50 protein-coding genes and 3 tRNA genes are annotated in these 56,065 nt (G+C 70.4%); 21 read left to right on the top strand and 32 right to left on the bottom strand.

Annotated features, from left to right (window positions below; genetic code table 11):
- Nucleotides 1-63 precede the first annotated feature (63 nt).
- A complete protein-coding gene (locus ACYVDG_RS17580) occupies nt 64-297 on the top strand; it encodes a hypothetical protein (RefSeq protein WP_460753547.1) in 234 nt (77 codons plus the stop codon).
- A 12-nt stretch (nt 298-309) separates the two neighbouring features.
- On the opposite strand, the gene ACYVDG_RS17585 is transcribed toward ACYVDG_RS17580, so the two are convergent.
- The 3 genes from ACYVDG_RS17585 to ACYVDG_RS17595 form a co-directional block, all read right to left on the bottom strand.
- Nucleotides 310-492 carry a hypothetical protein gene (locus ACYVDG_RS17585; RefSeq protein ID WP_460753552.1) on the bottom strand — a complete coding sequence of 61 codons (183 nt, stop codon included), beginning with the start codon at nt 490-492 and terminating at the stop codon, nt 310-312.
- Between the two features lie 131 nt (nt 493-623).
- Nucleotides 624-2,075, bottom strand: a complete 1,452-nt coding sequence (ltrA, locus tag ACYVDG_RS17590) for a group II intron reverse transcriptase/maturase (RefSeq protein WP_460753555.1) — start codon at nt 2,073-2,075, stop codon at nt 624-626.
- A 531-nt stretch (nt 2,076-2,606) separates the two neighbouring features.
- The gene (locus ACYVDG_RS17595; protein WP_460753559.1) at nt 2,607-3,599 is read right to left on the bottom strand and encodes an ISAs1 family transposase; all 993 of its coding nucleotides are present in this window, start codon (nt 3,597-3,599) and stop codon (nt 2,607-2,609) included.
- A 1,114-nt stretch (nt 3,600-4,713) separates the two neighbouring features.
- Between ACYVDG_RS17595 and ACYVDG_RS17600 the strand changes: the two genes are divergently transcribed.
- The 3 genes from ACYVDG_RS17600 to ACYVDG_RS17610 all read left to right on the top strand — a co-directional run bounded on the left by ACYVDG_RS17600 (nt 4,714) and on the right by ACYVDG_RS17610 (nt 8,091).
- Nucleotides 4,714-5,619, top strand: coding sequence for an NAD(P)H-binding protein (locus ACYVDG_RS17600; RefSeq protein WP_460753564.1), 906 nt, complete (start codon nt 4,714-4,716; stop codon nt 5,617-5,619).
- A 44-nt stretch (nt 5,620-5,663) separates the two neighbouring features.
- Entirely contained in the window at nt 5,664-6,515 is an 852-nt protein-coding gene (locus tag ACYVDG_RS17605) for an NAD(P)H-binding protein (protein WP_460753569.1), read from the top strand.
- A 142-nt stretch (nt 6,516-6,657) separates the two neighbouring features.
- Nucleotides 6,658-8,091 (top strand): gamma-aminobutyraldehyde dehydrogenase, encoded by a 1,434-nt coding sequence (locus ACYVDG_RS17610; protein WP_460753573.1) that lies wholly within the window; start codon nt 6,658-6,660, stop codon nt 8,089-8,091.
- 67 nt (nt 8,092-8,158) lie between these two features.
- Here the strand turns inward: ACYVDG_RS17610 and ACYVDG_RS17615 are convergent, their stop codons facing one another.
- Nucleotides 8,159-8,830, bottom strand: coding sequence for a TetR/AcrR family transcriptional regulator (locus ACYVDG_RS17615; RefSeq protein ID WP_460753578.1), 672 nt, complete (start codon nt 8,828-8,830; stop codon nt 8,159-8,161).
- 217 nt (nt 8,831-9,047) lie between these two features.
- Here ACYVDG_RS17615 and ACYVDG_RS17620 point away from each other — a divergent pair, with 217 nt between their 5' ends.
- The 5 genes from ACYVDG_RS17620 (at nt 9,048) to ACYVDG_RS17640 (ending at nt 15,361) form a co-directional block, all read left to right on the top strand.
- Nucleotides 9,048-10,463 carry a flavin monoamine oxidase family protein gene (locus tag ACYVDG_RS17620; RefSeq protein ID WP_460753581.1) on the top strand — a complete coding sequence of 472 codons (1,416 nt, stop codon included), beginning with the start codon at nt 9,048-9,050 and terminating at the stop codon, nt 10,461-10,463.
- 135 nt (nt 10,464-10,598) lie between these two features.
- On the top strand, nt 10,599-12,131 hold the full coding sequence (locus tag ACYVDG_RS17625; RefSeq protein ID WP_460753585.1) for an APC family permease: 1,533 nt from the start codon (nt 10,599-10,601) through the stop codon (nt 12,129-12,131).
- 44 nt (nt 12,132-12,175) lie between these two features.
- Nucleotides 12,176-13,246 carry an agmatine deiminase family protein gene (locus ACYVDG_RS17630; RefSeq protein WP_460753592.1) on the top strand — a complete coding sequence of 357 codons (1,071 nt, stop codon included), beginning with the start codon at nt 12,176-12,178 and terminating at the stop codon, nt 13,244-13,246.
- Nucleotides 13,243-15,030 (top strand): amidase, encoded by a 1,788-nt coding sequence (locus tag ACYVDG_RS17635; protein WP_460753597.1) that lies wholly within the window; start codon nt 13,243-13,245, stop codon nt 15,028-15,030. Before ACYVDG_RS17630 ends, ACYVDG_RS17635 begins: the two co-directional genes overlap by 4 nt.
- A complete protein-coding gene (locus ACYVDG_RS17640; RefSeq protein ID WP_460753600.1) occupies nt 14,990-15,361 on the top strand; it encodes a CGNR zinc finger domain-containing protein in 372 nt (123 codons plus the stop codon). Before ACYVDG_RS17635 ends, ACYVDG_RS17640 begins: the two co-directional genes overlap by 41 nt.
- Nucleotides 15,362-15,483: 122 nt before the next feature.
- Here ACYVDG_RS17640 and ligK read toward each other — a convergent pair whose 3' ends face one another.
- The 8 genes from ligK to ACYVDG_RS17680 form a co-directional block, all read right to left on the bottom strand.
- Nucleotides 15,484-16,167 carry a 4-carboxy-4-hydroxy-2-oxoadipate aldolase/oxaloacetate decarboxylase gene (gene ligK / locus ACYVDG_RS17645; RefSeq protein WP_460753603.1) on the bottom strand — a complete coding sequence of 228 codons (684 nt, stop codon included), beginning with the start codon at nt 16,165-16,167 and terminating at the stop codon, nt 15,484-15,486.
- Between the two features lie 40 nt (nt 16,168-16,207).
- Nucleotides 16,208-17,224: an amidohydrolase family protein gene (locus ACYVDG_RS17650; RefSeq protein ID WP_460753606.1), complete on the bottom strand. Its 1,017-nt coding sequence runs from the start codon at nt 17,222-17,224 to the stop codon at nt 16,208-16,210.
- Between the two features lie 16 nt (nt 17,225-17,240).
- Entirely contained in the window at nt 17,241-18,416 is a 1,176-nt protein-coding gene (locus tag ACYVDG_RS17655) for a 4-oxalomesaconate tautomerase (protein ID WP_460753611.1), read from the bottom strand.
- Nucleotides 18,417-18,444: 28 nt separating this feature from the next.
- Nucleotides 18,445-19,470 carry an ABC transporter substrate-binding protein gene (locus ACYVDG_RS17660; RefSeq protein ID WP_460753617.1) on the bottom strand — a complete coding sequence of 342 codons (1,026 nt, stop codon included), beginning with the start codon at nt 19,468-19,470 and terminating at the stop codon, nt 18,445-18,447.
- A 178-nt stretch (nt 19,471-19,648) separates the two neighbouring features.
- Nucleotides 19,649-20,506 (bottom strand): ABC transporter permease, encoded by an 858-nt coding sequence (locus ACYVDG_RS17665; protein WP_460753620.1) that lies wholly within the window; start codon nt 20,504-20,506, stop codon nt 19,649-19,651.
- A complete protein-coding gene (locus ACYVDG_RS17670; RefSeq protein WP_460753625.1) occupies nt 20,506-21,270 on the bottom strand; it encodes an ABC transporter ATP-binding protein in 765 nt (254 codons plus the stop codon). The genes ACYVDG_RS17665 and ACYVDG_RS17670 overlap by 1 nt, the downstream gene beginning before the upstream one ends.
- Nucleotides 21,267-22,238 carry a DUF6282 family protein gene (locus tag ACYVDG_RS17675; RefSeq protein WP_460753628.1) on the bottom strand — a complete coding sequence of 324 codons (972 nt, stop codon included), beginning with the start codon at nt 22,236-22,238 and terminating at the stop codon, nt 21,267-21,269. Before ACYVDG_RS17675 ends, ACYVDG_RS17670 begins: the two co-directional genes overlap by 4 nt.
- A gap of 133 nt (nt 22,239-22,371) precedes the next feature.
- Nucleotides 22,372-23,067 carry a GntR family transcriptional regulator gene (locus tag ACYVDG_RS17680; RefSeq protein ID WP_460753631.1) on the bottom strand — a complete coding sequence of 232 codons (696 nt, stop codon included), beginning with the start codon at nt 23,065-23,067 and terminating at the stop codon, nt 22,372-22,374.
- Between the two features lie 64 nt (nt 23,068-23,131).
- Between ACYVDG_RS17680 and ACYVDG_RS17685 the strand changes: the two genes are divergently transcribed.
- On the top strand, nt 23,132-23,896 hold the full coding sequence (locus ACYVDG_RS17685; protein WP_460753634.1) for a DUF1932 domain-containing protein: 765 nt from the start codon (nt 23,132-23,134) through the stop codon (nt 23,894-23,896).
- A 117-nt stretch (nt 23,897-24,013) separates the two neighbouring features.
- On the opposite strand, the gene ACYVDG_RS17690 is transcribed toward ACYVDG_RS17685, so the two are convergent.
- The 9 genes from ACYVDG_RS17690 to ACYVDG_RS17730 form a co-directional block, all read right to left on the bottom strand.
- Complete coding sequence (locus ACYVDG_RS17690) at nt 24,014-24,997, bottom strand: LLM class flavin-dependent oxidoreductase (protein ID WP_460753637.1); 984 nt, start codon at nt 24,995-24,997, stop codon at nt 24,014-24,016.
- Between the two features lie 99 nt (nt 24,998-25,096).
- A complete protein-coding gene (locus tag ACYVDG_RS17695) occupies nt 25,097-26,005 on the bottom strand; it encodes an SMP-30/gluconolactonase/LRE family protein (protein ID WP_460753642.1) in 909 nt (302 codons plus the stop codon).
- A gap of 180 nt (nt 26,006-26,185) precedes the next feature.
- Nucleotides 26,186-26,848, bottom strand: coding sequence for a TetR/AcrR family transcriptional regulator (locus ACYVDG_RS17700; RefSeq protein WP_460753648.1), 663 nt, complete (start codon nt 26,846-26,848; stop codon nt 26,186-26,188).
- Between the two features lie 97 nt (nt 26,849-26,945).
- Entirely contained in the window at nt 26,946-27,980 is a 1,035-nt protein-coding gene (locus tag ACYVDG_RS17705; protein ID WP_460753653.1) for a uroporphyrinogen decarboxylase family protein, read from the bottom strand.
- A gap of 171 nt (nt 27,981-28,151) precedes the next feature.
- Nucleotides 28,152-29,375, bottom strand: a complete 1,224-nt coding sequence (locus ACYVDG_RS17710; RefSeq protein WP_460753657.1) for an MFS transporter — start codon at nt 29,373-29,375, stop codon at nt 28,152-28,154.
- 191 nt (nt 29,376-29,566) lie between these two features.
- The gene (locus tag ACYVDG_RS17715) at nt 29,567-30,361 is read right to left on the bottom strand and encodes an SAM-dependent methyltransferase (RefSeq protein ID WP_460753661.1); all 795 of its coding nucleotides are present in this window, start codon (nt 30,359-30,361) and stop codon (nt 29,567-29,569) included.
- 200 nt (nt 30,362-30,561) lie between these two features.
- Nucleotides 30,562-30,635 (bottom strand) — tRNA-Val (locus tag ACYVDG_RS17720).
- 13 nt (nt 30,636-30,648) lie between these two features.
- Nucleotides 30,649-30,719: transfer RNA gene (locus ACYVDG_RS17725), tRNA-Cys, on the bottom strand.
- 42 nt (nt 30,720-30,761) lie between these two features.
- Nucleotides 30,762-30,834 (bottom strand) — tRNA-Gly (locus ACYVDG_RS17730).
- 205 nt (nt 30,835-31,039) lie between these two features.
- Between ACYVDG_RS17730 and ACYVDG_RS17735 the strand changes: the two genes are divergently transcribed.
- The gene (locus ACYVDG_RS17735) at nt 31,040-32,263 is read left to right on the top strand and encodes a molybdopterin molybdotransferase MoeA (RefSeq protein ID WP_460753664.1); all 1,224 of its coding nucleotides are present in this window, start codon (nt 31,040-31,042) and stop codon (nt 32,261-32,263) included.
- Between the two features lie 111 nt (nt 32,264-32,374).
- Here ACYVDG_RS17735 and ACYVDG_RS17740 read toward each other — a convergent pair whose 3' ends face one another.
- Nucleotides 32,375-34,063 carry an MFS transporter gene (locus ACYVDG_RS17740; RefSeq protein WP_460753669.1) on the bottom strand — a complete coding sequence of 563 codons (1,689 nt, stop codon included), beginning with the start codon at nt 34,061-34,063 and terminating at the stop codon, nt 32,375-32,377.
- A gap of 187 nt (nt 34,064-34,250) precedes the next feature.
- Here ACYVDG_RS17740 and ACYVDG_RS17745 point away from each other — a divergent pair, with 187 nt between their 5' ends.
- Nucleotides 34,251-34,802 (top strand): TetR/AcrR family transcriptional regulator, encoded by a 552-nt coding sequence (locus ACYVDG_RS17745; protein WP_460753673.1) that lies wholly within the window; start codon nt 34,251-34,253, stop codon nt 34,800-34,802.
- Between the two features lie 13 nt (nt 34,803-34,815).
- Here the strand turns inward: ACYVDG_RS17745 and ACYVDG_RS17750 are convergent, their stop codons facing one another.
- Nucleotides 34,816-35,313: a GNAT family N-acetyltransferase gene (locus ACYVDG_RS17750; protein WP_460753677.1), complete on the bottom strand. Its 498-nt coding sequence runs from the start codon at nt 35,311-35,313 to the stop codon at nt 34,816-34,818.
- Between the two features lie 398 nt (nt 35,314-35,711).
- Here ACYVDG_RS17750 and manA point away from each other — a divergent pair, with 398 nt between their 5' ends.
- Complete coding sequence (gene manA, locus ACYVDG_RS17755) at nt 35,712-36,896, top strand: mannose-6-phosphate isomerase, class I (RefSeq protein ID WP_460753926.1); 1,185 nt, start codon at nt 35,712-35,714, stop codon at nt 36,894-36,896.
- An 80-nt stretch (nt 36,897-36,976) separates the two neighbouring features.
- Complete coding sequence (locus ACYVDG_RS17760; protein ID WP_460753681.1) at nt 36,977-37,351, top strand: FKBP-type peptidyl-prolyl cis-trans isomerase; 375 nt, start codon at nt 36,977-36,979, stop codon at nt 37,349-37,351.
- Between the two features lie 89 nt (nt 37,352-37,440).
- Here the strand turns inward: ACYVDG_RS17760 and ACYVDG_RS17765 are convergent, their stop codons facing one another.
- Nucleotides 37,441-38,616, bottom strand: coding sequence for an acyl-CoA dehydrogenase family protein (locus ACYVDG_RS17765; RefSeq protein WP_460753684.1), 1,176 nt, complete (start codon nt 38,614-38,616; stop codon nt 37,441-37,443).
- Nucleotides 38,617-38,872: 256 nt separating this feature from the next.
- On the opposite strand from ACYVDG_RS17765, the gene ACYVDG_RS17770 reads away from it, so the two are divergent.
- Complete coding sequence (locus tag ACYVDG_RS17770) at nt 38,873-39,514, top strand: TetR/AcrR family transcriptional regulator (RefSeq protein ID WP_460753687.1); 642 nt, start codon at nt 38,873-38,875, stop codon at nt 39,512-39,514.
- A gap of 46 nt (nt 39,515-39,560) precedes the next feature.
- Here the strand turns inward: ACYVDG_RS17770 and ACYVDG_RS17775 are convergent, their stop codons facing one another.
- Complete coding sequence (locus ACYVDG_RS17775) at nt 39,561-40,142, bottom strand: TetR/AcrR family transcriptional regulator (RefSeq protein ID WP_460753690.1); 582 nt, start codon at nt 40,140-40,142, stop codon at nt 39,561-39,563.
- 79 nt (nt 40,143-40,221) lie between these two features.
- Between ACYVDG_RS17775 and ACYVDG_RS17780 the strand changes: the two genes are divergently transcribed.
- Nucleotides 40,222-41,472 (top strand): MFS transporter, encoded by a 1,251-nt coding sequence (locus ACYVDG_RS17780; protein WP_460753693.1) that lies wholly within the window; start codon nt 40,222-40,224, stop codon nt 41,470-41,472.
- On the opposite strand, the gene ACYVDG_RS17785 is transcribed toward ACYVDG_RS17780, so the two are convergent.
- A complete protein-coding gene (locus ACYVDG_RS17785; protein ID WP_460753696.1) occupies nt 41,396-44,707 on the bottom strand; it encodes an acetyl-CoA carboxylase family protein in 3,312 nt (1,103 codons plus the stop codon). The genes ACYVDG_RS17780 and ACYVDG_RS17785 overlap by 77 nt on opposite strands.
- A gap of 91 nt (nt 44,708-44,798) precedes the next feature.
- Between ACYVDG_RS17785 and ACYVDG_RS17790 the strand changes: the two genes are divergently transcribed.
- Nucleotides 44,799-45,431 carry a TetR/AcrR family transcriptional regulator gene (locus ACYVDG_RS17790; protein WP_460753699.1) on the top strand — a complete coding sequence of 211 codons (633 nt, stop codon included), beginning with the start codon at nt 44,799-44,801 and terminating at the stop codon, nt 45,429-45,431.
- A 5-nt stretch (nt 45,432-45,436) separates the two neighbouring features.
- Here the strand turns inward: ACYVDG_RS17790 and ACYVDG_RS17795 are convergent, their stop codons facing one another.
- The 3 genes from ACYVDG_RS17795 to ACYVDG_RS17805 form a co-directional block, all read right to left on the bottom strand.
- Complete coding sequence (locus tag ACYVDG_RS17795; RefSeq protein WP_460753702.1) at nt 45,437-46,399, bottom strand: SDR family NAD(P)-dependent oxidoreductase; 963 nt, start codon at nt 46,397-46,399, stop codon at nt 45,437-45,439.
- 126 nt (nt 46,400-46,525) lie between these two features.
- Nucleotides 46,526-48,184 (bottom strand): hypothetical protein, encoded by a 1,659-nt coding sequence (locus tag ACYVDG_RS17800; protein WP_460753706.1) that lies wholly within the window; start codon nt 48,182-48,184, stop codon nt 46,526-46,528.
- Nucleotides 48,169-48,975 carry an ABC transporter ATP-binding protein gene (locus ACYVDG_RS17805; RefSeq protein WP_460753710.1) on the bottom strand — a complete coding sequence of 269 codons (807 nt, stop codon included), beginning with the start codon at nt 48,973-48,975 and terminating at the stop codon, nt 48,169-48,171. The genes ACYVDG_RS17800 and ACYVDG_RS17805 overlap by 16 nt, the downstream gene beginning before the upstream one ends.
- A gap of 168 nt (nt 48,976-49,143) precedes the next feature.
- Between ACYVDG_RS17805 and ACYVDG_RS17810 the strand changes: the two genes are divergently transcribed.
- From ACYVDG_RS17810 to ACYVDG_RS17825, 4 genes are all read left to right on the top strand, one after another.
- Nucleotides 49,144-50,388: a sensor histidine kinase gene (locus tag ACYVDG_RS17810; protein ID WP_460753714.1), complete on the top strand. Its 1,245-nt coding sequence runs from the start codon at nt 49,144-49,146 to the stop codon at nt 50,386-50,388.
- Nucleotides 50,388-51,080 carry a response regulator gene (locus ACYVDG_RS17815; protein ID WP_460753717.1) on the top strand — a complete coding sequence of 231 codons (693 nt, stop codon included), beginning with the start codon at nt 50,388-50,390 and terminating at the stop codon, nt 51,078-51,080. The genes ACYVDG_RS17810 and ACYVDG_RS17815 overlap by 1 nt, the downstream gene beginning before the upstream one ends.
- Before the next feature lie 125 nt (nt 51,081-51,205).
- Complete coding sequence (locus ACYVDG_RS17820) at nt 51,206-52,054, top strand: alpha/beta fold hydrolase (RefSeq protein ID WP_460753721.1); 849 nt, start codon at nt 51,206-51,208, stop codon at nt 52,052-52,054.
- A 499-nt stretch (nt 52,055-52,553) separates the two neighbouring features.
- A complete protein-coding gene (locus ACYVDG_RS17825) occupies nt 52,554-53,000 on the top strand; it encodes a carboxymuconolactone decarboxylase family protein (RefSeq protein ID WP_460753725.1) in 447 nt (148 codons plus the stop codon).
- Here the strand turns inward: ACYVDG_RS17825 and ACYVDG_RS17830 are convergent.
- The 3 genes from ACYVDG_RS17830 to ACYVDG_RS17840 form a co-directional block, all read right to left on the bottom strand.
- Nucleotides 52,997-54,121, bottom strand: a complete 1,125-nt coding sequence (locus ACYVDG_RS17830) for a hypothetical protein (protein WP_460753729.1) — start codon at nt 54,119-54,121, stop codon at nt 52,997-52,999. The two genes, ACYVDG_RS17825 and ACYVDG_RS17830, sit on opposite strands and share 4 nt — an antisense overlap.
- A complete protein-coding gene (locus ACYVDG_RS17835; RefSeq protein ID WP_460753733.1) occupies nt 54,118-55,233 on the bottom strand; it encodes a hypothetical protein in 1,116 nt (371 codons plus the stop codon). Before ACYVDG_RS17835 ends, ACYVDG_RS17830 begins: the two co-directional genes overlap by 4 nt.
- A 145-nt stretch (nt 55,234-55,378) precedes the next feature.
- Complete coding sequence (locus tag ACYVDG_RS17840; protein WP_460753737.1) at nt 55,379-55,891, bottom strand: DUF7144 family membrane protein; 513 nt, start codon at nt 55,889-55,891, stop codon at nt 55,379-55,381.
- Between the last annotated feature and the right edge of the window lie 174 nt (nt 55,892-56,065).

Here is a 56,065-nt window from a genome sequence, read left to right on the forward strand (position 1 = left end):
AAGGGGCCGGATCGCTCGTGACGAGTGCATGCGATCAACCAGGAATTTTCGGGGAGGAATCGTATGGGCGAGTTGACATCATCAGGAAAACCGTTCGATATTTCCAAGCATGCGGTCTGGGAGGCCTGCCAGAAAGTCAAGGCTAACCACGGGACGCACGGGGTGGACGGGGTATCCATCGAGGAGTTCGAGAAGGATCTGAAGAATAATCTCTATAAGATCTGGAATCGGATGTCCTCGGGAACCTACTTTCCGCCTGCGGTGCGTCAGGGCTGTTTCATTCTCGGTGAGCGGTGATGTTCGCGCTGGTCAGCGAAGACCGATCACGTCCAGCGGGCGGGTGAAGGCCTCATACGACACCCACCGGATCGCGTCGGGCACGGTGTCCTGCCCCAGGCGGCTCAAGAACATCAGGGCGATAGCTCGCAGCGCGGCCAGATTGTCGGGTGCGAGCCCGGAGCGGACCTTGCAGGCGTCCTCGCCCAACGACACGTCCTTGACGTGGTGCCAGGCGTGCGAGTCGGCCAGGGGTGCGGCTCCAACATTTCGGCTGGTCGTTTCCCCTGACCGCTCGCCCGAACCCGGCGTGCCAGTTTCCCGGCACCGGGCTCTCCACGAGTCCCTCAGGCGGAAGGGACTACCCCTGGCCGGATGGTCCACGGGGTCGGGATCGCTTTACCCCGATACCGGTACCGGATGATGGATACCTTGGCGGGGTTGAACAACTCCACACCCTCGGCAGCAAAGCCCCACTGGTTGTGGGGCGTGCCGTAGGTGCGGGCGATCCACCTCCAGTTCTTGCGACGATGTCGACGTCGCAGCCACTTCCAGACACGGTGCCACACGTAGTGCTCCAGATCGCTGAAGGCGATCTTGGAGGCCCCGTGCCGGAAGTACGTGGTCCAGCCCCGCAAGAGCAGCCCCAGCCGGATGAAGATCTTGCGAGGCTCCATGTTCATGGTCTGCCGTCCTGTCAACGCCTTGACCTTGGACCTCACCGACTTGACGGCCTTGTCCGAGGGGTAGGAGTAGATCCGGCGACGGTCAGTTCCCCACTGGGTATGCCGTTGGATACGGAACCCGAGGAAGTCGAACCCGTCGTCGATATGGACGGTGTGGGTCTTGTCTTCCGCGAGGCGTAGCCCGATCTTCGCGGCCACGTCTGCCACTTCCACGCGCAGTGCTTGGGCATGCTCGCGAGTACCGAACACCACCACGACCAGGTCGTCGGCGTACCTCACCAGCCGGTAGGTCGCCCCTCCCTGTTTACGGTGACGGCGCCGGGCATACTCGTTCACATGCGTGTTCCACTTCGCGTCGAAGTGCTCGTCGATCACGCTCAGAGCGATATTGGCGAGCAGTGGTGACAAGATCCCGCCTTGTGGCGTGCCCGCCGGTGTCTCACGCACGAGCCCCTCACCGGTTAGGATCCCTGCGTGCAGGAACGCCTTGACCAGTGCAAGGACCCGCTTGTCGGAGATCCGCCTGCGCACCCTGTCCATCAGAGCGGTGTGCGAGATCTCGTCGAAGCAGTTCGCGATGTCGGTCTCCAGCACCCACTCGTATCCCATACGGGTGTGGTGCCTGATGTCCTCGATCGCGTCCTGCGCGCGTCGTTTGGGCCGAAACCCATAGCTCGATGAGCTGAACCCGGTTTCGAAGATCGGTTCCAGCACGAGCTTGAGCGCGGCCTGCACGACCCGGTCACGGGCCGTGGGGATGCCCAGGCGTCGTAGCTTTCCCCCGGACTTGGGGATCAGCCGTTCAGCCACGGGCAGCGGGGTGAACGTGCGGGCCTTCAGATCTTCGCGGATCCGGGACAAGAACCCGGCGACACCGCCGGCGGAGTTCTCGATTTCCGGACCGGTCCACCCGTCGATCCCAGCGGTACGTGCCCCCGCGTTGTCCCGTACCCGGCGCCATGCTTGGAGCAGGAACGCCGGATCGGCCACAAGGTTGAACAGATCATCGAACACACGGCCTGGGTCGGCCGCCGCCCGATCGTGCAGCTTGGACTGAATCCCCAGTACCCGCGAGGCCGCCGTAGCGGCATCGAACGGAACGCCGGTGTTCACCGGCGTGGCTCCTGACATTTCCTCTCCTTGCTGCGATGACTCGCTGCGGCCCTTCCCCATGTGGACGGCGTTACCGTCCTCGGAGTACTACGGCCGCTCCGCCCCGTGTGGGGCCCGACAACGGACAGCGCGTCTGCCCACCTGGCCGCTGGTTGCGGCGATAGGTGCGGGCAGGCCCCACACGGTTCCCATGTTCACTTCGCTCCGGTTGCCACGGGAGGGATCCGGCTATACCCCGGCGGTCGTCGCCCCACCCGCAGACTCGCGGGGCGACCAGTCCGGCACGGTTGGAGACCGCCACGGACGGGAGCCTGCTTATCGAAACAGCCCGGCCCGCACCGCTGTCCCGCCCCATATCCACCAGGTTTGAGAGCGGTTCTGGCTAACGAGGCGTCAAGCACCGGTTCCTTGTGTATCCCTTCGTGGCTCGCTGGCCGGGCCCGCACGGTCTGGTAGTTCCCGCACGTCCCGACGGTGTCAGGGCCGCTTGCCACCACCACGTCTACGCTTCCAGCGGCGCGGTGGCTGCCCTCAGCTTCTGCCCGGCCGCTGCGACGGCCGGGCGATGGGGTCTTTCACCTCCATCCGGTAACCAAGCGCCTCATGGCGCACCTCGATATTCCAGTGTCCGCGCACCAGAGCACCGACCCGGGCTGCACCGGCCTGCCCCACCTCCAGCGAGGTCACCGCATAAGCGCAGGTCCACGACACCTTCCCTGTGCGTAGATCCCTGACATAGCGGCGCACCCGCACGGCCTGGACCGCGTGTGGAAAGCCTGTTCGCCCGGCCAGGTCCATGGCCTTGACGGTGCGGGTCTCAGCTCGCCCGTGGCCGCGTTCGCGGGTGGTGCCCAACGTGGGGGCTTGAGCCCAGGGAAGCGCTTTGACCTGGGCGAACAACGTCTTCTGGTTGCGTTTGACGGTCAGCACGTAGTCGGCGTGCAGGTCCTCCACCACGTATGAGGCGGTGTCGGTCTGAGTGTGCAGGGCGTCGGCGGTGAGGACCACGCCGTCCAGGTCCACGCCCTCCAACAACACGGCCAGGGCGTCGATCTCGCTGGTGCCCGGCGGGACCCGCACCTGGGCGACCAGGTGCCGGTTCGGGGTCAGGGCCGCGAGCAGGTGCACCGCCGCGCTTGAACCGGTGGCCGATCCGCGCAGGGTTTTGCCGTCCACGGCCACGACCTGGAGGGCTTCGGGGCTGGTCAGCGCGGTCAGGGCATCGGGGGCCAGGGCGAGCAGGACCCGGCGGATGGTCGCCGGGGACGGGGCGGTGCGTGCTCCGAGGGCGGGGCAGGTGATCCGGCAGCCCAGCCGGACCAGGGTGTGCTGGGGTGCGGCGTCGGCCCACTGGCCGATCGCCCGCAGGCAGCGGGCGCCGGCCACCATCGCGCACAGGGCGCACAGCACAACACTGGCCAGGCTGTGGCGGCGGCCCCGCGGCGAGCGGGGATCGTCCAGATGGGCGAGCTTGCCGACAAGGCCGATGGAGGAAGCGGCGGGCATGGCAGACTGGGGGCGCAACGGAGTCCCTTGGAAGTCAGAGATGTGGAAGTCCCTGATCTTCTAGCGGGCTCCGTTGTTGTGTGTGAGGGGTTCCCTGGGATCGCTACGGGGCTGTGACCAGCGCTGGTATCACCCGCCCCCGACTTTGAAACAGCCGTGGTCGGAGGCACTTCCGCCATTTCCGAGGTGATCTTTCCCCGGGCAGCACGCATGGCGTCCACGGCGGGCGTATTGCCCGCCGTGTTCCCGCACTGCCCGAAAGAAGAAGTCATACCCTAAGGATATCAAGAAAGACCCAGAAAGGACCTACCCTGGGGGTGATAAAACACTTACCCGGCCACACTAGCCCGCCTTTTCTTCCCCCGGAAAGAACCCTTCCAGGAAAGGGGCCCCTGCCCCCCTTCCTGTATTCTTGGGCAAATCGGACAAATGTGGGCCCGAATGGGAATGATCTTGCCCCTGTCTCCACTCTCGACGGCCGAGGGTGGAGACAGGGGCAAGATCATCGGGGTTTTCGACGCGCGCATTGACCAGCCGCGACACCCGATCCGTCGACGCTCCGGCGCAGTGGCAGGTACCGGCCGTCAGGCCGACAGAATCAGTTTTTCGGGCGAAGCCCGGAATGGCTCGGACCTCGACCACCCGTCCCCCTTTCCCGATAGCCGCCAACCCGCCGTCGCAGCGAAGCGGGTCAAGGTGGAGCGCCAATGACGCGCGAAGCGCTCGATGGCGACGACCTTGACGCGCGCAGCGGAGACGGCCACAATCGAGCGGCGGGAAAGGGGATTCCTGGATCGGTGGGGGCCCCTAGGCCGGTAGGAATTCCTGGACCGGTAGGAATTCCCATGCCAGCAGGGAACCCCTCAGTGCAGATGCCGACTCGACTCATTCGGTGCGCGCTCTAACCAGCCTGATCCACCAGATCCACCAGATCCACCAGATCCACCTGATCCACTTAACCCACCTGACCCACCTGACCCACCTGACCCACCTGACCAGCCTGTATGTCATCCCATGTGCGCGCGGGCGGAATCCGGTCTATCTTCCTCGGGAAAGCGGAACCGCCGTGAACGCGGGCACGGGCACGGCGGTTCCTCAGCAACCCGCATCGGGTAACCGCGAGGGAGTCTACGTGACGATATTGGTCACCGGAGCGACCGGAAACATCGGAAAAGTGGTCGTCGAAGGGCTGGTGGGGGCGGGGCAGCGCGTGCGCGCCATGACCCGCGACCCGCGGGCGGCGGCCGCCCGGCTACCCGCGGGGGTCGAGGCGGTCCACGGCGACTTCGAGCGGCCTGAGACCTGGCCCGCCGTGCTCGACGGGGTCGAGCGGGTGTACCTGTTCCCGTTCGTGGACCCGGCACCCGTTGTCGGCCCCGGGTTCATCGACACGGCGGTCAGGGCGGGCGTGCGCAGGTTCGTGGTCCACTCGTCAGCGGCGGCCGGCTTCGACTACCAGGGGGACCCCGAGGACGCCTCCCTTTCACCCCTGCGGCGGCACCTCGCCGAGGAGCGTGAAGGCCACCGCGCGATCGAGTCGGCGGTGGAGGCCAGCGGCGCTGAGTGGACGCACATCCGACCGGGCCTGCTCGCTGCCGGGATCGACTGGGCGGAATCGGTGCGCACCACCGGTACGGTGCGCGGGCCCTACCCGCACGCCGGGAGCGCCCTGGTGCACGAGGCCGATGTGGCGGAGGTGGCCGTGGCTGCGCTGCTCACCGACGACCACCTCCACACCTCGCCCACGCTCACCGGGCCGCGCAAGGTGAACCAGATCGATCAGGTCCACGCGATCAGTGACGCGATCGGCAGGGAGGTCGCGTTCGTGGAGCTCACCCCCGAACAGGCCCGCGACGAGTGGTACGACCCGGAGCAGGGGGTGGACCACGCGTTCATCGACTGGCTGCTGGACCAACTCGCGGCCTCGGTGGCGGGGCCCGGGCCGGTCCCCGCCAGCGACACCTACGAACGCCTCACCGGGCGCGCGCCGCGCTCCTTCGCTCAGTGGGCCCGCGACCACGCTGAGGACTTCCGGTGACCCCGGCAGCGGACCACGGTAACGGACGTCAGTGGGAGGACGCGGTGACAGAAGACGACGTAACGGTACTGGTGACCGGTGCTACCGGGCGCGTGGGCCGGGGTGTGGTCTCCGGGCTGCTGCGGGCCGGGGCACGGGTGCGCGCGCTGACGCGGCGTCCCCGGGACGCCGACCTGCCGGAGGCGGTGCGGGTGTTCGAGGGGGACCTTGAAGACCCCGCTTCGCTGGCGCCCGCCTTGGAGGGTGCCGACCGCCTGTACCTTTTCCCGGTCCCCGAGACCGCGCGGGCGGTCGTAGCGCTGGCGGAACGGTGCGGGGTCGAGCGGGTCGCGGTCCTGTCCGGTGCGCTGGCGGACGAGGACGGTGAGGACGAGGGCTACCGCCCGGTGGAGCGCGCGGTCCGGGAATCCGCGCTCGAGTGGACGCTCCTGCGCCCCGGCGAGTTCGCGGCCAACTGGCTCGACCACGCACCCGAGGTGCGCGAGCGCCGGGAGGTGCGGCGGCCCTTCCCCGCGGCGGTGAGCCGTCCCACCCACGAGGCCGACATCGCCGATGCGGCGGTAGCCGCCCTGCTGGGTGGCGGGCACGCCGGGCAGACCTGCACCTTCGGCGGGCCCGACGAGCTGACGGTGGCCGAACAGGTGCGGATCATCGGCGAAGCGGTCGGGGAGGAGGTCCGCTTCGTGGAGCTCACCCCTGAGCAGGCCCATGAGGAGTGGTACGACCCGGAACTGGGCGTGGACCACGAGGTCATCGACTGGTTGCTCGACCTGCAGGGCGCGTCGGTGACCGGTGGCGGGGCGGTCCCGGACAGCGCCGACTTCGAGAGGCTCGTCGGCCGTTCGCGGCGTTCCTTCACCCAGTGGGCCCGCGACCACGCGGGGGATTTCCGCTAGACCGTTGAGATCGAGGGCCCCGCCGGCTGGGCGGTTCCGGCGGGGCGCGGGGCGGGGACACGGGGTGGTGTGTGTTGCCCATCACCTCGTGTCCCCATAAAATGAACGAAGATCATTTTATCTATGTGGCCGAGGAGACCTCATGGGCAGCCGCCTCCGGAACTTCGTCAACGGTGCGTTCGTCGACGCCCACGGGCAGGGGAGCATCGACGTCGTCAACCCCTCGGAGGGGAGCACCGTCGCGGTGTCGCCGATCTCCGACCAGGTTGACGTCGACGCCGCCTTCACCGCGGCGCGCGACGCCTTCGACACGTGGAAGGACGTCACCCCGTCCGAGCGGCAACGCCTGCTGCTCAAACTCGCGGACGCGGTGGAGACGCACGCCGACGACATCGTCGAGGCCCAGCACCGCAACACCGGTCAGCCGCGCTGGATGATCTCCCAGGAGGAGATCGGCATGGGCGTGGACCACCTGCGCTTCTTCGCCGGCGCCGCCCGCACGCTCGAGGGACGTGCGGCGGCCGAGTACATGGAGGGCCACACCTCCTACATCCGCCGCGAACCGGTCGGTGTCGTGGCGCAGGTGACCCCGTGGAACTACCCGCTGCTCATGGCAGTGTGGAAGATCGGCCCGGCCCTGGCCGCGGGCAACTGCATCGTGCTCAAGCCTTCGGACACGACGCCCGAGTCGACGCTGGTACTGGCGCGGCTCATCGGGGAGATCTTCCCCGCGGGCGTGTTCAACGTGGTCCTGGGCGACGCGACTACCGGGGCGCTCATGGTGGAGCACCCCGAGCCGGCCATGGTCTCGCTCACCGGTTCGGTTCGTGCGGGCCAGCAGGTGGCCGCCTCCGCGGCCAAGGGGCTCAAGCGCGGCCACCTGGAGCTCGGCGGCAAGGCGCCCGCCGTGGTGTTCGCCGACGCCGACCTTCCCGCGACCGCCAAGGCACTGGTCGAGTTCGGGACCTTCAACGCCGGGCAGGACTGCACCGCCGTCACCCGGGTGCTCGTCGAGGAGAGCGCACACGACCGGTTCGTGGAGCTGCTCGCCGAGGCGGCCCGGCAGACGCGTACCGGTAGCTCCAACGAGTCCGAGAACGACTTCGGTCCGTTGAACAACGCGCGCCACTTCGCGTCAGTCACCGACAAGCTCGACCGGCTGCCCGAGCATGCCACCGTGGTGGCCGGCGGCAAGCCGGTCGACGGCGCACGGGGCTTCTTCCTCGAGCCGACGGTGGTCAGCGGCGTCCGCCAGGACGACGAGCTGGTGCAGGAGGAGACCTTCGGGCCGGTCCTGACGGTGCAGACCTTCGCCTCGGAGAAGGAGGCCGTTGCCCTGGCCAACGACGTGGACTACGCGCTGGCCTCCAGCGTGTGGACCGCCGACCACGGCGCGGCCATGCGCCTGACGCGCGCCCTCGACTTCGGCTGCGTCTGGGTGAACACGCACGTGCTGCTCGCCGCGGAGATGCCGCACGGCGGCTTCAAGTCGTCCGGGTACGGCAAGGACCTGTCGCTGTACTCGGTGGAGGAGTACACCCGGGTCAAGCACGTCATGCACGCGCTGGAGGTGTGACCGGTCCGGGGCCGTCCACCGGGATCCCTGCGGACGGCCCCGGACCGGTCCGAGCCGACGGTCCAGGTCAGTCCCGGTCGTCGGTCTCGGAGTACTTGTGCCGCAGGCCGTCGATCAGGGCGTCGATCGCAAGCTCGAAGGCCCGGTCGGCGGCCGCGCGGGGGTCGGACGGCCGCTGCGCGGCGAACCGGGTGAAGGTCGGCGCCAACTCCTCGAGGCCGCCCGGGTCGAAGATGTCGGTGGGTGCGGAGGCGTCGTAGGCGGCGCCGAACACGAGCGCCTCGACGCCGACGATGATGTCCACGGCGTCGGCACCGGTGATCCCCGCGTCGCGCAGGGCGCAGGTGACGCGTTCGTACATGCGCAGCGTCTGGGGGGAGTCGGCGACGGGCAGCACCGCCATGACCGGGATGAGCGCGGTGTGCTGCATGAAGCACTGCCGGTAGGAGAGCGCCCAGTGCCGCAGCGCACGGTCCCAGGGCTCTGTGGCGAACGCGGAGCAGTCGATCTGCTCGTTGATCCGGTCCTGGAGCAGGACCAGCACGTCGCGCTTGGCGGAGACGTGGTTGTACAGGGCGGAGGCGGCGACCCCGAGTTCGCGGGCGAGCGAGGCCATGGTCAGGTGGCGGTAGCCCTGGTCGGTCACGATCCGGATCGCGGCCTGTGCGACGCGTTCACGGGACAGGACCGGCGAGGAGGGTCTGCCCCGGCCCCGTGCGCTGCGCGGTTGCTGGCTCACTGACGCCTACTTCCTGTTGTCCACCCGGCGGGGCGTCGACGCGACCCCGCCTTGATTGTAGGCGTGTTGCGAGGGTGCCGAATCGCCGCAGTGGCGGGCGTTCAGCCCGCTGACCAGCCTCGCTGTCGCCTCTGAGGCGGGGGTGAGCTACTTGACAGCGGGCCCGTTGTCCCTATTAATGAATGTAGTTCATTTTGATGTTCGAAGGAGCACACCCATGAGTGGCACACACGTCATCGGCAGCGCCGAGACGCTCGACCGCGATGTCGTGATCGTGGGCGCCGGCCCCGCCGGGCTGATGGCCGCCCGCACCCTCCAGGCCGCCGGGCGGTCCGTCGCCGTCCTGGAGGCCCGCGACCGCGTGGGTGGTCGCACCTGGTCCCGGGAGATCGACGGCGCCTTCCTGGAGATCGGCGGACAGTGGGTCTCGCCCGACCAGACCGAACTCCTCGGCCTGCTCGACGAGCTGGGCATGAGCACCTACCCGCGCCACCGCGAGGGATCCAGCGTCTACCTCGCCGCGGACGGCTCCCGCCACGAGTACACCGGGGACATGTTCCCCGCCGGAGAGGCGACCGAGGCGGAGATGGAGCGCGTCATCGCGACCCTGGACAAGCTGGTCGCCGACATCGGCGTCGAGCGCCCCTGGGACCACCCGCGCGCCCGCGAACTGGACACCCTCTCCTTCACCGAGTGGTTGCGCCGCCAGACCGACGACGAGGCCGCCCGGGAGAACATCAGCATCTTCATGGCCGGGGGCATGCTGACCAAGCCCTCCCACTCGTTCTCGGTGCTGCAGGCCGTTCTCATGGCCGCCTCGGCCGGCTCCTTCTCCAACCTCGTGGATGAGGACTTCATCCTCGACCGCCGCGTCGTCGGGGGCATGCAGTCGGTCTCGGAGACGATGGCCGACGCCCTCCAAGAGGGAACGGTCTTCCTCGAGAGCCCGGTCCGGACCATCCGCTGGAGCGACGACGAGGCCTCCTCGCAGGGTGCACGGACCACGGGCCCGGCCACCGTCTGGTCCGACCGCGTCACCGTACGGGCCCGCCACGTGATCGTGGCCGTACCGCCCAACCTGTACTCGCGCATCTCCTTCGAGCCCGCGCTCCCGTGGCTGCAGCAGCAGATGCACCAGCACACGTCGATGGGCCTGGTCATCAAGGTCCACGCGGTGTACGAGCGCCCGTTCTGGCGGGACAAGGGCCTCTCCGGCACCGGCTTCGGCGCCAAGGAGCTGTGCCAGGAGGTCTACGACAACACCAACCACGCGGACACGCGCGGAACCCTGGTCGCCTTCGTCTCCGACGAGTCCGCCGACCACCTCCTGCGCAAACCCGCCGGGGAGCGCCGCGCCGCCATCCTGCGCTCCATGGCCAACTACCTGGGTGACGAGGTGCTCGAGCCGCTCGTCTACTTCGAGTCGGACTTCGCCTCCGAGGAGTGGACCCGCGGGGCCTACGCGGCCAGCTACGACCTCGGCGGCCTGCACCGCTACGGGGCCGACCAGCGCACACCCGTGGGACCCGTCCGCTGGGCCTGCTCCGACCTGGCGGCTGAGGGATACCAGCACGTCGACGGCGCCCTGCGCCAGGGGCGGCGCACGGCCGAGGAGATCCTCGGGGCTCCCTAGGCACACAGGGGCGGCGCCGTAGCGCACGAACCCCACCCCCTGGTGAGCGCACCGCGAAGCCCGCGCCGCTCACCGGTTCCCGCGGCGCCGCGCCCCCGGCGCCGAAACCCATCCCGGCGACCACAGGGAGAACTCATGACGGACACCACCGCACGGAGCGCGGAGGCGGGGGCCGACGCCCCAACACACTGGAAAGGCCTCAGCAAAGGGGCGATCGGGCTCCTCGGAGGCCTGGTCATCGGTGTCTCCACCATCGCCCCGGCCTACACCCTCTCGGGGGCGCTGGGGCCGACGGCCTCCGCGGTAGGTGAGCACCTCCCCGCGATCCTGCTGGTCGGATTCGTGCCGATGCTGCTGGTGGCGATCGGCTACCGCCAGCTCAACAAGGCCATGCCGGACTCGGGCACCACCTTCACCTGGGCCTCCAGGGCCTTCGGCCCCTGGATCGGGTGGATGGCCAGCTGGTGCCTGCTGGCCGCGACCATCCTGGTGCTGTCCAACCTCGCCGGGATCGCCGTCGACTTCTTCTACCTGGCGATCGCACAGCTGACAGGTCAGGGGTGGATCGCCGACCTGACCCGCAACGTGCCGGTCAACGTCCTGACCTGCCTGGCCTTCATGGCAGCCGCGGCCTGGATCTCCTACCGAGGGCTGGAGGCCACCAAGACCTTCCAGTACATCCTGGTCGCGTTCCAGCTCGCGGTGCTGCTGTGGTTCTCGATCGCCGCGTTCGTCCGTGTCGGCGCAGGTGGGGCCTTCGACGCCACGCCCGTGCGGCTGGAGTGGTTCAACCCGCTCGGCGTCGAGTCCTTCTCCGCGTTCGCCGCGGGTGTGGCCCTCTCGGTCTTCATCTACTGGGGCTGGGACGTGGTCGTGACGATGAACGAGGAGAGCCGCGGCACCACGACCACCCCGGGCAAGGCCGCCATCGCCACCATCCTCGTGATCGTCGCCCTCTACACCGCGGTCACGGTGGCCACGCTCTCCTTCGCGGGCGTGGGCACCGGGGAGTTCGGTCTGGGCAACCCCGACATCCAGGAGAACGTCTTCGCGGCGCTGGCCGGACCGGTCATGGGTCCCTTCGCCGTCCTGATGTCCCTGGCCGTGCTGTCCTCTTCGGCCTCCTCGCTGCAGTCCACGATGATCTCACCGGCGCGCACGATGCTCGCGATGGGCCACTACGGGGCGCTCTCGCCCAAGTACGCGCGGGTCAGCCCGGTGCACAAGACCCCCGGGTACGCGACGGTCGTGGCGGTGGTCATCGCCTCGGTCTTCTACACGGTCATGCGGGTGCTCTCCGAGAACGTCCTCTGGGACACCATCACCACGCTCGGCATGATGGTCTGCTTCTACTACGGCGTGACCGCCATCGCCTGCGTCTGGTACTTCCGGCACGAGGCCACCGCGTCGCTGCGCGGCCTGGTCACCAAGCTGGTGGCACCCTTGCTCGGTGGGCTCCTGCTGCTCGTCTTCTTCTTCCAAACCGCCTGGGACTCGATGGACCCCGCCTACGGCTCCGGATCGCAGATCGGCGGGGTCGGGCTGGTGTTCGTCCTGGGTGTCGCCATCTTCGCCCTGGGGGGCGTGGCCATGGCCGTCCAGTACCTGCGCAGCCCGGAGTTCTTCCGGCGCAGGTTCGCGACCACCGAATACTCCACGCAGAGCTGACCCGCCGTCCGGTTCCAGCGCCCTGTTCCACGACAAGGATTGACATGATCGCTCACAGTCCCGCCGACGGTCCCACGGTGATGCCGCCGGAATGGGCGCCGCACGAGCGCACCTGGATGGCCTTCCCGCCGCCCAACGACACCTTCGGCCCGCGCGGGGGCCGGTCCCTGGGGCGTGCGCGCGCGGCCTGGGCCGAGGTGGCCCGCACGGTCGCGCGGTACGAACCGGTGACGGTGGTGGTCGCCCCCGACGACACCGACGAGGCCGCGGCCCTGATCGGTCCGGAGATCGACACGGCGGTCCTGCCCCTGGACGACGCCTGGATGCGCGATTCCGGGCTGACCTTCGTCCACGACGCGCAGGGCCGGGTCCACGGGGTCGACTGGGTCTTCAACGGCTGGGGCGCCCAGCAGTGGGCGGACTGGGAGTCCGACCGGCTCCTGGGCGGCAGGATGGCGGAGGTCGCCGGGGTGCTCCGGATCCCCAGCACCCTGGTCAACGAAGGCGGCGGCATCCACGTCGACGCCTTCGGCACGGTGCTGCTCACCGATACCGTTCAGCTGGACGCGGGCCGCAACCCGGGGCTGGACAAGGGCGACGTCGAGACGGAGATCCACGCCAAACTGGGCACCAGGCACGCCGTCTGGCTGCCCAGGGGCCTCACCCGCGACTACGACGAGCTCGGCACCCGCGGGCACGTCGACATCGTGGCGGCCTTCACCGAGTCCGGCACCGTGCTGCTGCACCGCCAGGACGACGCCCGCCACCCCGACCACCTGGTCACGCAGGACCTGCGCCGGGTCCTGGAGGGCGCCGTCGACGCCGACGGCAAGCCGCTGCGCATCGTCGACGTCCCGGCCCCCGAGACCCTGACCGACGACGACGGCGAGTTCGTCGACTGGTCGTACATCAACCACTACGTCGCCAACGGGGTCGTGGTGCTGTGCGCCTTCGACGACCCGCGGGACGACGCCGCCGCACGGATCCTGGCTGAGGCCTACCCCGGGCGGCGCATCGAACAGGTCGACGCCCGTGACATCTTCCGCTTCGGCGGCGGCATCCACTGCATCACCCAGCAGCAGCCGGCTCCGCGCTTGAAGGGGAGGTCCCAGTGACCGAGCCCTACGACGTCGTCGAGGCCACGATCCCGCAACTGCGCGTGGACCTCGAGCAGGGCCGTGTGACCAGCGAGGATCTGGTGCGGGCCTACCTGGCGCGCATCGAGGCCTACGACCACGGCGGGATCGCGCTCAACGCAGTGGTGGTGATGAACCCCTACGCCGTCGCCGAGGCCCGGGCCTCCGACGAGCGCCGGGCGCGCGGGCAGACCCTGGGCCCTCTCGACGGGATCCCCTACACCGCCAAGAACAGCTACCAGTCCCGCGGGCTGACGGTCGCGGCCGGATCACCGGCTTTCGAACACCTCGCCGCCCAGCGCGACTCGTTCACGGTGCAGCGCCTGCGGGAGAACGGCGCGGTGCTGATCGGCCTGACCAACATGCCGCCCATGGCCAACGGCGGCATGCAGCGCGGCGTGTACGGGCGTGCCGAGAGCCCCTACAACGGTGCTTACCTGACCTCGGCCTTCGCCTCGGGATCCTCCAACGGCTCGGGAACGGCCACGGCAGCCAGCTTCGCCGCCTTCGGACTGGCGGAGGAGACCTGGTCCTCCGGGCGCGCCCCCGCCTCCAACAACGCGCTGTGCGCCTACACACCGTCATGGGGGGTGATCTCCATCCGGGGCAACTGGCCGCTCGTGCCCACGATGGACGTCGTGGTGCCCCATACCCGCACCATGGCCGACATGTTCGAGCTGCTGGAGGTCATCGTCGCCGACGACGCCGAGCCGCGCGGGGACTTCTGGCGCAGCCAGCCGTGGATCGAGGTCCCGGCGGCCTCGACGGTACGGCCCGAAACCTTCGCCGACCTGGGTGTGGCCGACGCGGACGCCGGTCGGCGGGCCCTTGACGGGCTCCGGATCGGTGCGCCGCGGCTCTACACCGGCCAGGATTCCGAAGCCGGAACCGCGGCCGCCCCCGGTATCGGCGGGCCGACCGGACAGCCGGTGGCCACCCGGCCCAGCGTGTTGCGGTTGTGGGAGGCGGCCCGGGCCGACTTGGAGGCCTCCGGCGTCCTGGTGCAAGAGGCCGACCTTCCCGTGGTGAGCAACTACGAGGGGGACCGTCCGGGGGCGCCCACGATCAGGACCCGCGGGCTGGTGAGCCGGGACTACCTGGACCGCGAGCTGTTGGACCTGTCCGCCTGGGCCTGGCAGGACTTCCTGCGCGCCAACGGCGATCCGCTCCTGGACGATCTGGGGCAGGTCGACGGCGAGCGCGTCTTCCCGCACGACCCGAACGCCCTTCCGGACCGCTACGACGGGTTCGACGACGACATCGCCGCCTACCCGGAGTTCGTGCGCCGCACGGGGATCTCCTCCTTCACCGAGATCCCGCACCTGGAGGAGGGGCTCCGAGGGTTGGAGCGCACCCGGAGGGTGGACTTCGAGGACTGGCTGGACCGCCTGGGCCTGGACGCGATCGCCTTCCCAGCGGTAGCCGACGTCGCCCCGGCCGACGCTGACGTGAACCCCGACTCCGCCGACATCGCCTGGCGCAACGGCGTGTGGGTCGCCAACGGCAACCTCGTCTGGCGCCACCTGGGCATCCCCACCGTGACGGTGCCGATGGGCACGATGCCCGACACCGGCATGCCCGTGGGGCTGACTTTCGCCGGGCGCGCCTACGACGATGCTCGCCTCCTGCGGATCGCGGCTGCCTTCGAGGCGACCGGGCACCGCCGCCAAGAGCCCCCCAGAACGCCGCGCCTCGGGTCAGATGACCGTTGCCGCGCTGTCGATGACGTCCGCGCACGCCAGGGCGGCGAAGGCTGTCGCTGAGCGGCTGTGGCCCGTCTTCGGTACGGACGGCGATACGCAGCGCGCCCGGCGGTTGAACGACCTCGCCGGAACCGTCGGACTCGCACCCCGCATCCGCGCCGACGGAACGCTGGCGTGGGTCGGCTCCAGCGGGGAGCTCGCCCGATGCGTGGTCACTCTGATCGAAAGCGTGGTGTCCCACGGATGGGAGGCGAGCGGGACCTGCGCCGGGGACGACTGCGTCGACGTCTTCGTCCGTACTTCCGGAAGGGGCAGCCGACGGTACTGCTCCCCAACCTGTCTCAACCGAAGCCGGGTCCGCGCCTATCGCGCTCGTCAACGGCGTACATAGAGCGTCTTCCAGTGCTAGGGCTGCGAGCGCGTCCGGTCCGGGGCGAGTAGTGCGGCCCGAAATGCCGACGGCATCCACCGCCTCGTGGATGCCGTCGACACCTCCCTAAGCTGCCGCGATGATCAGTCGAGGTAGCGCAGGCCCGCCGTGGCCAGCTTCTCGCGCATGCCGTAGAGGTCCAGCCCCAGTTCGCCGTCGCGGAACCGGGCCCGCTTGGACTCCTCGTTCTCCTCACGGCGTCGAGCCGCCTCGGCTACCTGCGGTGCGGACTCGCGGGGTACCACCACGACCCCGTCGGCGTCGGCGACGACGACGTCGCCGGGGGAGATCTGGGCATTGGCCACGGTGACCGGCACGTTGACCGAACCCAGCGTCGCCTTCACGGTGCCCTTGGCGCTGATCGCGCGGCTGAACACAGGAAAGTCCATCTCGGCTAGCTCGTCGACGTCGCGGCAACCGCCGTCGATGATCAGCCCCGCCGCACCCCTGGCCCGGAAGGAGGTGGCCAGGAGCTCGCCGAAGAATCCGTCTTCGGACTCCGTGGTGCACCCGGCCACAACGACGTCACCGGGCCGGATCTGTTCGGCGGCGACGTGGAACATCCAGTTGTCGCCGGGCTGCAGAAGCACGGTGACCGCGGTTCCGCACAGCCTGGCCTGCGGATAGATCGGTCGGATGTAGGGACGCAGCAGGCCGGTGCGGCCGAGCGCCTCGTGAACCGTGGCGACACCGAAACGGGACAGTGCTTCCACGGCCTCCGGCGCGGCGCGTTCGATGGAGCGGTGGACGACTCCGAGCTCGGTCATGACTCTCCTCGTGGGTGGGTGGACGGATGCGGGCCGGTACTCAGCGGCCCTGGCTCTTCAATAGGGCGTCGAGGCGCGGGTACACCCGGCGCGCGTTGCCCGCCAAGACCGCTTCGCGTGCGGAGTCGGTCAGGTCGGCGCGGAGGAGGTAGCGGCCCGTGTCGTCGAAGTGGTGGCCCGTACGCGGGTCGACGTCTCGGACGGCGCCGATCATCTCCGAGGCGAACAGGATGTTCTCCGGCGGGACGACGTCCAGCAGCAGGTCGATGCCGGGCTGGTGGTACACGCAAGTGTCGAAGTACACGTTGCCGAGCACGTGCTTCTCCAGCTCGGGCTTGCCCTGGGCCATCGCCAACCCGCGGAACCGCCCCCAGTGGTAGGGCGCCGCCCCTCCGCCGTGGGGGATGATCAGGCGCAGGTCGGGGAAGTCGGCGAAGAGGTCGCCTTGTACGAGCTGCATGAAGGCCGTCGTGTCGGCGTTGAGGTAGTGCGCCCCCGTGGTGTGGAAGGCGGGATTGACGCTGGTGGAGACGTGCACCATCGCGGGGATGTCGTACTCGCACATCGCCTCGTAGAGCGGATACCACGAACGGTCGGTGAGCGGGGGCGAGTCCCACAGTCCACCGGAGGGGTCCGGATTGATGTTGATCGCCACCGCCCCGAGCTCTTCCACAACGCGCCGGAGTTCGGGCAGGCAGTCGGCCGGGTCCGCGCCCGGGGACTGCGGGAGCATGGCGGCGGGGGCGAAGCGGTCGGGGAAGAGTTCCGCCACGCGGGCGATGAGGTCGTTGCAGATCCTGGCCCACTGGGAGGAAGTGGCTGAGTCACCGATGTGGTGGGCCATGAAGGAAGCCCGCGGTGAGAAGACGGTCAGGTCGATCCCGCGCTGGTCCATGAGGACGAGCTGGTTGCTCTCGATCGCCTCGCGCAACTCGTCGTCGCCGATGCGGAGTTCACCGGGCCCGGGGCCACCGTCGAGTGCGGCGATCTGGGCTTGACGCCATGCACCGAGCGCGGCGGGCGCGGTGGTGAAGTGGCCGTGACAGTCGATGATCATCAGTGCTTTTCCTTCTTCAGGGATTCCAGATGCTCAGTGGGACGTAGAGCTCTCCGGCCATGAGCGCGCGTGCGGTGCGCACGAGCGCGGAACGGGTGAAGCGGGTGTTGTCTCCGGGCTCCCGGCCGAGCCTGACCTCGAAGGAACCGCTTGGATGCTCGACGGAGACGGTGGTTTCGGAGCCGTGGCCGACCGGCAGCTCCGCCAGATCGTGCGCGACCGTTCCGGGGAGTACGCAGGCGGTGGCTGCGGTGACTGCGGCCAGCACGCCGATCGACTCGTGGACGGTATGGGGGATGAAACTGCGCGTGGCCACGGCGCCGCCGTGGAGCGGCGGCGAGACCAGCGTCATCTTCGGGTAGTTGCGGCCCGAGACGTCGCCCAGGCCCATGAGCGTGCCGCTGGCCAGGCGCAGCGCCTCGACCCGTGCACACAGTGCGGAGTCCGCGGCGAGTTCGGCGGGACTCTCCTTCCCGGTGGCGCCGAGTGCCGTGGCGGACACGATGACGAGGGGTTGCCCGTTGTCGATGCAGGTGACCTCGACCGGCCCTGTTCCGGGAACCTCGACCGTGTCACGCGGGTTCCCTGTCGGCAGCAGGGAACCGGCGATCGAACCGGCGGTGTCGAGGAACCCGATCGTCACCGGCGCAGACGTGCCGGGTACACCGTCGATACGGGTGTCGCCGCCGTAGGCGACGCCCCGCACACCGTTCTCGAGGGGTGTACGCACGGAGATCTCCGCGACCGCTCCGGTGTTGACAGTGCGCACCCGCACGCTGGTGGTGTCGTCTTCGGGCACGACCATCCCGGTCTCGATGGCGAAAGGCACGACCGCGGCCAGCAGGTTGCCGCAGTTGGCCCGCATGTCCACTGAGCCGTCGTGGGGTTGCAGTTGGGCGAACCGGAACTCGAGTTCGACGCCCGGTTCATCGCTCGGGCCGACGATGCCGGCCTTGGCGGTCAGCGGATGCCCACCGCCCAGGCCGTCGATCTGCAACGGATGGGGTGAGCCGAGAGCGGCCCGGAGCACCCGGGCGAGCGTCTGGTCATCGGTGGGCAGGTCCGCGCGGTTGAAGAACGGTCCGCGGGAGGTGCCGCCGCGCATCAGGACCGAGGGGATCGCCAACTGGCTCCCGCGGAGTGCTGCCCCGGAGCGTCCTTCTTGGGCCGGTGGTGTCTTCGAACGTGTCATCTCTGTCCTCGTGCGGTCCAACGGGCTGCTACTCCTGGACCTCGGACCAGACCAGGTCGCCGTACTCGGGCGCCTCGTCGATGAGGTGGGACTGCAAGTGGAAGTCCACCGCGACGCCGAAAGCGCTCTCCGTCACGAGTGACGAGGTGGCGAACTCCTGCGGGAGGATCTCCGTGAGGGCCTCCACCGCTTCGGGATCGGTGCCGTCGAGGTAGTCCGAGAGCAGTTCCGAGCTCGCCTCCGGGTCGGACTCGATGAACTCCAGCGCCCGGTTGACGGCCCGGTTGAAGCCGTCGATCTGTTCGCCCTTGTGCTCGATCACCTCGTTGGTGCTGAACAGGGAGCCGTGCAGCGCGCCGGACAGGTCGGGGACGTCGCCGCGTTGCGGGGAGATGTAGATGTCTCCCACCCCCTCCGCCTCCGCCATCTGACCGGCCGGCTGGAAGAAGGCCAGGGCGTCCACCTGCCCTCCGGACAGGGCACCGATGGCCGATGACGGGACGGCACCCAGGTTGACCAGGGTGGCGTCGGTCTTGGCGTCGAGACCCACCTGCTCGAACAGGTAGATGAGCAGCGCCTCGGTGCCGGAACCGGGCCCGGTGATACCGATCTCCTTGCCTTCCAGGGAGCGGACCTTCTCCTCCAGGGGCGCATCCGCGTCGGCCCCGTCGAAGTCCGAGGCCGTCACGACGTCCACGTAGTACTCGGTGACGAGCGAGCCGGTGATCTGCGTGTCGGGGTTGTTCTCGGCCAGGTTGAAGGCGTCCGTGAGGACGCCCGCGCCGACGTCAATGGAACCGGAGGTCAGGGCCGCCGCGAGCTTGGCTCCGGTACCCAGCCGGGGCCGTTCACCGATCTCGACGCCCTCGTCCTCGAAGAAGCCTTCCTCTTCGGCGACGTGGAGCGGGAAGAACGCGACGGAGTCGCTGATCTGGCCCACGTTGAGGACATCCGGATCGGAGTCGGCCGCGCCGTCGGCGCAGCCTGAGGTGGCGATGAGGCTTGCGGTCGCCGCGATCGCGGCCGCCGTCCTGAGATGTGTGCTGAGTTTCATGATGTGTGACTCTCGATCGGGTTGGGCGGCCGGTAAGCACTCCCGGCCGGGGGGGTGGACCGCGTGGGCCCGTGTGGCGGGCGCGGGCCCGGCCTGCTCCCATGGGCAGGGCCTGGGGCCTGCGCGGGACGCCTGAGTCAGAAGCCAGGAACCAGAAGCCCGCAGTCAGGATCCGGAGCTAGGCGTCGAGCGGCTTCCAGCGGTTGGCCCGGGAGGCCAGGACGCCCACGAGGGCGTTGAGGACCATGGCCAGCGCGGTCAGTACCACCACCGCGGCGAACACACCCGCGGTGTTGAACTGCGCGGCGGCATCGTTGATGAGGTAGCCCAGGCCGCGGTTGGAGGCGACGAGTTCACCGATCACCGCGCCGATGAGCGCGTACGGGATGGAGACCTTCAGGCCGGTCATGAGGCCGGACATGGAGGCCGGAAGCACCACCTTGAGCGCGACGTCCTTGTTCGATCCGCCCATCAGCCGGACGGCGTCGATGAGGCCGCGGTCGACGTCGCGGACACCGGCGGCGGTGTTGAGGAACACCAGGAAGAACACGCTCACGGCCGCCAGGATGACCTTCATGTCGATCCCGATGCCGAACCAGACGATGAACAGCGGGGCGAGCGCCACCTTCGGGATGGAGTACAGCGCCATCATGAACGGTTCGAACACGTCGTAGACGATGCGGGCCGAGGCGAGCACGAAGCCCGCGAGAGCACCGGTGACGGAACCGATCAGGTAGCCGAGCACCACTTCCTGGATGGTGATCCAGGTGTGTGTGCTCAGGGTGCCGTCCAGGATCCAGGCTTGCAGTTGCTCGGCCACCGCAGCCGGGCTGGAGATGAACATGGGGTTGGCGACCAGCCCGCCGGCCAGGTGCCAGAGCAGGAGGAAGCCCAGGAGCACGCCTACCCGCAACCCCCACACGGTGGTGGTGCGGCCGTGGCGGTACCACCAACTGCGCCTGCGGACCTCCTTGACGGGGCCGCTCGCACTCAGGCCGTTGTTCGTCTGAGCGGGGGAAACCGATCCAGGGGCCATTACCGCGCTCCCTTCTTCAACGCGGCGGACAGTGTGCCGTGCAGCTCCACGAACCGTGGTCGCACCTTGGTTTCGTCGGGATCGCGCGGCCGCTCGATGTCGACCTCCTGGTCCAACAGGATGGTGCCGAGCGGTCCCAGTACGACGACGCGGTCGCCGAGCAGCAGGGCCTCCTCGATGTCGTGGGTGACGAACACGATGGTGTGCCCGGTCGCCGACCACAGCCGCAGCAACTCCAGCTGGAGCTCGGAGCGCAGCTGTGCGTCCAGGGCACCGAAGGGCTCGTCCATCAGGATGGTCTCGGCGCCGTTGGCCAGCATGCGGGCCAGGCTGGCGCGGCGCCGCATGCCGCCGGAGAGTTCGCGGGGATAGTTGTCGGCGAAGTCGGCCAGGCCGACCTTGGCGACGAGGTCGCGCGCCTTCGCCTCGCGCTCGCCCTTGCCGATGCCCGCGATCTCCATGGGCATCTCGACGTTGCGCTGCACGCTCCGCCAGGGCATGAGCGTGTCGGTCTGGGTGAGGTAGCCGATGTCGGGCGTGGGGCCGGTGTGCGCGCTGCCCCGGTGCAGCACCCGACCCGCGGTGGGCTTGGAGAGGCCGGAGAGCAGGTTCAGCATGGTGGACTTGCCGCAACCGGAGCGGCCCAGGATGGTGACGAAGGTTCCCTGCTCGATGCTGAGGCTGAAGTCGCGCAGGGCCACCGTGGCCACATCGTCGCGTTGGAACTCCTTGGTGAGGTGCTCGACCTCCAGTACGACGCTCATTCGGAGACCGCCTCTTCCTCGCGGTGGGCCGAAGGGGCGCCGGACAGGGGGGCCGCTCCCGCGAGCCGACGTGAATTGTGCACCACCATCAGACGCACTTCCTGATCGGAGAATCCGTTGTCGAGGAGGACATCGGCGGCTAGGGCGAGGCCGTCCTCGACCGGCGGGTTGAACGGCTGCCCCAGGTCGGAGCTGATGACGGAGAATTCCGGACCCGCCGACCGGATGTTGTCGAGCCACACGTTCCAAGACACCTTGCCGGTCAGAGGGGTGGTCAGACAGCGCTCGAGATAAGCGCCGTGTTCGGCGAGGGCCCTCTGGCGCTCCGCGGGGATGCGCTGCGAGGTGAACTCCGGGTGGGTGACGACGATGCGCCGGACCCCGCGTTCGCGGGCGAGCGCGATCACCTTCGACGACTCGTCACCGTGCAGGTGGCCCGTGGCCAGGGTCATGTCGTGCTTGGCGATGACGTCGAGAACCTGCCGGGTGGTGGCCCCGACCGCGCCGTCCTCGTCGAGCACGTCGACGGTCGGGCTGATGATCCCCGTGTCCCGCAGGTCCTGCTGGATCTGCGCCCACATGGGTGGTGTGGAGCCCTCTGGGGCTTCCGCGAGGCAGCTGCGCTGGTTGTCGCTGTCCACGGTGGGAAGCCAGACGAACTGGGCGCCGCCGCGTGCCGCGATCTCGACCGCGACGGGGTTGAGTCCGCCCACGGAGGCGTTGAGTGTGATGGCGCCGAGGACGTCGACGTCCGGGTGGACGCTTCGGACCACCTCGGCGCGTTCGGCCGTGGGTGCGTAGTGGGACTTGAGGACGAAGCCCGACAGGCCGTGCTGCCTGAAGCGCGGGGCGAGTTCGAGGTCACTCACCCTGCGCTTCATCACATCGGGGGCGATGTGCACGTGGATGTCGTAGGCGCCTTCGACGAGCTGTCGGGCGTGTGCGCTGGGTACTTGATGATGCAACATGCCGCCCCTTTGCTAACGAACTAGTGAGCGACATTGTTAACGATCTTGGTCACATCCGTCAATACCCACGTAACATCAGGTCAGGAGTGGGTCTCCTCTTCGGGGGTGATGGTGGAACACGGGCGATGAGCGATTACTTCCGATCGGCGAAGTACTCCCGCGTCGCCTGGTAGACGCTCTCCAGATGTGCTCGCATGGCGTCCGCGGCGCGCTCCGGCTCCTGCGCGCAGACCGCCTCCACGATCTCCAGGTGCTCGGGCAACGACGTGGCCGGGCGGTGCGGTTGCGACGCCAGCCGGATGCGGTACCGCACGTTCTGGGCGCGCAAGCGCTGGACGACGTCGGGCGCCACCTTGGCGCCGCTGATGTCCAGCACCGCCTGGTGCAGGTCGCGGTTGGCCTGTGAATAGGCCTCCCCGTCACTCGCGTCCACTGCTTCGCGCATCACCTCGCCGATGGAGCGCAGTCTCGCCATGCCCACCTCGTCGACGCGCATGGCGGCGCGGGCCGCGCACATCGATTCCAGTGCGGCGCGCACCTCCACGATCTCCAGTGCCTCGTCCAGGTCGACGGCGCGCACCCGGGCACCGCGGTTGCGGATCTTCTCCACGAGGCCTTCTACCGTGAGCGTCGCCAAGGCGGCGCGCACCGCGCCCCGGCTCGCGTCGAACATCTCGATGAGATCGGTTTCCACGAGACGCTGCCGAGGGGCGAAGTCGCCGGCGACGATGGCCTGCCGAAGCCGTGACGCCACGCGTTCGGCGTCGCTGACGCTCCCCTGCGTCCCATGGTCTACTGCCTCCTGGGTCATGGTCTTCCTTTCGCTCATGTTCGTGTGCATTATTGTAAATAATCTTGTTCACATCGGAAGGACACTCGTCACCGAGGACGCGATGACAGTCATCACCATGGTCGGGCTGGGTGAGGCCGGAAGGCTGATCGGAGAAGGGCTCGCGGGCGCCGGCGCCCGGGTCCGGGGCTTCGACCCCTTCGTCGCACTGTCGGAACCGCCTATCGTGCAGCACCCCGCGCTCGAGGAGGCGCTCGCCGGCGCTGACGTCGTGATCAGCCTCGTCGGCCCCGACGCCGCCGAGAAGGTCGCGGCCCAGGCGCTCCCCCTGATGTCGGCACCGGCGGTCTACGCGGACCTGAACACGCTCTCCCCCGGGGAGAAGAAGGCGATCGCTGTTGTGGCCTCGGACGCCGACGTGCCCTTCGCCGACGTCGCGGTCATGGCCCCGGTCCCGCGCGCCGGCAGCCGGACCCCGCTGCTCGCCGCCGGCAGCGGTGCGGAAGCTTTCACCTCAGCGCTCTCACCCCTGGGCACCCCGGTCCAAGCGGTCTCCGGGACCGCGGGCGACGCCGCTGCGCGCAAGATGCTGCGCAGCGTGTTCATGAAGGGCCTCGCGGCGCTCATCATCGAGTCGCTCGACGCCGCGAGCACCGTCGGGGCCGCCGACGACCTGCGCACCCAGATCGCCGCCGAGTTCGGCGAAGGCGGTGAGGCCCTGGTCGACCGCCTGGTGGAAGGCACACGGCAGCACGCCGGCCGCCGTGTCCACGAGATGGAGGCCGCCCAGGCCTACTTGGCGGAACTCGGCGTGGCACACCCCGTTACCGAGGCCACACTGGCGCACCTGCACCGCCTCAGCACCTGACAGCGTTCAGGGACAGCACGAACGCGTCCGCCCCGGTCGTTGTCGGGGGAGGACAACGACCGGGGCGGAACCTCGGAGAGCCCGGCGGGCTCCGGCGACGGCAGTGCAGGCAGCGCCTCAGGAAGCGGCTGCCTCGCGGAACCGTTCGAGCTCGGAACGGATATCGGGTCCGGACGGCTGGAAAACGATCTCGGTGACACCCTTGGACCCGAGGTCGTCGAGGCGGCGCCGGACCTCGTCGCGGGTACCGCTGACCGTCACGTCCTTCAGCACCGCGTGGCCGCCCGCATCCCAGGCCGCCCGGTCCGGTCCGTTGAGCTCGACGCAGTGGCCCGCGTGCACCGCGAGGTGCCGGTCTTCGACGGGCGTCCGCTCCACGGCATCCAGCCATTCCGGGCCACCGGGAAGGTCACGGACCGCGTCCGGACCACCGAACTCGTAGGCACCGTGGTAGGCCAGGGCCCAGCCGGGACCGGCCGCGGCGCGCGCATGCTGGGAGTCCGAAGCCTCACCCTCGTCGAGCACCGTGCCCCACGCCAGGTAGGGCACCCAGGAGAACTCGCGCATGAAATCCGGTTGCTGCAGCGTCGTGAACAGCCCGTCACCGAGTTCGCTGGCGACCTCATGCCCTTTGGGGCCGAGCGCGCCGACCAGGACCGGCACGTCGACCGGCCGTTCCGGGGCGTGCCCGTCGGGGTGCAGCATCCGCATCCGAGCGCCCTCCCACTCGACCGTCTCACCCCGGAGCAGGCCGCGGTAGGCGCGGATGTAGGACTCCATGAAAGCCCAGGTGATCGCGCGGTAGCCCATGGCGCGGCGCCCGGTGAAGCCGGTTCCGAAGGCCACCGCGACACGCCCCGGGGCGAGCGCGGCGAGGGTGGCGGTCGCCGTGGCGTTGACCATCGGGTGGCGCAAGCTGGGCACCAGCACGCCGGGGCCGAGCCCGATCTGCTGGGTCCGCTCCGCGGCGAGCGCGAGCGTCATCCATACGTCCGGGCTCTGCTGGGGTGTGTCGTAGACCCAGGCCCGGTCGTAGCCCAGCTGTTCGGCCAGGGCGATGTTGTCCGGTGAGTCGAGGGCGGTCGGGAAAGCGCAGGACACCTCCACGGGCCCCTCCAGTTCGCGTGTTCGAGGACGGCAGCGGACAGGGGCGGGGCGTCGGACCCCGCCCGTGCGGGGACCCGGCGACGGGCCCCGCTGTTACGGCAGGCCGCCGTGGGGGACGCCGACCCGGACCGCCAGCAGTTGGGCTTCGCGGGCCTGCCGGCGCTCGTGTTCGGCGAAGGAGGGTGCCGCGCACAGGAACAGGGTGCGCCCGTCCTCGCCGCCGAGCATGCAGGCGAAGACCCCGGTGCCAGCCTGGATCTCGTCGACGATCTCGCCGCCTTCACGGACTCGGATCACGCGGCCGTGCAGGGCGTCGGCGACCCAGATCGCGCCCTCGGTATCGGCGCAGATGCCGTCCGGGCCGACCTGGAGCTGCTCGACCGCCGTCTCGACGTCGGTGGTCTGCGGTCTCTCACCGAACTGCGCCCACATGCGCCGGTTGTCCAGCCCGCCGTCGCCGCCGATGTCGAAGGCGGTGATCCGTCCGGCGAACGTCTCGGCGACGAGGAGCACGCCTTCGGGCAGGATCACCATGCCGTTGGGGAAGCCCAGGTCCTCGGCCACCGTGGTGACGGTGCCGTCCGGATCCACCCGGGTGAGCGTGGTGTAGCGCAGGGGGTCGCCACTCATGAGGTCGAACCCGAAATTGCCGACGTAGGCACGCCCTTCCGCGTCGACGACCATGTCGTTGAGAACACCCGAGACAGCCCCGGACAGGTTGGCGTACTCACTCAGCTCGCCTGACTCCGCACGCACCAAGATGCGGTGGTCGCGCATGGAGACGATGAGCGCGCGCCCGTCGGGGAGGAACCCCAGGCCGGAGGGCTGTCCGGGCACTTCGGCCAGGACTTCGATCCGGCCCCGGCCGTCGGTCGCCACGACCTGGTCGGTGTAGAAGTCCGACACCCACAGCCGGCCGTCGCGCCATCGTGGGGCTTCCAGAAAGGAGTAGCCGTCCAGTACCGCCGAGAGTTCTCGACCCGCTGACTGTTCCTGCACCATGGTGGCCTCATCCCGCATGTCGGTCCTCAGGAAGCGGGTCGGCTCTGGAGGCAGCCAAGGGGGGAGCCCCCTGCCCACCGGTCACGGGCCTGCCCGCTCCGTCGGAGCTCGTGACTAAGCGCATAGTCACCGCTGTGGCCCGCATGTGTCAAGGGTCACTCTCGGGTGTCCGCCGGGTCCTCAGGCTTGCACGAGCCGCAGCGCGAGGTCCGCGTTGAACTCGCCCAGCTGCTCGGGTGAGTCGGGTCCGTCGGGCCGGTACCAGCGCACCAGGTCGATGGCGAGGGAGATCAGCGCGCGCGAGACCCGCCGCACGTCCATGTCGGCCCGGAACACTCCGGATTCGACACCGGTCGCGACGGTCTCCCGGAAGACCTCGTTGGTCGCGTGCCGGATCCGCAGCACTTCGGTGTAGTGCTCCGGGATGAGCGCGCTCAACTCGTACTGGCACACGCGCGCCACCACATGGTGGCGGGCATGGAAGCGGGTATAGGCGGACACGACCGCGGTGAGCCGTTCGGCGGGGCCGGCCAGTGCCTCGATGCCGGGTTCGGTGAGGATCGAGTAGGCGTGCTCGTGGCCCAGCCGCACGACGTCGTAGAGCGCGAGCTCCTTGGACGGGAAGTGCACGTAGAGGGCTGCCGGGCTGAGCCCGGCGCCAGCGGCGATGTGGCGCGTCGTCGTGCCGTGGAACCCGTTGGCGGCGTAGCACGCCGCGGCGGACAGCAGCAGGCGGCGCGGGACCTCGCCGTAGTGCTCGGAGCCGGGCAGGTCGCCGACCTCGAGCCGGCCGGGACCGGAGTCGGAGCCGGTACGGTCGGCCTCCTGCCGGAGCTGGGACACGTCGGGCCTCCTGGACTGGGTGCTGCCGGTCTGCCCCACGACTTTACAAGGGCTGCGAGCGGTGACTCGGGCCGTACTGAGCAGGCCCGGCAGCCGCTCAGAGTTCTCGGCGCACGAGGGCCGCGGCCTGGGTGAGCGATCGCATCTTCCCCTCGGCGGACGCGCGGGGCAGGTACTTGAGCCCGCAGTCACTGGCGAGGACCAGCTTGGCCGCGTCCACGTGCGGCAGTGCGCGCCGCACCCGGTCCGCCACTACTTCGGGTGTCTCCACCTCGTGGGTCGACAGGTCCAGTACACCGAGGATCACGCCCTTCTCCCGCAGGGGGTCCAAGGCGCTCGGGTCCAGGCCCGACTGGGCGGTTTCGACGGAAACGTGGTCGACCGGGGTGTCGGCGAGCTCGCCGAGGAAGGAGTAGCCGTCGGGGCGTTCGTGGATGATCGCCGCGTATCCGAAGCAGATGTGCAGCGCGGTAGGCCCGGCCGCGTCCCGCAGTGCCTCGTTGAGGACCTCGACGCCGAATTCGTGCGCCGCCTCGGGCCGTGCCTGGAGGTAGGGCTCGTCGATCTGGACGATGTCGGCACCGGCGGCGAACAGGTCGGCGATCTCCGCGCGGACCACTTCCGCGTAGGCCAGGGCGACATCGCGGTCAGTGGCGTAGTAGTCGTTCTGGGCCTGTTGGGCCATGGTGAAGGGACCGGGCACGGTGATCTTGACGGTGCGGTCGGTCGCCTTCCGCAGGAACGCGGTGTCGCCCGCCTGGATCGGGTGGGGCCGGGTGATCTCGTGGGTGATCCTGGGGACCGGGTTGGGGTGTCCTGAACGGTCGAGCGCGGTACCGGGGTTGTCGATGTCGACACCGTCGAGGGCCGTCGCGAAGTGGTTGGAGTAGGACTCCCGCCGGATCTCACCATCGGTGACGATGTCCAGGCCCGCGTCCTCCTGGGCGCGGATCGCCAGCAGTGTCGCGTCCTCCTGGGCCTCCGGGAGGAAGTCCGCATCCACCCGCCAGAGCTCCTTGGCCCGGACCCGCGGCGGGAACCGGTCGGCGAGTTTCTCCCGGTCGATCAGCCAGTCGGGTTGCGGCATGCTGCCGACGATCGAGGTCGGCAAACGGGCGCCGTGTGGGGGCATGGGCTGCTCCTTCGAGCTCAGGGGGTGTCTGACGCCGGAATCGGGTGCGAACGTGCCGAGCGGGCGGGAGTGCTCTCGTGCGGGCGGAAGGGCCCCCACCCTTTCAGGCGTCGCCGGTCTGCGCTACCTCTCTTTTCCGTGGGACCTGCGGCAGGGATCCGCGGCGGGGACTCAGGCCGAGGGGGAGGGCTTGGTGCGGGCGGAGCGTACGTGCACCACCGCTACGGGGACGGTGAGCACGGCCAGGGCCGCGGAGAACAGCGTGACGGCGATCGGCAGCGGTAGGACGGTGGCGGCCACGCCGAGGCCGATGACCGGTACCGAGATGCCGACGTAGGCCCCTAGGAAGAGGTTGGCGAGGATTCCGGCATGGTGGTCCGGGTCGCTGAGGTCGTTGATGGTGGCGACCGCCGCCTTGAAGGCGGTGCCCGAACCGGCACCCGCGATGGTCCCTCCGAGGAGGAAGAGGAGATAGCTCGGTGCGAACTCCTGCACGGTGATCACGAACAGGCCCGTGACGAGCAGTACGGCGGCCAACGGGACGCGGGACCGCTCGGGCAGGCTGGAGAAGAAGGCCTGGGCCGTCGCAGCGGAGGCGAACACCGAGAAGGCCGTCAGGCCCGCGACGAACGGCGAGTCCAGGCCGTAACCGCTGGTGAGCAGGGACGGTGCCAGCGATGTGAACAGTCCGAACACCGCGAAGCCGACGAACGCCAGTCCCAGGCTCGACCAGAACGCGGCCCGCGACGTGGCGGGAACCCTCAGCCGCTGCGGCCGGTAGCGGGGGAGGGGACGGCGGACGTTCACCGTCTCCGGGACCAGGACGACGAGGGGCACCAGGAGCAGGAAGGCGCCACCGAAGAGGGCGTACGGGAGGACCAGCGGGGCGGTACCGAGCGTGGCGACCGCCCCGGAGAACGCGGCACCGAGCCCGAGCCCGCCCACGTTGACGACGATCGTCAGGGTGTCCACGAAGGTCCGTGAGCGCGGGTTCCGGCTCGCGCGGTTCAACGCGACCAGCGCGGCGGTTGCGGTCGCGGTCAGCATGCCGACCGCGACCCCGTTGACGAAGCGCGCGACCAGTAGCGTGGTCAGGTGCGTGGAGGCCACGAAGAGCGCACTCGCCACCAGGGCCAAGAGCAGGGACCCCAGGAGAAGCGGTGTGCGCCCGTACCAGTCCGAGACGTGCCCGACCAGGAGCAGGCTCGTGAGCACTCCGAAGGCGTACATGGCGTAGACGACGCTGATCACGTCGGACCCGAACCCCTCAGCGCCCTGATAGAGGGGGTACAGCGGGGTGGGCGCGGTCGAGAACGCCATGATCAGCAGGAACAGCACCGCAACGATCCAGAGGCCGCTCCGCGCACGCGCGCCCGTAGGAGACTCGGCTGTCAAGCGATCGCCCTTCACCTCGGGTGAGCGTCCGTCATTTCGGCGGTTCAGTGATTTTACGTATGCGCTCACGACCGCGATCGCGTCAATGCCGACCGAAGACCGTGACCGGTGAATCCGCGTGAGCACCCGTTTCGACGGTGGTCACCCGCGAACCTCCGGCGGTGTGCGGTCAGGCACGGTTTCGTGGCGCATCAGGGTTTACGTGCGACCGCTCCGTAACCGTCCACCTCGGGTGGTACACCGAAACTGGTCTGGTCGTAGCGCCACCGTGTAACCGAGACCAGGCCCGGTTCGACCACCGCCAGACCCTCGAAGAACCTCTCCAGTTCCTCGGGGCTGCGCTGGACGTAGGGTACGGCCCCGCTCTGGTTGTAGCGCTCGTGCGCCTCGACGTTGGCCTCGCTGTGCACGTTGGTGCCGTCGTTGATCGTCAGGTAGCTACCCGACGGAAGGGCCTGCACCAATCGTCCGACGATGTCGCGGGCCTGGTCGTAGTCCGTGACGTGCCCGAGGATACCCATGAGCATCAGCGCGATCGGCTCCTGAAAGTCCAGGGTCTCCCGGGCTGCCTCGAGGATCCTTTCGGGCTCTCGCAGGTCCGCGTGGATGTAGTTCGTGGAACCCTCACCCGTGCTGGTCAGCAGTGCGCGAGCGTGCGTCAGCACCAGGGGGTCGTTGTCCACGTACACGATCCGCGCCTCTGGGCGTACGCTCTGTGCCACCTCGTGGGTGTTGTCCGCCGTCGGCAGCCCGGTCCCGATGTCGAGGAACTGGCGGATTCCGGCCTCTGCCGCCAGGTAGCGCACGGTGCGCGCCAGAAAGGCCCTCGAGGCCTTGGCACCTTGCGCCATTCCGGGGAAGACCTTGAGGAACTGGTCACCGGCCTCCCGATCCACGGGGTAGTTGTCCTTGCCGCCGAGCCAGTAGTTCCACACGCGGGCCGAGTGGGGGATGTCGGAATTGATTTGGGGCTGGGAGGATTCCATGGGCCGAGCATAGGAAGCCGTGTGTGGCAGCACAACCACGTCGTCACGCGACGGTCAGGCACAGCGAAGGGCATGTGCCGGATCTCTCCGGAGCATGCCCCGAGCTGGTCAATCATCGCGGAGAATTGGGGGTCGTCCCCCAGAAAGCAGCACGGCCCGCGTGGAAGATTGCGAAGCAACCGACCACGCGGGCCTACCTGTGGGCGATACAGGACTCGAACCTGTGACCCCTACCGTGTCGAGGTAGTGCTCTAGCCAACTGAGCTAATCGCCCCAGTGAAACTGGGAGGTGGAGACGGGATTCGAACCCGTGTTGACGGCTTTGCAGGCCGCTGCCTCGCCTCTCGGCCACTCCACCGAGTTATCCGTGGAGCGTACCAGCCGCCCCTCGTCTCCTCCGAGCGGACGACGGGATTCGAACCCGCGACCCTCACCTTGGCAAGGTGATGCTCTACCAGCTGAGCTACGTCCGCGTGCTGCCGGGCCCGGCCCCGTTTCCGTTGGCCGCGCCTTGCTGCTGGTAAAGACTTTAGCGGAGATTCCACAGACGGCAAATCGGAGTTGGCCGGGGCCGTGCGGTGGTCGTCTTGGGAGGTGGGAGGGGCGGTAGCGTCCGCGTCACGTGGCTCGGGTAGAACAAGTGGTCACGGCCTCGAAAGACAGGGTGGGCGGAACGGCATGGACAACCCGGTGGCGGACGGTTCGGCGTGCGGTGGTCACCGCGGTGCGCTCTCCTGGGGACGGGCGCGTGCGCGGGCCCGCGCACTGGGGGAAGCGCTGGGTGCTTCGGAACGAGTGCTTCCGTTGCGGAGTGCGCTGGGTGGTGTGCTCGCCACGGATCTCAGGGCATTGGTGGGGTCGCCCGCCTTCGACGCTTCGGCGATGGACGGGTTCGCGGTGGCGGGGGAGGGGCCTTGGAACCTGGTGGGAACCCAGCTGGCCGGTGCTCCGCTCACGGGGCTCTCCTTGGGCGCGGGCGAGGCGGTGGAGATCGCCACCGGTGCCCGTGTGCCCAAGGGCGCCGAGGCGGTCCTGCCCTATGAGCGGGCCGAGAAGGTGGACGGCCGGGTGCGTGGTGAGGCTCACCAGGGCAGGCACGTGCGCTGGGCCGGGGAGGAGACCGCGCCGGGGGAGACGGTCCTGGAGCCGGGGACCCCGGTGACCCCTGCTGTGCTGGGACTGGCCGCGAGCCTGGGCCACGACAGCCTCCGGGTGCGTCTGCCGAAGGTCTCGGTGCTGGTCACCGGTGACGAGATCGCCACGGACGGGCTTCCCGGCGACGGCGTGGTGCGGGACGCGATCGGCCCGCTGCTGCCCGGCGTGGTCGCCTGGGCCGGGGGCGAGCTGGAACGGGTTCGCTTCCTGGGCGACGGCTACGCGGACCTGCGTGCGGCCATGGAACCGGGCGGGGCCGACGTGGTGGTCGTGTGCGGTTCGTCGTCGAAGGGGCCCGCCGACCACCTGCGCGAGGTCCTGGCGGAGCTGGGCGCGGAGACGGTCGTGGACGGCGTCGCCTGCCGCCCGGGCCATCCGCAGTTGCTCGCGCACACCGGTGACCACACGGGCGGCACCGTGTTCGTGGGGCTTCCGGGCAACCCGAACGCGGCGCTGGTGGCGTCGCTCACGCTCTTGGTGCCGCTGCTGTGCGCGATGACCGGGCGCCCGGACCCGGCAGCGGGTACGGGCCCGGTGCCGATGTCCGCCGAGGTCCGGTCCAGACGAGACGACACCCGGCTGGTCGCGGTGCGGCTGTCCCAGGGGCGGGCCGAGCCGGTGGGCCACGACCGGCCGGGCAGCCTGCGCGGCGCCGCCCTGGCCGAGGCCTACGCGGTGGTGCCGCCGGGTTGGTCCGGCGGCGAAGTGGAGCTCCTGCACCTGCCAGGAGGACCCCACATGCCCTGAGGGCCGCACCGGCCCGGCACGAGTGGCCACAGGCCACCCGGCCGAGGACACACGTCGGCCCCCGAAGGATGTCCCTCGGGGGCCGAACGTCAGCTGCCGCTGCAGCTACTTCTACGCGCTACCTCCGCTGACGGAAGCGGACGCGGGGGCAGTCCCGGTGCTCTTGGCGCCCTCGGTTTCCGGGACTGTGCCGGGCGTCTCGTGGTGGACCACCTCGGCCGCGGGTGTCTCCACGGCGGGGTTGCCCCGGCCGCGCAGCAGGAACCAGGCCTGGACGGCGGCCACGAGCACGATCCCCGCGGCGATGGCCGAGGTCAGGTGCATGCCGTCGGTGAAGGCCAGCTGAGCCGAGTCCATCAGCGCGGTACCGGCCGCGCCACCGACGTCCTCGGCGGCGTTGGCGGCCCCGCCCAGGGTCTCCTTGGCGGCGGCGTTCGCGGCGGCCGGAACTTCGTCGACCTCGGTGAGGTGGTTCCGGTAGAACGCGGTCAGGACGCTTCCCAATACCGCGACACCCAGCGCACCACCCATCTCGTAGGCGGTCTCGGAGATCGCGGAGGCGGCACCGGCGCGCTTGGGCGGCGCGGAAGACATGATCGCGCCGTTGGTGAGCGTCTCGGCGAAGCCGGTGCCCAAGGTGATCAGGGCGAAGGCCGTACCCACGAGCACGACGCCTTGGGTGACGTTGTCGGCCGGGGTGAACACCAGGGTGGCGAAACCCGAGGCGGTCACGATCAGGGACACCCCGATCACGACGGCCAGGCTCAGGTGGCGGGCCACCCGGGCGGCGACCAGTCCGGCGATGATCGACAGGATCAGTCCGGGTACCAGCACCAGGCCGGCGCGCATCGGTGAGACGCCGAGCACCAGCTGGAGGTACTGGGTGAGGAAGAACAGCGACCCGACCATCGAGAACACGATCATCAGGTTGGTGACCACGGCCACGCTGAACACGCGGGACCGGAACAGGTCCACGTCGATCAGCGGGTCGCTGAGCTTCTGCTGTCGGCGGACGAACAGGTACCCGAGGGCCAGGCCGACCACGAGCGACACGATGGACACGGCGTCGAAGCCGCCGGTGGCCAGCTTCTTGATGCCGTAGACGGCGGGCAGCATGGCACCCAGGGACAGCACGACGCTGAGCATGTCGATCCGGCCGGAGTCGGGGTTGCGCGACTCACGCACCAGCAGCGGCACGAGTACCAGGATCAGCGCCATCACGGGCAGGTTGATCAGGAAGACCGAGCCCCAGAAGAAGTGTTCCAGGAGCCAGCCGCCCAGGACCGGGCCGAGTGCGGCGCCGCCGGAGAACCCGGAGGCCCAGATCGCGATCGCGAGCAGGCGCTGGCGCGGGTCCAGGAAGATGTTGCGCAGCAGGGACAGGGTCGAGGGCATCAGGGAGGCGCCCGCCACACCCAGCAGGGCCCGGGCGACGATCAGGATCTCGGCGGTGGGCGCGAGGGCGGCCATGAGGGAGGCGGCGCCGAAGGCGGCCGAACCGATCATGAGCAGGCGTCGGCGGCCGATCCGGTCGCCGAGCGAACCCATCGTGATCAGCAGTCCGGCCAGGATGAAGCCGTAGATGTCGATGATCCACAGCAGCTGGCCGGCGGTGGGGCTCAGGGCCTCGCTCAGGGCTGGCACGGCGAACCCGAGCACGGTCATATCGACCGAGATCAGGACCACCGGTAGGACCAGGACCGCGAGCGCGGCCCATTCGCGCGGGCCAGCGAGCGCGGGCGGGCCGCCGTCGCCCCGGTGCGCGCGGTTGGAGCCGTTTCCGGCCTTGGCGGAACTCATCTTTCCCTCGTATCGGTTCGCGTGGTTGCGCGCCGCTCGGCATGAGGGCGCGGGAGGGCCCGGTGGGGGCTGTGGAGCTGTCCGGGCCGGACGGGAAGTCTGGTCGACCGCGTGGGATCTGGGCCCACTTCGGGACTCTTCAACCGTCCGGACGGTACAGTACCGTCCAGCCGGTACAGTGTCAATCGTGAGCACTTCGAATACGCGCGACCGCATCCTCGACGCCCTGCAGGACATCCTGATCAGCGACGGCTACTCCTCGGTGACCCTGGAGCTGGTGGCCCGCACCGCTGAAGTGTCCAAGGGGGGTCTGCTCTACCACTTCCCCTCCAAGGCGGCCATGATGGTCGGCCTCATGGAGCGCATCCGCGCCATGGCCGAGGAGGAGTTCCAAGAGGCCGTGGTGAGCGAGGAGGGCGTGGTCCGGTACTTCCTGCGCACGTCGCTGCCGCAGAGTACCCAGGAGAGGGAGCTCTACTGGGCGGTCATCGCAGCCCTGCGCAGCAAGGAGGACATCCCCCCGGAGGCCGCCACCCTGGTCAAGGAGCTGTTCGACCGCTGGGGCGAGCTCTTGCACGCCGAACTCACCGATCCGGTCCTGGCGGAGACCATCCGCTTGGCCGGGGACGGCATGTACATGTCCTCGATCGCGGGGCTCGGCCAGCCCGACCCCGGACTCACGCGGCAGGTGATCGACCGCCTCGTCGAGGCCTCGGACCGGGTGCGCCGCGAACGCTGACCCCGGCGGCGGGTCAGACCCGGGCCTCGAACACCTGGACTTCCTTGTCCTTCACGGGAACGCGCACGGTCGGGGTGAATCCCTGCCCCTCGTAGTAGCGGATCAGTGCGCCGTCGCCACCGGACCAGCAGTCCACACGCACCAGTGAGATCCCACGATCGCGGGCCTGGGCACGGGCGTGGTCGAGCAGCCTTCCACCCACGTTGCGGCCGGTGCGGGCCCGGTCGACCAGGAGCCAGCGCACGTAGAGTTCGCGTTCACCTACGGGCGGGGCGTACTCGGGAGCGGTCTCGCTGATCGCCAGGGTGCCCGCGACGGCGCCGTCGGCCTCGGCCATCCACAGGTCCTCCGAGGCGAGCCCCCGGACCAGTTCCACCCGCTCGGGGATCTCCGACCACGGGCGGGTGTCCCACTGCGCGGCGGATCCCCGCTCGGTCAGCCACGCGACCGCCTCGTCGAACATCCGCAGAATCTCGGAGGTGTCCTCCGGTCCTCCCTGTCGCAGGCGCACGGGCCGGTCTCCTCGTCGTTCCTAGAAGTCGCGGGATAGCGGCAGACTAGCGGCCACGCGCCCTCGCGCGCACCTGCTTTTCCGTTCGGCGGAGGGCAGTCGCAGTAGGTCCTGGTTCGGTGCGGGGGCCGTTGTCCCCGGGGAGTCCGGGGTTGTCTCTGGAAGGAGACGATGTGGTGCTGTTCACGTGTCCTGGAACGTGGTTTACTTCCGAGTAACTTCGTTGCCGTAACCGGACCAGCAGGACAGTCGGAGGCCCGCTCACCTGGCAAGGTGGGCGCGACCGCGAGGAGTGGGGCGTGCCGTGTCGACCAGGTGACTTCTCTTCGCGAGACTTGTCCTCACCTCGCCGGAACGTCCTCGGGGTGCGCACACGCAGACGGGAAAGCGGGGAGCGGATGCACAGGCTCACCAACCGGGTACGGCCGTACGCCTGGGGAGCACGCGCTGCCATCCCGCGTCTGCTGGGAACCGAGCCCGACGGCACACCCCAGGCCGAACTGTGGCTGGGGGCCCACCACGGGGCGCCCAGCACCGCTCACTGCGAGGACGGCTCCACGTCGCTGCCCGGGCTGATCGCGGCCGACCCCCACCGCGTGCTCGGCCCGAGAACCGCGGAGCGCTTCGGGGCCCGCCTGCCGTACCTGCTCAAATACCTGGCCGCCGAGGCACCGCTGTCCCTGCAGGTGCACCCGGACGCTGCCCGGGCGCGATCCGGCTACGAGTCCGAGGAAAGCGCCGGGATTCCGGTTGACGCACCGCACCGCAACTACCGGGATCCGCACCACAAGCCCGAACTGCTCCTCGCCCTGGAACCCTTCGAGGCGCTGTGCGGCTTCCGCGAGCCTGCTGCCACCGTCGCCGACCTCGAGGGGCTGCGCAGCGAACTCGCCACCCGGCTGCGCGAGGACCTGTCCGTCGCCGACGACCACGCCGCGCTCCGCGCCGCACTCACCCGGCTGCTGAGCCTGCCCGAGTCCGACCGCTGCCGGATGATCGGCGCGTTCGTCCGGGAGTGGTCCGGCCGCGGCAGGCGCGGAGCCCACGCCGACATCGTCGTGGACCTGGCCGAGCGCTACCCCGGCGACCCGGGCGCCGTCGCCTCCCTGCTCCTCAACCGGGTCACTCTGTGGCCGGGCCAGGCCCTGTTCCTTCCCGCGGGAAACCTGCACGCCTACCTCCAAGGGACCGCCGTCGAGGTGATGGCCAGCTCCGACAACGTGCTCCGCGCCGGCCTGACCGCCAAGCACGTCGACGCCCCCGAGCTGCTCGACGTGGTCGACTTCTCCGTGCTGCCCATCCCCTACGCGCAGCCGGGTTTCCTCGACGGCCGCCGGGAGTTCCGCCCGGCAGCCCCGGAGTTCGCCCTGCACGAGATCGGCCCCGGCCGCATCACCGCCCACTTGCCCGGTGACGGTCCCACCGTGGTCCTGGCCCTGCACGGCAGTGTGGAGCTGGTCGCGGAGGTCGGTGAGGGAATGGCCCTGCGACGCGGGGAGTCCGTCTTCGTCCAGGCCGACAGCGGGCCCATCAAGGTCGAGGGCCACGGCCACGTGGTCGCCGCGACCGTCGGGGACCACTGACGGTCGGCGTCGGGGAACACTGGTCGCCAGCGATAACCTGGGCCCCTCCAGTTTCCGTCACTCAACGAGGGGACCCCACCATGGCGCTCGAGCGTCCTGAGATCGACTTCATCGAGGGCCCGGCGCCCTCGGACCTGCAGATCACCGACATCCAGGTCGGCGAGGGCGACCAGGCCGGGCACGGCAAGACCGTCAGCCTGCAGTACGTGGGCGTTGCCCACTCCACCGGCGAGGAGTTCGACGCCAGCTGGAACCGCGGTGAGCCGCTGACCTTCCGCTTGGGCTCCGGCCAGGTCATCCCCGGCTGGGACCAGGGTGTCCTGGGCATGCGCGTCGGCGGCCGCCGTCAGCTGGTCATCCCGCCGCACCTCGCCTACGGTGACCGCGGCGCCGGCGGCGTCATCAAGCCGGGGGAGACCCTGGTGTTCGTCGTCGACCTGGTCGACGTCAACTAACCCCTCGGCTGGCCCTTAGGTCAGCAGATGTAGCAAGGGCCCGTGTCGAGCTCCCACGTTCGACACGGGCCCTTGAACTGTCCCGCTCCCTACCCGAGGGTTGCGCCCACCTTCACGTGGCCCTTGAGCAGGTCGCGGGCGATGGTGCGGCGCTGGATCTCGTCGGTGCCCTCGAAGATGCGCAGCAGCCGGACGTCGCGGTAGAAGCGCTCGATCGGCAGTTCGCGGGTGTAACCCATGCCGCCGTGGATCTGCATGACGCGGTCGACGATCTCGTTGGCCTTCACACCGCCGAACAGCTTGGCGATCGACTGCGCGTGCCGGGAGTCCTTGCCTTCGGCGACCTGCCAGGCCGCGTGCAGCACCAGCAGGCGCAGGGCCTCGATCTCGGTCTGGGAGTCGGCGATCATCCACTGGATGGCCTGCCGGTCGGCGATGGGGGCACCGAAGGTCTCGCGGGTCTTCGCGTAGTCGAGGGCCATGTCGAGCAGGCGCTCGCAGCCGCCCAGCGCGCGGGCGGGCAGCAGGTAGCGGCCCTTGCCGATCCACTTCATGGCGAGGGCGAAGCCCTGCCCCTCCTCGCCGAGGACGTTCTCGTGCGGTACGCGCACGTCCTGGAAGATCAGGGAGGCGGGGCGGCGCTCGCCCATGGTGTCGATGGGCTCGGAGGTCCAGCCCATGTCGCGGTCGACGAGGAAGCAGGTCACGCCTCCGTTGGCGCCCTTCTCCTGGTCGGTGACCGCGAAGACGAGGGCGAAGTCGGCCTCGTTGCCGCCGGTGATGAAGGTCTTCTCGCCGTTGATCACCCACTCGTCGCCGTCGCGGACCGCCTTGGCCCGGATGGCCTTGGCGTCGGAACCCGCGCCGGGTTCGGTGATGGCGAAGCAGGACTTGCGCTCGCCCTCGATGGTGGGGAGGAGGTAGCGCTTCCGCTGTTCCTCGTTGGCGTAGTAGAGGATGTTGTCGGCCTCGCCGCCGAACTTGAAGGTGAGGAAGGTCCGGCCGAGCTCGATCTCGATGATGGCTTCGCTGACCGGGTCCAGGCCCATGCCCCCGTACTCCTCCGGGGTGGCCACGCCCCAGAAGTCCGACTTGCGTGCCAGGGCGCGCAGGCGGGTGCTCTCCTCGTGGGTCAGGCCGGGCGGGTGGCCTTCGCGCTCACGGCGCAGCACGTCGTTCTCCAGCGGCATGAGCTCCCGCTCGACGAAGGTCCGCACCCACCCTTGGACGGCGCGCTGCTCTTCGCTCAGTGAGAAATCGATCACGGTTGCTCCCATTTAACCTAACGCTGTTCGGTTACTTGAGGGTACGGTGTTCCTAGCCGCCCGCGCAAGGGATGAGTCGAACCGTGCGGGTGTGCAGGTGAAAGCACCGATCCCGGGTCGGCTCGGCGCAACCGCTGACCCGGCCCATCCCGCTGATCCGCAAGACGGCAGAATGCGGAGGGCGGTCGTGCGATGATCAGCGCGAACGCCGGACGGACCGGCACGTGACGGCGTACTGCAGAAGAGGAACCTTTCCGTGGCCCGACCCAAGACCCCGATCCTGAGCAAACCCGCGATCCGGGAGTCCGCGCTCACGCTCATCGACCGGGACGGGCTCGAGAAGCTGTCCATGCGCAGACTCGCCCAGGAGCTGGCCGTGCAGGCCGCCTCGCTGTACAGCCACTACCGCACCAAGGAGGAGTTGCTCAGCGATGTGGCCGAGGTCGTCACCACGCGTATCGACGTCACCGGTTTCGACGGTGGCGACTGGCGTGAGGGCCTGGCCGTCTGGGCCCGTTCCTACCGTGCGGCCCTGGACGAGCACCCGAACCTCCTCCCGGTGATCGCCGCCGGCCCGGGTCGGCGAGAGGAGGCCCTGCGCCGGGCCGACGCCGTGCACGGCGGGCTCGTGGGCGCGGGCTGGCCGCCCCGCTACGCCACGATGATCGGGGCCTCCACCAAGTACCTGGTGGTAGGTGCCGCCACCAACTCCTTCGCGCGCGGGTTCGACGACGACGTGTGGGTCTACCAGGACCGCTATCCCAACCTGTCGCAGGCCCACCGACTGGCGGAGGTCGCCGCGGAGATCGACGAGGACAGTTTCGAGCTGGCACTCACGGCCTTCCTCGACGGGCTGGTCCCCGTTTTCAAGAGGGTCCGGGTCCCGGTCGAGGACTGAGTCGTCGGCTGGGGCGGGTGACCGCTTCGGATCGGTTCGCTGCCGCTCAGCGCAGCGCGTGTGCCTGGCTGTCGACCCAGGCGCAGAGCCGGTCGAGCGCCGCCTCGGTGCGGTCCCGGTCGCCGGTGGCGAGGTAGTCGGCTTCCAATCCGGAGAAGGCCGAGTTCAACAGGGTGGCCAGGGTGAGGGCCTGGTCGGCCGGTGCCCCGCGCAAGCTCAGGCAGGAGGCGACGAACTCCGCGCGGCCGCGGACGAAATCCGCGCTGGGGGCCGGTAGCCGCCCGGCGGCGGCGAGCCCCTCGATCTCCCGGATGAGCCGCGTCATGTGCGGTTCGTCCTCGAGGTTGCGCCGCCAGGCATCGCGGACGACGTCACTGACCGGGACCGCCGGGTCCGACCATCCCTCTGTGGCGCGCAGGGCCCGGTGCTGGCGTTCGTCCAGGCGGGCCAGGACCGCGGTGAGCAGGTCCTTCCGGTCGGTGAAGTGGTGGGTGAGCACACGCGTGCTCTGTCCCAGGCCCTGGGCGAGGCCGCGCAGGGTGAACCCGGCGATCCCGGTGTGCGCGAGCTGCTCGATGACGGCGTCGAGGACCTCGCGGCGGCGCGCCGGATCGGCTTTCCGGGGCATGTGCGCCTCCTTGTCCCCAACGCTGGTACTGCCCCAACTCTGGCACAAGCATAAGGGTAACGTTTGTTACCTTTATTGGATGCGCACTCTTCCCGTCTGGCTCCTTGCCCTCGCCCTGGCGGCCTTCGCCGTGCAGACCGACGACTTCATCGTCATCGGGGTCCTCCCGGCGATCGCTTCGGACACAGGGGTCTCCGAATCGGTCGCCGGCCAGCTGGTCACCGTCTACTCGCTGGTCTACGCGTGCACCGCCCCGCTCTGGGCGGTCCTCCTCGCCCGGCTGCCGCTGCGGCGCGTTCTCCTGGCGGCCTTGGCCGTGTTCATCCCCGCCAACCTGGTGGTCCCGTGGGTGAACGACTTCCCCCTCCTGGTGGGGTTGCGGGTGATCGCCGCGCTGTCCGCCGCCGTCGTGCTCCCCGCAGCCCTGGCCGCGGCCACCACCCGGGCGCCGGAGGAGCGCAGGGGACGCTACCTGGCCACGGTGATGACCGGATTGACCGGTGCGGTCCTGCTGGGCGTGCCCGCCGGGACGTGGATCGGTGCCGCCTTCGGCTGGCAGGCCACGTTCGTCTCCTGCGGCCTGCTCGGCGTGCTCGCGCTGGTCTTGGTGGCCCGCTCCCTACCGCGAACGGAGCAGGAACGAACGGGTCACGGGGACGGGGGCGCTGCCGCGGTCCCCGAGCGGCCGGGAACCGTGCTGCGCCCCCTGCTCGACCCCGCCGTCCTGGGCCTGTTGGCGGTCACCGTCCTGGTGGTCGCGGGCAACCTGGCCTTCCAGACCTATCTGGCGCCCTTCCTCGCCGCGCTGTCCGGGGTGGCGCCGCACCAGTTGGCCGCCCTGCTGGTGGCCTCGGGGGTCGGCGGTGTGGCGGGCACCCAGTACGCGGGGCGCCTGGTCGACCGGGTCGGTGCCCGGTGCGCCTTCGGGCTGGCCTGCGGGGCCTTCTGCGCGACGATGGCCGCCTTCGCGCTCCTCTGGCAGACCGGGCCGGTGCCGATCGGGGTGGCCGCCGTGCTCCTCGTGTGCTGGTCGACGGCGGCGTGGGCGGTGCCGACCACGGTCCAGGCGCTGACTCTGGAGCGGGTCGGGCAGCGGGCAGCAGCCCAGGCGATGGCGGTGCTCAGCAGCTCCGTGTACGTGGGTGCGGCGCTCGGCGGGGTGGCCGGCGGCCTCGCCATGGCCGTCAGCGCCGGACTGGTCCCGGTGGCCGCGGCCCTGTCGGCCGCTTCCGGCCTGGTCCTGGCCCTGGCGGTCACCAGGGGTCGACGTGCCGGGTCGGCCCATCGTGGCGGGGCGCGGGCCCGGCCCCCTCGGCGAGGGCGGCGGTGATCCACCGCCGGGTGTCGGCGGGGTCGATCACGTCGTCCAGCTCGAACACGGCGGCGGCGTTGGTGGCCTTGCCGCGCCGGTAGGCCTCGGCGAGGATCGCGTCGAAGGCGGCGGCGCGCTCATCGGTGTCCGCGATCGCCTCCAGTTCGCGGCGGAAGCCCAGCCGGACCGCGCCCTCTAGGCCCATCGGGCCGACCTCGCCGGTGGGCCAGGCCAGGGTGGCCGCGGGCGCCCGGAAGTGGCCGCCCGCCATGGCCTGTGCGCCCAGCCCGTAACCCTTGCGCAGCACCACGGTGACCAGGGGAACGCGCAGCTGGGAACCGATGACGAACAGCCGGGAGAAGTGCCGGACGGTGGCCGTGCGCTCGGAGTCCGGGCCGACCATGAACCCCGGGGTGTCGCACAGCGAGACCACCGGGAGCCCGTGGGCGTCGCACAGCTGCAGGAAACGGGCGGTCTTGTCGGCGCCGTCGGCATCGATGGCACCGCCCAGGTGGGCGGGGTCGTTGGCGATCAGGCCCATGGGGCGCCCCTCGACCCGGACGAGCGCGGTGACCGTGCCCGGGCCGAAGCGGCGACGCAGTTCCAGGACGGACCCGGTGTCGGCGAGCGTGTGGATCGCGCGGCGCACGTCGTAGACCCGCAGCCGGTTCTCCGGGACGGCGTGGCGGAGCGGTCGCTGGTCGCCTGCCTCCCAGTCATCGACGGGGCCCTGGAAGTAGGAGAGGTAGGCGCGGGCGGCGCGCACGGCCGCAGCGTCGTCCTCGACCAGCAGGTCGATGACCCCGTTGGGTTCCTGGACACCGACCGGGCCGACCTCCTCGGGCCGGTAAGTGCCCAGGCCGCCGCCCTCGATCATCGCCGGACCGCCCATACCTATGGTGGCGTCGGGGGTGGCGATGACGACGTCGCAGCAGCCCAGGAGGGCGGCGTTGCCCGCGAAGCAGCGGCCCGACGCCACCCCGACTGTGGGCACGTGTCCGCTGAGACGGCCCATGGCGGAGAACGTGGTGACGTCCAGTGAGGAGGCGGAGTTCGGGTTGATGTCGCCGGGACGGCCGCCGCCGCCTTCGGCGAACAGGACGACCGGCAGCCGTCGGCGGTGCGCCGCCTCCAGCATGCGGTCGGTTTTGCGGTGGTTGATGACTCCCTGGGTCCCGGCCAGCACCGTGTAGTCGTACGACATGACGACGCAGTCGGCGGCGTCGAAGCGGTCCGCGTTGACCCGGCCCACCCCGGTCACCATGCCGTCGGCGGGGGTGCCGACGGCCAGGTCCTCCTCGGAACGGCGGCCGTGCTGGGCGGCGACGGCGAGCGCACCGTACTCGGTGAATCCGCCCGCCCCGCACAGGTCGGCGATGTTCTCCCGGGCGGTGCGGCGGTCCAGGCGGCGCCGTTTGGCCACGGCGTCGGGGCGGCGCTCGTCGGCGCCGAGGGCGTGGCGTTCGAGGACGTCGGCGAGGTCGGGGCGGATGTGGTCGGGGTCGACCCCCTCCTCCACCGGGTCGGCCTGCGCTTCGGCGCCGTCCGGAGCGAATCCCACGAGCGGTTCGCCCTCGGCGACGGCGGCCCCGACGGCGGTGCGGAACGCGCCGACCGTTCCGGAAACGGGGGCGGCCAGGACGTGCTCCATCTTCATCGCCTGCAGAACGAGCAGCGGTGTTCCGGCCCGCACCCGGTCGCCGGGTGCCGCCTCGACGGACACGACGGTCGCGGCGAAGGGCGCGGCCAGGTGGTCGGCGGCGGGATCCCGGCCATCGGCCGCGCCGTGCACCGTCCCGTCCGCGGAGTCGCGCGCTGCCCCGACCTCGGAACGGAGTTCGGCGCGGTGGTCGTCCACGAAGGCGGTGGTGGCTCTGCCGGACCGGAAGACCGGGTGGCGCAGGACCGCGCGCAGGAAGGCGGTGTTGGTCTCCGCCCCGGCCACCGTGAATTCGGCCAGGGCGCGGTCGGCGAGGTCGGCGGCGGCGTTCAGCCCGCCGCGCGGGGCGTGCGCGACCACCTTGGCCAGCAGCGGATCGAAGCCGTCCGCGGCGCTGTGCCCGACCGCGCCGTGGGTGTCCACCCTGATTCCCGGACCGGTGGGCGGCGCGAAGGCGGTCAGCGTCCCGGAGGTGGGCAGCGCCGAGCCGTCTGGACCGGTGGCCTCCAGGTTGACCCGGGCCTGGACGGCGCAGCCGCGCGGAGCGGGGACGGAGTCCTGGCCGAGGTCCTGGTCGGCGAGGGTGCGGCCCAGGGCGACCCCGATCTGGGCGGCGACCAGGTCGACGCCGGTGACCTCCTCGGTGACGGTGTGCTCCACCTGCAGGCGCGGGTTGGCCTCGATGAAGTGGAAGGCGGGGGCGCCCTCCTCTGTGGAGGAGACGGCCGGGGCGGAGGCGGCCGGGGCGTCCTCGACCAGGAACTCGACGGTGCACAGACCGGAGTAGGAGACCCTCCGGGCCAGGGCCAGGGCGGCGTCGATCAAGCGGGTGCGCAGCCCGTCGGGCAGGCCTGGCGCGGGAGCGGTCTCGACCAGCTTCTGGTGGCGGCGCTGGACGCTGCACCCGCGCTCCCACAGGTGCGTCACGGCGCCGGTTCCGTCCCCGATCACCTGCACTTCGACGTGATGGGCCCGCTCCAGCAGTTGCTCGACGTAGAGGTCGCCGCGGCCCAGCGCGGTCTCGGCCTCCGAACGGCAGCGCTCGTAGGCGAAGGCGAGGTCTTCTGGGTCCGTGACCGCGCGCATGCCGCGCCCGCCGCCGCCCGCCAGCGCCTTGACCATGACCGCCCCGCCGGGCCCGAGCTCCTCCAGGAAGGTGTGGGCCTTCGCCAAGGAAGTGGGGCCGGTGGTGCCGGGCAGGACGGGGACGCCGAGGCTCTCGGCCAGGGCACGGGCGCGCGCCTTGTCGCCGAACAGGTCGAGGGTGTCGGGGGAGGGGCCGACGAAGACCAGGCCGGACCCGGCGCACAGCGCGGCGAAGCCGGCGTCCTCGCTGAGGAACCCGTAACCGGGGTGGACCAGCCCGCACCCGGTCTCCTGGGCGACGGCGACGAGGCGCTCGGCGTCCAGGTAGGCGGCCGGTCCCGAGGCCCCGAGCGGCCGGGCCTCGTCGGCGAGGCGGACGTGGGTGGCTTCGGCGTCCTCGGCGGAGTACACGGCGACGGTGCGCAGGCCCAGTGACGCGGCGGCGCGGAGCACCCGCACGGCGACCTCGCCCCGGTTGGCGACGAGCAGGCGGGACGGTTCGGACACGGGGATTCCTTCCTCGACCGGCGGGGTGACCCGAGTCTGCACCCGCGTTGACACTGATGTCAACGATCGGGGTTCTGGGATACTCGGCCGCATGCAGAAGAAGGAGTGGGCGACCCGCGTCAAGTACGACCGAGCCGACAGCGCCACCCGGGCCGCACTGCTCACGGCGGCGCGGAGGGTGTTCGAGCGGAGCGGCTACGCGCGCACCACCATCGCGCACATCACCGCCGAGGCGGGGGTCGGCCGGGCCACCTTCTACGTCTACTTCGCCTCCAAGGAGGAGGTCTTCGCGGTCCTGGCCGAGCTGGTCCGGGACCGCTTCCTGGCCAGCCAGGAGCTCGACGGTATCGACGCCGACGACCCCCACGCGGTGGCCGCGGCGACCATCACCGCCTTTCTGGACGCCTACACCGAACACCTCGCGTTCATCACGGTGCTGCAGCACCAGTCGCTCGCCGACCCGGCGATGGGGGCCCTGTGGGAGGAGATCCACGGGCTGCCGCGGCACCGGTCCGCGCGCTACACCCGGCGCCTCGTCGAACGGGGGATGGCGGTCCCGGCGGCCCCGCCGGAGGCGGTCGCCCAAGCGGCCGGGGGCATGGTCGCCGCGTTCGCCGACGGGCTGGCCGCCGCACCGGAGGACCGCGACCGGGCGGCCCGGGAGCTGACGGCGATGTACGTCCGCCTGCTGGGCCTGCCCGAGAAACGGGACCGCGGGAGCTGAGCGGGTCAGGTGCGTGCGAAGGCGTCCACTCCGGTGAGCTCGGCGGACCAGGCCCACAGCCGTGCGGCCTGTTCGGGGTCCGCGGCGTGGGCGGCGATCCCGCCCTCGCCCAGGTCCGGGTCGGCCTTCTCGGGGAGCTCGGCGATGTCGCAGTTCTCGCAGTACAGGCCGCCCATGCCCGTGAGCTGGGGCGAGGTGGCCGCCCACACCTGGGTGGCGGCGCCCTGCTCGGGCGTCTTGAAGGTGGGGTTGATCGCCTGGCCCGTCTCATCGATCCACCCGGCCTCGACCATCTCCTCCTTGGCCAGGTGCCGCTGCAACGGTGTGAGGATCGCTCCGGGGTGCAGGGAGAAGGCGCGCACCCCGCGCTCACGGCCGAGCCGGTCCAGGTGCACGGCGAAGAGGACGTTCGCGGTCTTGGCCTGCCCGTAGGCCTCCCAGCGGTCGTAGCCCCGGGTGAACCACGGGTCGTCCCAGCGGATGCCCGAGCCGTGGTGCCCTCCCGAGGACACCGACACCACCCGCGCGCCGTCGGCGATCTTGGGCCAGAGCCGGTTGACGAGGGCGAAGTGCCCCAGGTGGTTGACGGCGAACTGCGCTTCCCAACCGGGGCCGACTTCAGTGTGCGGGCAGGCCATGATCCCGGCGTTGTTGATCAGCAGGTCGATCCGGTCGTGCGGAAAGGTGTCCGCGAAGGCCCGCACACTCTCCAGGTCCGCCAGGTCCAGCTCGGCGACCTCTGTACCCGGGATTCCCGTGAGTGCCTCCCTCGCCTGTTCGGGCCTGCGCGCAGGGACGACCACGCGGGCACCCGCCCCCGCGAGGGCCCGTGTGGTCTCCAGTCCGATACCGGAGTATCCGCCGGTCACCAGCGCGATCCTGTCCGTGAGGTCGATGCCTTCGAGCACCTCGGCCGCGGTGCTACGCATCCCGAAGCCGGAACCGATCTTGCTCTGTTTCGTGGTCATGCGGCTCACGCTAGGGCGTGGAGTGCGCTCCAGGTCAAGAACGCGGCCGGCCCTGTCGGGGCCGCCCCGCCGAAGTTGGTGCGCGCCCCCGGGCCGCCGTCCACGCGGCCCGGGGGCGCAGGGCACTCAGGAACCGGTGGGCTTGATGTCCTCGTTGGTGGCCAGCGCACCGCGCTCCAACTGGTCCAGCAGGCTTCCGCCGGACTTCGGGACGGACTGGGCGGCGATCGCCTTCCCGTACCGGATCCGGGTGAAGGTCTCGGGTAGGCGCTTCTCCAGCCGCCGGTAGGCGATCCTGCCCAGCAGCCAGGCGGCCAGTAGTCCGTTGGCGGCGGCCGCCGGCACCGCCAGCCACGGCATGCCCTGGATCCCCGCCCACACGGCGACCGCGACGGTCGGGGCCGAGAGCAGCGGGACGGCCACGAGCGAGGTCCACACCTGGACCTGGTTGTCCCCCGTATCGTTCGCGTCCACCCGCTTGTGCGGGTCCACACCCGGGGTCACCGCCACCACGGACAACAGGGCCGACAGTCCGTTGGTCACCCCGGCGAACACCACCAGTCCCGCCACCACGAACGGCACCGACCAGTACTCTCCGGTGGCGACCACCGCCGCCGTACTCAGCAGCGCAGCCGCCGGGGTGATGAGCAGCGCGATCGCGATCTGCCTGCCCCGCACGTCGGCCCGGAGCGTGTCCCGGTCCTGGCCGACCACGGTCAGCCACAGGGCACTGCCGTCGTGCCCGTACATGTTCCCGCTCCCCATGCCCATGATGAGCACGGCCAGCACACCCGCGAACGGGGCGATCTGCGGCAGGTAGCTGATCAGCCCGAGAACGCCGATGAACAGCCCCGCGTACAGGGCCGAGCGCAGTTCCAGGCCGCGCCACGGATCACGCAGCCAGTGCCGCAGCTCCTTGGCGACCACCGCGCCCAGGGGGGTGTCCGGCAGGAACGAGCGCCCGCCGTCGAACACGCGCGAACCGAGCGGCCGCGACCGCCTCCGTACACCGCGGGAGGCCACACTCGGCGCCAGCAGCCGCACGGTGACCAGAGCCGTGACCAGGGTGAGCGCGGCGAACGCGCCGAGCCAGCCGAAGGCCTCACCCCAAGCCCCCGCGGCGGCCGCGTCCACCGCCAGTACCGGCCAGGAGGTCGGGATCCCCGCCAGCACGGTCGCCGCCGTACCCTCCAACCCGAACTCGGTCAGGCTCCGTGCCGCCGCGATGGCGGGCTGGATCGCCACCCAGCCGAAGAACATCGCGGCCACGAGCAGGCCCCACTGCACCGACGCGATCTCCATGCCGATCCGGCTGTGCATGGCCGCACCCAGCGCCCGGAAAGCCAAGCGGGACAGCGACACCATGAAGACCACCAGCATCAGCATGCCGAGCAGTCCCAGGAACATCACGGCCGGATCCACGGCCCACGCGTGCCACGCCACCGTCGCCATCGCCACCAGGGTCAACGGCGCACCCGCACCGACGAACATCGTCACCAGCAGGCCGGAACCCACCTTGCCCCGGTCCAGCGGCAGGAGGGTGAAGTACTGCGAGCGCAGCACCCCCACCCCGTTGGTGATGACCGGGCCGAGCAGCCAAGCCGCGCCCCACACCGCGAACACGAGCATGAGCAGGGTGGACCGGACCTCGCTGGAGACGGCCGCCAGCGCCAGATACCAAGTCAGAGCGGTCCCCCCGACGAGGAGGGCGACCGTGAACCACCGGCTGCCGCCGCCCGTGTGCCGCCCCAGCGCGAACTTGAGCCGGATCAGGAGTTCAACCACGTCAGGTCCTCCTCGCTGACCTCTCGGGCCCCGACCAGCCGCACGAACGTGTCCTCAAGGGTGGCGTCGGCGCCCCGCACCTGGTCGAGCGTGCCGTCCGCCATCACACGGCCCTCAGCGATGATCGCCACCCGGTCGGTGAGCTGCTCCACCAGGGCCATCACGTGGCTCGAGATGACCACGGCGCCGCCGCCGTCGGTGAACCGGCGCAGGATCGCGGTCAGTACCCGCGCCGACACCGGGTCCACCGCCTCGTACGGCTCGTCCAGGACCAGCACCTCCGGAGCGTGCAGGAGCGCCGTGGCAAGGCCGATCTTCTTGCGCATACCGGTCGAGTACTCCGCGACGAGTACGCCGTCCCGTTCCGCGCCGTCCAGCTCGAGGACCTTGAGGAGTTCCCCGGCGCGCGTGCGGGTCACCTCGCGGCCCAGCCCGCGCAGCCGCCCCCAGTAGTCGAGCAGCTCCCCACCGGTGAGGCGTTCCGGCAGCGACAGGCCGTCCGGCAGCACACCCATCCGACGTTTGGCCCCCACCGGGTCCCGCCACACGTCCACGCCCAGCACCCGGGCGGTCCCGGAGTCGGGGCGCAGCAGGCCTACCGCCATCGACAGCGACGTGGTCTTGCCCGCACCGTTGGGGCCGACGAGTCCCAGCATCGCGCCGCGCGGCACGGACAGGCTCACGCCGTCGGCGGCCCGGGTCTCGTTGAAGGTCTTGGTCAGCCCGTCCAACTCCAGCGCTGGTACGTCGGCCACTGGTGTGTCGGACGCGGGCACGTCGGTGTTCGTCATACCCGCCATCCTCCGATGACCCGTGCCGCGCGCGCATCGGCCACACGGACACGGCCGCGGGCCATGTGGCCAGGGCAGTGCCGTCCGCCCTGGCCGCGTGGTCGAGGCGCCGGGACGGGCCGCCGATCTAGGCTGGAACGGTCCGGCGACACCGAACGGGGAGGGCACATGGAGTCGAGGCGCTGCAGCCGCCGCGACCTGGGCGTGGACACCCTCCTGATCGCGTTCGCGGCGGTGTGGGGTCTGATGAGCTTCACCGGGTACGCCAACGACATCCACCCGGCCGATCGGGTCCCCGACTGGGTCCTGTTGCTGGACCTGGCCTGCCTCCCGCCGGCCTGCGCCGCCCTGTGGTGGCGGCGCCGTTACCCGCTGGGCGTGGCGCTCGGTGTCGTCCTGGTCTCCTCGTTCTCCACGTCGGTGATCGGTGTGCTGATGGTGGCCTTGGTCGGGCTGGCGGTCTACCGGCCGTTGCCCCAGTCGGGCGGTATGGCCCTGCTGGCCATGGTCCTGTCCCTGCCGTGGGTGGCGCTGGTGCCGGTCGGCACAGTCGACTCCCTCTTCACCATGGTCTCGATCGTGCTGCTGCTGAGCGCTCTGGTGGCCTGGGGCGCCGCGATCCGTTCCCGGCGCAGCCTGGTCGACCGGTTGCGGGAGGACGTGCGACGCGAACGTCGGCTGCACGAGGAACGCCTGGCCGCCGCCCGGTTGGCCGAACGCCGCCGGATCGCGCGCGAGATGCACGACGTCGTCGCCCACCGCATGTCCCTGCTGTCCGTGCACGCCGGGGCGCTGGCCTACCGGACGGAGCGGGCCGAGAGCGGCGAGGCCGCGCCGCTGGAGTCGGCGGAGGTGGGTTCGGCGGTGCGGGTGATCCGCGACAACGCCCACCGGGCCCTGGACGAGCTCGGCGACATCCTCTCCGTGCTGCGCGCCGAGGACCTCGCCCCGGAGGACGAGGACGAGGCGGCGCCCCAGCCGCGGTTGGCCGATGTTCCCCGTCTGGTGGCTGAGGCAGCGGAGGCGGGGGAGCGGGTGGCCTACACCTCGGACCTGGCCGAGGACGCCGAACCCCGTGAGCAGGTACAGCGCACCGCGTACCGGGTGGTGCAGGAGGGGCTGACCAACAGTAGGAAGCACGCCCCGGGTGCCAAGGTCGCGGTCACGGTGAGCGGAGCCCCGGGCCGCGGCCTGGTGGTCGTGGTGAGCAACGTGCTGCCGGTCGGACGGGCCGCGCGGGAGGTCCCCGGCGCGGGGGCCGGGCTGGCCGGGCTGGCCGAGCGCGTGCACCTGGACGGGGGACACCTGAGGCACGGCCCGGCGCGCGGCCGTTTCCAGCTGACCGCGGTGCTGCCCTGGCCGGAAGGACAGGAGTCGGGCACGCCCGGGGACGACCGTCGGAAGGTGTCATAGTGGTGGCCGTGAACGCTCCGATCCGGGTCCTTTTGGTGGACGACGATGCCCTGGTCCGCGCCGGACTGCAGCTGATGCTCTCCGGTGACGGCGACATCGACGTCGTGGGCGGGGTGGACGACGGTGCGGGGGTGGCCGCGGCGGTGGCCGAGCACCGGCCGGACGTGGTCCTGATGGACGTGCGGATGCCCGGGGTCGACGGGATCGCGGCCACCGAGGGGCTCCGTTCGGCGGGCTCCGGGCCGCAGGTCATCGTGCTCACCACCTTCGACGCCGACGCCACCGTGGTCCGGGCCCTGCGTGCGGGCGCCGCCGGTTACCTGCTGAAGCACACCGACCCGGCGAGGATCGTCGAGGCGGTGCGCCGGGCCGCGGCGGGGGAGCCGGTGCTGTCGCCCAGCGTGGCGCGCACCCTCATGGACCGCGCGGCCGGTGACGACCCAGGGGAGACCTCCGGGGTGCCCACGCGGCGCGAGCGTGCCCGGGCCCGGCTGGCGCTGCTCTCCGACCGGGAACGCGACGTGGCTGAGGCGGTGACGGCGGGGCTGTCCAACGTGGAGATCGCCGAGCGCCTGTACATGTCCATGGGCACGGTCAAGGCACACGTGTCCAGCGCCCTCACCAAACTGGACCTGTCGGGCCGGATCCAGCTGGCGCTCCTCACCCACGACGCCCAGACCCCGGAGGACTGAGCGCCGACGGGTTTTCCCGAGGGCCGGGTGAGCCCGTGTCCGGGACCGGTCCCACCGCCGCCCGCGAGGGCCAACCAGGCCGCAAACCTGTTGCCCCGGGCACATGGAGGGGCCAGGGTGTGCGCATGCCAACCCTCACCGCACCTGACGGAACCGCGCTCGCCCACCACGTGACGGGGTCGGGAGATCCCCTGCTCTGCCTGCCCGGCGGGGCCATGCGGGCCAGCGCCTACCTCGGCGATCTCGGTGGGCTGTCGGCCCACCGCAGACTGGTCCGGCTCGACCTGCGCGGCACCGGTGACTCCGGTGTCCCGGAAGACCCCGCCACCTATCGCTGTGACCGGCAAGTCGACGATGTCGAGGTCCTGCGCCAGCACCTCGGGCTGGAGCAGGTGGACCTTCTGGCGCACTCCGCGGGCGGCGACCTCGCCCTGCTCTACGCGGGCCGTTACCCGGGACGCGTACGCAGTCTCACCTTGGTGTCAGCCCGTGCCCGAGCCCTGGGCATCGACTTCACCGAAGAACACCGCAGAGAAGCGGTGGCACTGAGATCGGATGAGCCCTGGTTCGCTCATGCCCGCGCCGCCTACGAATCCATTTGGGCTGGTCGCGCCACCCGGTTCGACTGGGACGCGGTGGCCCCGTTCGCCTACGGGCGTTGGGACGCGGTCGCCAAGGCGGACCATGCGGCCAACGCCGAACAGATCAACGTGACGGCGGCACGCGCCTACGCGGGCACCGGAGCCTTCGATCCGCAAGCGACCCGTGCCGCCGTGGCCGAGTGGGACGCACGGGTACTGGTGGTGGCGGGGGAACTGGACGGAGGGCCGACGCCCCGCGTCGGTGCAGAGATCGCGGGGCTGTTCCCCCGAAGCGAGCTGTTCGTCCAACCTGGCGCTGGTCACTTCCCCTGGCTCGACGGCCCTCAGCGCTTCGCGGAGACGGTCGCGGCCTTCCTGGCTCGTGAGCGCTAGGCCGAAACGGGCCTTCCCGCTACGATTCGCGCAGCCCTGACGGTGGACCAGCGGCCGCGAACCCGCCTTGGCGGCCCGCACGGTGAAGTCGCGTACCAGCCGGGGCGAGGGCGCGGGGAGAGTGTTCGTTCTCCGTGAAGCAGGGCATCGAACCGCGCAGGCTCCGTGCACGACCATGGTCATCGGACTGAACACCGAGATCACCAGGGCGTAGGCGGCCAGCTCGGATGCCGGTGTTGCCCAGGACCGCCGTCGTGACCGCGCTCCCGGTAAGCGTCGACAGCATCGACAGGTAGAAAGGCAAGGCCTTGCCCGCGATCTGGCGGGCGATCATCCCCGAGTGTTTCGGAAGGTCAGAGGGCTCGGTGGTGGCTAGGGGCGCCGAGGTGGGTCCAGTACTCGATGACAAGAGGGGATGACTCCTCGGGTGGTACGTGTTTCCCGGGGACGGGAACGTAGCATCCTATTCGATACTGTGTTCGATGACGAGGAGGCTCTGATGGCTGGAAATCGCGTGGTCTGGGCGAAGAAGCTCCCGCAGGTCTACAAGAAGCTCGACGAGATCGATCTCATCGTGGCCGACCATTTGGACGTCGGACTGTTGGAACTGGTCAAACTCCGTTCCTCTGTCCTCAACGGCTGCGCGTTCTGCGTGGACCTGCACACCCAGAAGGCCCTCAAAGAGGGGGAGTCCCAGCAGCGGCTCTTCCTGGTCTCCACCTGGCACGAGGCCGGGGAGCGCTTCACCGCGAGGGAGCGGGCCGCGCTCGCCCTGACCGACGAGATGACCCAACTGGGCGGGCACGGGGTCTCCGACGAGGCCTACGACGAGGTGGCCGAGCACTTCGACGAGACCGAGATCGCCGCCCTGATGTCCGCGATCTCCATGATCAACCTCTACAACCGCCTCGCGGTCACCAGCCAGCTGCACCCCAAGGAGCGCTAGCGGGCAGCCGGGGACCTGGCCGCGCGGGTGCCGGTGCCGAACGCGTGGGCGGCGGTCAGCAGCGCGGTCAGGTCGTCGCGGGCGGAGGGGTCGGTCAGCACCTGGGGTACCACCGTTCTCAGGCCGCCCGGGGCGAGGGTGGCGAGCGCCCGGCGGGCCGCTGGTGCCGGGTCGACGAGGGCGGAGCTGGGGAGCGGGGCCCACGCGGCCAGGGCGGCGGCGGTCAGCCACAGCTCGTGCGGCAGTCCGTAACCGAGGATCCCCTCCAGCCGCTGCCCGGCCTCCGTGTCCAACCAGGTATCCAGCTCACGGACCAGTAGGGCGTGCGGAACCCCCGTGCGCTCCAGCTCCGCGCGCAGGTGTCCGCGGTGGCCGGTGTGCCTGCGCCGGTCCGGGTCCCAGCAGGCCGCTGAGGACCGGGCCCTGCGCCAGCTCACGAAGGGCACCAGTTCCGGAGCCCGCAGCACCCGGGTGGAGGGTGCGGGGTCCGATGCCTCGCGGAGCAGGACCGAGCGGCGCACTCCCATCCGGTGGCCGTTGCCGACCAGGCTCAGGTCGCCGTCGTGCTCCACCAGGTTGGGCACGGTGACCAGGGCCGAGCGCCCGGTGCGCTCGAGAAAGCGGGCCACGGCCTCGTCGTCGGGTTCGTCCTCCTGTCCCTCATGGGTCACGGTGGAGACCAGCTCACGGGCGACCTCGGCGGGCAGTAGAAAACCGACCGTGGCCACGTACTGGTCCACGCAGTCGGCCAGCCCGTACCCGCCCAGGGCCGCCCAGCGGGCCATCGTGGCCGTGGCCGAACCCCACTCGCAGAACAGGCTCAGCGGGGCCTCCGGCCGGGCGGCCACCAGCGCGGTCAGCGCCTCGACCATGCCGGGCCGGGGCTCGGCGTCGTCCTGCAGGAGCAGGTGGTGCGTGGCCCAGTCAGGTACGGCCGACCAGGCGGCGAGGGAGGTCCGCAGCGTGGACGGGGACCCGTCCGGGGCGGGGTCGGCGACCACGGCCGGTGAGAGTTCGGGCAGGGTGTCGGCCAGCCGCCGGGCGGCCTCGGCACGGCGCGGGTGGGTCATCACCGCGCACGAGATCCTGACGTTCGCGTTCACGGGGTGGTCCGCGCTCACAGCGCCTCCTTCGGGGCGGGGCAGTGCTCGGCCCCGAACTCCAGGGCGGCCAGGGCCAGCTCGACCACCTCGCGCCGGTGCTCCGCCAGCTTCTCGGTGGAGACCCGGGTGCGCAGGGCACCCGGCACCAGGGAGGCCAGTACCCCTTCCACCGAAGCCTCGCCCAGCCGCGCGCGCAAGCCGCCGACCACGCCGGGCCAACGGCCCTCCAGCACGGCACCGTTGGCCACCGCCGTATGCCAGACCGAGGTCAGGTGTGGCTCCGGTACCAGCGCGCCCAAGGGGCCCGCACCGGCCTGCGCGGCCAGGGCGGCGGCCAACCCCGCCTCCGTGGCGCCCCACGAGGCCAGCGCCTCAGCGAGGGGCACGTGCGCCTCGGGAACATCGTCCGTCAGATCGACCAGGACCGCCTGTCCCGTGGTCCAGTTGAGGTGGGGCAGTGGTCGCGGCGGTTCCAGGACCGCGGCCTCGATGGTGGCCACCGGCCCTGGGGCGAAGTACACCGAGCGCCGGGCCCCGTGCCCGGAGTTGCCCACCAGGCTGGGCAGGTCCTCGTGCTCCACCGGGTTGGGTACCGCCACCAGGGACGCCGCGCCTGCGCGCCGCACGAAGCGCAGCACCGCCCGGTCGTCGGGCTCGCCGTCCGCCGCCTCGCGCTCCAGGAACCGGCCGAGTTCCGCGGACAGTTCCGAGGGCAGGGCCAGGGCCACCGTGGGCACGTAGGGGTTGACCACCGGTACCGCCCCGGCTCCGGTGAACACCGCCCAGCGGGCCAGCGTGGCGGTCCGCGAACCCCACTCGACGAAGAACGACACGGCCGCCTCCGGGTGGGCCGCCAGGTACCGGTCCACGGTTCCGGCGAACCCGTCGGCCAGGCGCGCGTCGTCCTGGAGGACCAGGTGGTGGGTGGTGTCGTACCGGGCGGTCTCCCCGAAGGCCACCCTCGCTCCGCGCAGGGCGGTCGGCGGGCCGTCGGGCCGTGGGTCGAGGGCGACTCCGCTCCGTGGGAGGCCGGTGCTGGCTGCGACCTTCCGAGCGGACGCCGCTCGGGAGGGGTGGGTCATCACGGACGCGGACACAGTGGTGCTGTGGTGGTGCTGGGGGTGGGCCATACCTCTGAGTCTAGGCACTGTCGCGCTTCGGGAACGGTTGTCCACAGGGGGTTTCCGCCGCCCGTGCACCGGCGCGGGGCAGCCCGTGTCCGAGAGTGCCCCGGGCCGACGCACTGCTGGTGCTGGACCGGTCAGCCGGAATCGGTCAGTTGGTGGGCTGCTGGCGCTGGCCGCCCTGCTCGGGTGACGCGGTGGGGCGCGGTGCTGACTTGGGCTTCTCGTGCGCGGCCTTGTACCCGGCCCGGTAGGCGGACTCGCTGGGCCCTTCCCGCCGGTCGTCGCCGATCGCGGAGGGCCAACCCGCGGTGAGGCCGTAGATGACCAGGATGTCGATGGCGATGACCACCACCGACCACAGCGGCATGGCGATCAGGAAGGCCAACTGGGCCAGGGCGTTCAACGAGGCGAGGACGATACCGAAGGCGCGTGCCCAGGTGCTGCCGGACAGGACCGCGAGTCCGGCGACGACCATCACCACACCCCACAGGCCGAGCAGGACGCCCCAGGCCTCGTATTCGAGGACCAGCATCTGCGCTTCGGCGGCCAGGTAGAACTCGGGGGTGAACATCGCCGCGAGGCCCTGGATGATGTTGATGGCACCGATGACGATGAGCAGCGTAGCGACGAAGTACTGCCAACCGTTGGGCTGCGTCCGCATGGGTCTTCCTTACCGGCCGTCCGGCGGACCGATGGGTCCGGTGGGCACGGCCCCTCGGGTGTCGTGTGCGGGCGGGTCCGAACGCCGCTCCTACATGATCGGGGACCCCCGGTAAGGGCCAAGGAACAGGTTCTCCCCGATCCGGCAAACTCCCCAGGCGTGCTTGTGACCCTC

It is taken from the genome of Nocardiopsis oceani, assembly GCF_054777395.1.

Coding starts and splice junctions, on each gene's coding strand:
- ACYVDG_RS17580 (WP_460753547.1), top strand. CDS start 64: ATGGGCGAGTTGACATCATCAGGAAAACCGTTCGATATTTCCAAGCAT.
- ACYVDG_RS17610 (WP_460753573.1), top strand. CDS start 6,658: ATGGGCAGCCGCCTCCGGAACTTCGTCAACGGTGCGTTCGTCGACGCC.
- ACYVDG_RS17620 (WP_460753581.1), top strand. CDS start 9,048: ATGAGTGGCACACACGTCATCGGCAGCGCCGAGACGCTCGACCGCGAT.
- ACYVDG_RS17625 (WP_460753585.1), top strand. CDS start 10,599: ATGACGGACACCACCGCACGGAGCGCGGAGGCGGGGGCCGACGCCCCA.
- ACYVDG_RS17630 (WP_460753592.1), top strand. CDS start 12,176: ATGATCGCTCACAGTCCCGCCGACGGTCCCACGGTGATGCCGCCGGAA.
- ACYVDG_RS17640 (WP_460753600.1), top strand. CDS start 14,990: ATGACGTCCGCGCACGCCAGGGCGGCGAAGGCTGTCGCTGAGCGGCTG.
- ligK (WP_460753603.1), bottom strand. CDS start 16,167: ATGACCGAGCTCGGAGTCGTCCACCGCTCCATCGAACGCGCCGCGCCG.
- ACYVDG_RS17650 (WP_460753606.1), bottom strand. CDS start 17,224: ATGATCATCGACTGTCACGGCCACTTCACCACCGCGCCCGCCGCGCTC.
- ACYVDG_RS17655 (WP_460753611.1), bottom strand. CDS start 18,416: ATGACACGTTCGAAGACACCACCGGCCCAAGAAGGACGCTCCGGGGCA.
- ACYVDG_RS17660 (WP_460753617.1), bottom strand. CDS start 19,470: ATGAAACTCAGCACACATCTCAGGACGGCGGCCGCGATCGCGGCGACC.
- ACYVDG_RS17665 (WP_460753620.1), bottom strand. CDS start 20,506: ATGGCCCCTGGATCGGTTTCCCCCGCTCAGACGAACAACGGCCTGAGT.
- ACYVDG_RS17670 (WP_460753625.1), bottom strand. CDS start 21,270: ATGAGCGTCGTACTGGAGGTCGAGCACCTCACCAAGGAGTTCCAACGC.
- ACYVDG_RS17675 (WP_460753628.1), bottom strand. CDS start 22,238: ATGTTGCATCATCAAGTACCCAGCGCACACGCCCGACAGCTCGTCGAA.
- ACYVDG_RS17680 (WP_460753631.1), bottom strand. CDS start 23,067: ATGAGCGAAAGGAAGACCATGACCCAGGAGGCAGTAGACCATGGGACG.
- ACYVDG_RS17685 (WP_460753634.1), top strand. CDS start 23,132: ATGACAGTCATCACCATGGTCGGGCTGGGTGAGGCCGGAAGGCTGATC.
- ACYVDG_RS17695 (WP_460753642.1), bottom strand. CDS start 26,005: ATGGTGCAGGAACAGTCAGCGGGTCGAGAACTCTCGGCGGTACTGGAC.
- ACYVDG_RS17705 (WP_460753653.1), bottom strand. CDS start 27,980: ATGCCCCCACACGGCGCCCGTTTGCCGACCTCGATCGTCGGCAGCATG.
- ACYVDG_RS17715 (WP_460753661.1), bottom strand. CDS start 30,361: ATGGAATCCTCCCAGCCCCAAATCAATTCCGACATCCCCCACTCGGCC.
- ACYVDG_RS17735 (WP_460753664.1), top strand. CDS start 31,040: ATGGACAACCCGGTGGCGGACGGTTCGGCGTGCGGTGGTCACCGCGGT.
- ACYVDG_RS17740 (WP_460753669.1), bottom strand. CDS start 34,063: ATGAGTTCCGCCAAGGCCGGAAACGGCTCCAACCGCGCGCACCGGGGC.
- manA (WP_460753926.1), top strand. CDS start 35,712: ATGCACAGGCTCACCAACCGGGTACGGCCGTACGCCTGGGGAGCACGC.
- ACYVDG_RS17760 (WP_460753681.1), top strand. CDS start 36,977: ATGGCGCTCGAGCGTCCTGAGATCGACTTCATCGAGGGCCCGGCGCCC.
- ACYVDG_RS17775 (WP_460753690.1), bottom strand. CDS start 40,142: ATGCCCCGGAAAGCCGATCCGGCGCGCCGCCGCGAGGTCCTCGACGCC.
- ACYVDG_RS17780 (WP_460753693.1), top strand. CDS start 40,222: ATGCGCACTCTTCCCGTCTGGCTCCTTGCCCTCGCCCTGGCGGCCTTC.
- ACYVDG_RS17790 (WP_460753699.1), top strand. CDS start 44,799: ATGCAGAAGAAGGAGTGGGCGACCCGCGTCAAGTACGACCGAGCCGAC.
- ACYVDG_RS17795 (WP_460753702.1), bottom strand. CDS start 46,399: ATGACCACGAAACAGAGCAAGATCGGTTCCGGCTTCGGGATGCGTAGC.
- ACYVDG_RS17805 (WP_460753710.1), bottom strand. CDS start 48,975: ATGACGAACACCGACGTGCCCGCGTCCGACACACCAGTGGCCGACGTA.
- ACYVDG_RS17810 (WP_460753714.1), top strand. CDS start 49,144: ATGGAGTCGAGGCGCTGCAGCCGCCGCGACCTGGGCGTGGACACCCTC.
- ACYVDG_RS17820 (WP_460753721.1), top strand. CDS start 51,206: ATGCCAACCCTCACCGCACCTGACGGAACCGCGCTCGCCCACCACGTG.
- ACYVDG_RS17825 (WP_460753725.1), top strand. CDS start 52,554: ATGGCTGGAAATCGCGTGGTCTGGGCGAAGAAGCTCCCGCAGGTCTAC.
- ACYVDG_RS17835 (WP_460753733.1), bottom strand. CDS start 55,233: ATGGCCCACCCCCAGCACCACCACAGCACCACTGTGTCCGCGTCCGTG.
- ACYVDG_RS17840 (WP_460753737.1), bottom strand. CDS start 55,891: ATGCGGACGCAGCCCAACGGTTGGCAGTACTTCGTCGCTACGCTGCTC.